Source organism: Mycobacterium sp. (assembly GCF_025965855.1).
Classification (GTDB): Bacteria; Actinomycetota; Actinomycetes; order Mycobacteriales; family Mycobacteriaceae; genus Mycobacterium.
Window position 1 is genome coordinate 1 of record NZ_JAOPWB010000295.1, and the last position, 46,831, is coordinate 46,831.

Genomic DNA, 46,831 nt, shown 5'->3' on the forward strand with positions numbered 1-46,831 from the left:
GGTGAGATCACCGCGGTCACCGTTCCTGAGGCCGATGTGGAGGCGGTCCGGGATCTGGTGCGGGCACGTGAGGACGCTCGCGCGGATCTGATGCGGGTTCGGCACCGCCTCTGGAAGCTGCTGTTGCCCCAGGGCCGGGTGTATTCGGGTGGGCAAGCATGGAATGGCGTGCACCAGATCTGGCTTCGCCGTCAGCGATTCGACAATTCCCACACCCTGGACCGACGATGCGAGCCCGCTGGGCCAAGGTCGACCCGGCACTCAAGGACTGCGGGCATGCCGGTAACCGGCGCCTGCACCAGCAGTGGTGCCGATTCAACGAACGCAAAAAAATCACGTCGTGGCCAACGTCGCGGTCGCCCGTGAACTGGCCGGCTGGTGCTGGTCACTGGCCACGCTGAACTAACGGGCCACCACCGAACTTGATCGCGGCCAGCCGGTCGACAGCGAGGTAGGCGAACACGATCTGCGTTACAGCTATGAGCCACAACAGGATTCCTGAATACTGGTGTGACGCCCGTCCCTAGAGAGCAGCCACCGTTCGCGCCGAACCATCGTCTTGCGGTACCCAACCCGCGTATATCCCAATGTCACTCTGAACGGGTCGACAGGCTCGCTCTGCGTATATTTCCGCCTTCGTGGCTTAAGACTGTTATGCGGCCAGCCGACACTAGAGGACCGGCCGACCTGGCTTAAGAGGAGCGTGGCATCGCCCTAATTGGGATATGCCGATCGACCGGTCCGTGCCACCCACGACAGGGAGACATGCTCCATGATGATCATCGGGATCGACGCGCACAAGCGCAGCCACACTGCAGTCACAATCGATGGCAACGGTCGACAACAGGCAACGAAAACTGTTGGTACAACGACGCAGGATCACCTCAAGCTCTTGAAGTGGGCCACCGCACTCGACGGTGAGCGGCTCTGGGCGATCGAGGACTGCCGGCATATGACTCGCAGGCTCGAGCGGGACCTGATCGCCGCCGGCGAGTCAGTTGTGCGGGTCTCGCCGAAACTGATGGCCGATGTTCGAGACTCGGCCCGCACCTACGGTAAGTCCGATCCCATCGATGCCCTCGCAGTGGCCCGAGCCGCGCTGCGGGAACCAGATCTGCCGGTGGCACGACTCGATGGAGTCGAACGCGAGCTGCGGCTACTGATCGATCATCGCGAAGATCTCGTCGCCGAGCGCACCCGGATCATCTGCAGGCTGCGCTGGCACCTCCACGAACTCGATCCAGGGTGGCTACGACCGGCCAACATCGACCGGACCAGCGCTTTCACCGCGGTCACAGCGCACTTGAACACCTGCGGCAAAGCTGGCCTGGTGCCCGGCTGGCACGACGACTGGTCGAACACCTTCAACTGTTGACCCTCGAGATTGACGAACTTACCGTCGAAATCACCGACCGTGTCAGGCTCGTCGCACCTTCGCTGCTGGCCATCGTCGGCTGCGGCCCGTTGACCGCCGCCAAGATTCTCGGAGAGACCGCCCAGGTGCATCGGTTCCGCTCCAAAGACGCCTTCGCTCGACTCAACGGCACCGCACCACTACCCGTGTGGTCATCGAACAAACAGCGACATCGCCTGTCACGCACTGGGAATCGTCAACTCAACGCCGCCCTACACCGCATCGCGATGACCCAAGCACGCATACACCCGCCTGCCCGCGAACTGCTAGCTCGGCGGAAATCCAGCGGCGACGGCGGAATGGAAGCACTACGAGTTCTAAAACGTCGACTCTCCGATGTCATCTACCGAGCGATGCTCACCGATCAAAACCACTCAGCGCCAGCCGCTGCTTGACAGAGGAGCAAGAGTCTGACACCACCGTCGTTGACCAACGACCGCCGCGGCCATCGGACTGGCACCGATCAAACGAAAGCCGCCCCGGCTCCCACCGGGGCGGCTTTCACCTGTCTATTGACAAACAGTGCCTACATATCAGCTGTTAGTGCAGCTCGGAGGGCGTTTTACGTGGGCTGGCCGCTGGCCAGGCTGCGAGCGGTTTGAAATTCGCTGTCCCGATAGGGGTGGCCATCGGGTTGCAAAAGGTCGTGAAACCACACCTTCGGCGGTGCCGCGTACGGGTGATCCCACGAGTCCCACGGGAAGTAGGTTTGGGTCTTTCCGGCGACCAGGCCCCAGTTGAAGGCACCGACGTTACGGCGCTTGGCCACGGGCAGGATTGACTCAACGGTGCTGCCCTGCGGCCGGGCCATGTACTCCGTGCAAATGATCGGCCGCCCCAGCGGCGCAAGCTCGGTGACTCGCGACTCGAAGCCCGCGGGGTCGGCGTAGGAGTGGAAGGTGATCACGTCGGCGTTGTTCAGTTGGATGTCGGCGATGGGGCTGGCGCCCCCCTGTTCGCCCTGGTCGGCGCCGCGCCACACGCCGCTGGTCAGCGGCTGACTAGGATCGACCGAACGGGCCCAACGGAACACCTGGGGGAGCAGCTCCGCGACCCGCTCCAGCTTGTCTTTCCTCTCCACCTTTTGATACACGCGCGCGGGATTGTCGGGCTCGTTCCACAGGTCCCAACCCAAAACGCGGTTGTCACTGCGGAATTGGGTCAAAACGGCGGTGACGTAGTCGTGCAGGACCCGGGTGTAGCCGGGGTCGCCGAGGCGTTCCGCGCCGGGGCTCTGCACCCACCCCGAGTTGTGGACGCCGGGCCTGGGCGCGCGCTGCGGACCGAGTTTGGGGAACGGGTCCCAACAGGAGTCGAAGAATACGAACAGAGGCCTGATGCCGTGGCTCGCGGCGATGCTGACAAACTGCGTGAGGCGGTTGTGGAAACCGCGGGGATCCTGGGCCCAGAGCTGGTCATGCAGAAAAACCCGCACGCTGTTGAAGCCGTATGCCCTGGCCCACCCCAACTCGGTATTGATGCGCCGGGGGTCGTAGGTCGCGGGCTGAAACATCTCGAGCTGATTGATGGCGTTTGAGGGGATGTAGTTCGCGCCGACGAGCCAACCTTGCGCTTGATACCAGCGGTTGGCACGGTCGGCCGGCCACCGGGTGATCTCCCCGGAGGAACGCGGCGCAGGGTCCGCGGAGGCGCGAGGCGCGTGGGCCAAAGCCGTGCCCGCCGCCAGCAGCAAGGGAAGCTTCAGGGCCGTTCGACGGTGCACAAACTGACGATAAATTTCCCGGGGCTCTGGACCCGGTATTTGGCCAGCGCGTCGCGGCGGCTTCTCGCCGCTTCGGAGATTGTTATCTTGTTGTGACCTACCAGCATTCACGCGTTTGGTCCGGGGTCATCCCCCGCGCGATAAGCTGGTGGTGGTCAGCCGCTGACTGCGGCGGCGCGGATCCTATTGGGGTGCAAGGCCGTTCGCGTCAGACGAAAACGAGCACGCTCAAATGTCAAGGGACGGCGGCGTCCAGGCATCCACGACAAGCGGTAACGAGACCGATGAATCGCCGCAAGTGACGTCGACCGTCCAGCGGCCGTCGACGGGCAGCTGTGCGTCGATTTCGAAGAAGGCGAATCCCGGAAATTCCCCGACGGCGGCTTCCGGCGCGTCGAACCATTTGTATTGCGCCGCGTCGAGCGTCGGGGGCTTGATCTCTACGTCAACCCGCCGGTCCGACTCCTCGCTAGCGGGCTGCGTCAGCACCACAAGGACGAACCGGGCAAACCGGTCAGGCCCGACCGAAAACTTGGAAAGCACGCCGCCTTGCACGTTAAGCTTGTTGTCGACGGTCGCGGCCGCTTCCGCCAGGAAAGCACCGGTAAGCATCACACGCAGAACCTACCGCGCAACGCGGGCGAGTGGGTACCGGATGGCTAACGCAGCTTGCGGCCGTAATTGTCCTTGACGCTGCCGGTGAACATCATGATCGCGTCGACGATCGCCCATGCGATGCTGCCGAGCAGAACCGGGAAGCCGAAAAGGCAGAACATGGTAAAGAAGAGCCCGAAGAGACCCACGCACAATTGCGCGATCGCGATCTGGGTCGAGTCGATGTAGAAGCGGCCGACGCCGAACAAACCCAGGAACAGCTGCAGGAGGCCGGCCGTCGTGGCCGACTTATCCGACAGCGGTAACCCCGAGGCCGGATCCCGCCCGAATGGTGCGTGCGGATCGAGGGCGTATCCGGGATAGCCGGGATAGGACGGATAACCGGGATAGGGGGATTGCGGCGGATGACCGGGAGTGGGCGGGTATCCCGACGGCGGCAGCTGGGGATTCGGCGGTGGTCCCTGGCCCTCGGGCTGCCAACCCCACGGTGGCTCGCCGGGCTGGTTCGGCGTCGACATTCGCTGGAGTCAACACTGCGCCGGTCAGAACGTCCAGACTCCGATCGACGCGGCGCCTTTCGCGAGCTTGCCGCCCCCGGAAAAAATTCACCGCGGCGATGATGGCAGAGTTCCTTCAAACTTCGTGCCCGGGAGGGCGATACTAAACCAGTGCCTGATCGCAATGTGCTCGGCGGTCCGCTGGAACCGTGCGGCACGGACCCACTTACCGGTTACTACCGCGACGGCTGCTGCTCGACCGGCACAGAAGACCTCGGCCGGCACACGATCTGCGCGGTGATGACCGCCGAATTCCTGGAACACCAGCGTTCCATCGGCAACGACTTGCTGACCCCGGTGCCCGAGCACCGGTTTCCCGGGCTGCTGCCCGGCGACCGCTGGTGCGTCACCGCGCTGAACTGGCTCCGGGCTCACCACGACGGGTGCGCCGCGCCCGTGGTGTTGGCGTCCACCCACGAGCGCACGCTCGAGGTGGTGCCCCTGGAGGCGCTTCAGGAACACAAGGTCGACGTACCCGACGACCTGGCTAACCTGTAGAGCTCGCCGAGGCGGGTTAGCGGCCGATCCTCATCGCGTCTACCGTCTGTGTCACACGATCGACACGTCGAAGAGGGGATCCGGTGGGTTCTGCGCTTGGCGACATCGACTTCGACGATCTGACGTCGCCCAGGCTGACCGATGTCCAGCGCCAGATTTTGGAATTCACCGAGGCCAAGCGCGTCGAATTCGACATCGGACGGATGCTGGCCGAGGCGGTCGAGCAGGCTGGCGGAGCCGACGACCTGGACGATACGGACGGGTTCGGTGACCGGCTGACCGCCCACGTGGCCGCGATCGAAGCCGACGAGGGCCTGACCCAGCTCACCCGCTCGTTGCTGCGGCAACGCGTGGTTCGCCTGCTGCGCAACCGGCTGTCGCTGACCGAACTCATGAAGCGGTATCCCGAAATCGGGTCGATCCCAATCGAGAAGCCCTTCATCGTCGTCGGGATGCCGCGATCCGGTACCACGCATTTGGTGAATCTCATTGCGGCCGACCCACGCCGACGCGCGCTGCCGTACTGGGAGAGCCAGGAGCCGATACCCGCGCGCGGCCAAGGCCCCGACATCTCCGGAGTCGACCCCCGCTATGCGCGGGCCAGGTCCGAGCATGACGCGCTCATGGCCAGCGCCCCGGTGGTGGCCGCCATGCACGACCGGTTCCCCGAGGCGATCGAGGAGGAGGTCGAACTCCTCGACCTCGACCTGGCCGCCTACATCCTGGAATGGCATGCGCGCGTGCCGGATTGGCGCGACTACTACCTGGACCTCGACCAAACCCGGCACTACCCGTACCTGAAGAAGGTGTTGCAGGCGCTGACCTTCCTGCGCGGTCCGCGGACCTGGGTGCTGAAGAGCCCGCAGCACTGCGAGCAGCTCGGCCCCCTGATGGCGACCTTCCCCGACGCGACGGTGGCCTTCACCCACCGCGATCCCGTGGCGGTGGTCCAGTCGGCGATCACGATGATGGCCTACTCCGACCGGCTGCGCCGGACCAGCATAGACCCCGGCTGGCTGCTGGACTACTGGAGCGACCGAGTGCAGCGGCTGCTCGGCGCGTGCGTGCGCGACCGCGACCTCGTTCCGGGCGAACACAGCATCGACATCAGCTTCCACCACCTCAATGGCAACGAAATGCCGCTGCTGGAGCAGCTTTACCAGCGCGGCGGAGTCGAACTGACGCCGAAGGTGCGCGGCCGCTTCCAGAGCTACCTGGATGGCAACCCGCGCGGTAAACACGGCCGCGTCCGCTACGACCTGCAACGGCACTTCGGCATCTCAGCCGACGAACTGCGCGGGCGGTTCGACTTCTACTTCGACCGTTTCGACGTTCGCCCCGAATGAAGGAGTCAACAGCGATGTCCGAACCGGTCTATCGCAGCAGGCCGGGCGCCGACGCGATGCGTCCGGCAGCTGCCGAAAAAGCCGAACAGATCGCCCCGGGACTGTGGTGCTCGCCGGGCCTGTCAAACGCCTACCTGCTGACCACCGCCGAGGGCCGGGTCATCGTCAACACCGGCATGGGCTTCGAGGGGCCGGTGCACCGCGCCAACTTCGACGCCGTCGACCCGTCGCCGGTGCGCTACATCATCTTCACGCAGGGCCACGTCGACCACGTCGGCGGATTGGACAGCGTGCGCGACCTCGACACAACGGTTGTCGCGCAGGCGAACTGGACCGCGTGGCGGGACGACAACGAACGCCTCATCCCGTACCGCGCCGCCCGCAGCGCGTTCGCCTTCAAGGACACCCTCGCGGCGGGCATTCAAGCCATCCAGCGTCGTCTCGGCACGACGCGGCTGGCCGGCCAGAGCGTCCCCGTCGTCGACCTCGACTTCGAGGACACCCTGACCCTGGAGGTCGGCGGCCGACGCATGGAATTGATCTCCGTGCCCGGCGGCGAGACCACCGACTCGCTGGTGGTGTGGCTGCCGGACGAGCGGATTTGCCTGTGCGGAAACACCTTTGGCCCAGTATTCGGTCACATTCCCAACCTCGTCACCATGCGTGGCGACCGATACCGCGACGCCCTGACCGCCATCGCATCGGTCGAGCGGGTGCGCGATCTGGGGCCCGAACTCCTGGTGACCGGTCATTTCGATCCGATCGCGGGGCAGAGGCGCATCAACGCCGAATTGACCCGCCTGCGCGACGCGATCCAGTACATTCACGACCGGACCGTCGCCGGAATGAACGCGGGCAAGGACATTCGCACCCTGATGCGCGAGATCACCCTGCCCCCGGAATGCGAAGTGGGCCAAGGCTACGGAAAGGTCGACTGGGACGTGCGCGCCGTGTGGGAGAATTACTCGGGCTGGTTTCACCACCGTTCGACCACCGAACTCTATCCCGTCGGTTTCGACGCCGTCGCCGCCGACGTGGCGGAGCTGGCCGGCGCCGACCCGCTGGTGGACAGGGCGCGGGCGCACCTCGACGCGGGACGGCCGCTGCACGCCATCCACCTCGCCGAGCTGGCTCCCCCGGAGCATGCCGGGGCCCGCGACGTGCTGAAGCGGGCGCATGAGACGCTGCTGGCCGACAGCACCAACTTCTGGGAAAGTGCCTGGCTCAGAAACCAACTAGCGAGGAACGCATGACGGCGCGAGTCAGCTTCGACTTCACCGGGACCGCGGCGCTGATCACCGGCGGCACCAGCGGGATCGGCCATGCCACCGCAACGCTGTTCCGGGACGCCGGAGCCGAGGTCACCATCACCGGAACCAAACCCGCAGCGACGGAATACGACACCGACCTGTCCGGCATGGCCTATCACCAGTTACGCATCACCGACCACGAATCCGTGGACGCGCTGGCGCAGACATTCACCCGCCTCGACGTCCTGGTGAACAACGCGGGCGCGAATTTCCCCGGCGGCCTCGACGAGTCGAAACCCGACGGGTTCGACGCATCGGTCGCGCTGAATCTCACCGGTCCGTACCGCCTCACGGTCGCGCTATACCGGGCGCTGAAGTCGTCGACCGCAGCCGGAGGCGCCAGCGTTGTCAACCTGGCGTCGATGTCCGCGCTGCGCGCCGTCCCGCTAGTGCCCGGCTACGGCGCCGCCAAGGCAGGGATCGTCTGCATCACACGCAATCTCGCGGTGAAGTGGGCGCGCAAGGGAATCCGCGTGAACGCGGTGGCGCCGGGCACGATCGACACCCCGATGACCGCGCCCATGCACGGCGCGGCAGAGCTGGTCGATGCCGAGCTTGCCCACATTCCGCTGCACCGCTTCGGGTCCGTCGGGGAAATCGCGCCCACGGTGGCCTTTTTGTGCACCGAGCAGAGCAGCTACACGAGTGGCGCGCTCTTCGTCGTCGACGGCGCCTCGGACTGCGTCTGAACAGTAAGGACACCGACCATGGCTTCTTTTGTTGGGGCACTGCACCCGCAGGACTACTACCACACCGGGATCATCGTGCCCGACCTCGAGGCCGCGATGGCCCGGCTGAGCGCGCTGGCCGGCTACCGGTGGATCAAACCGCTGACCTACACCCTTCCGTTCCGCACCGCGTCCGGAACCCACGAACTCACTTCGACGTTCGTTTACTCCCTGCAGCCTCCGCACGTCGAACTGATCCAGGAGGTTCCGGGAAGTCCGTGGACGGCGGCGCCCGGCAACTCCATCCATCACCTCGGCTATTTCACCGACAGCCTGGCCGACTCCGCGCGAATGCTGGAGGAAAACGGCTTCACCTTCGAAGCCACGGCCGACGTCGCGCCACCGGGCCTGGCGCTATTCGCCTACTACATCGACGAGTTCGGCACCCGCATCGAGATCGTCGACCGCGCACTGTTTCCCGACTTTCCCGCGTTCCTGCAGTCGGCGGCCGCCCCGCTGGAGACTTGACGTGTTGCTGACCGTGCTGCGCTTCAATTTCGCGTCGCCGCAGGGCGATCCGCGCACGCAGAGCGAACTGCTCAACGCCGCGCTACAACTGGCGCAGTGGGGCGAGTCCCACGGCATCACCTCCATCAGCGTCGACGAGCATCACGCGACCGGGCACGGATGGAGCTGCAACCCGATCATGGCCGCGTCGATGTTCCTGGCCCGAACCACGTCGCTGATCGCGAGCGTGGACTGCGCGCTCGGGCCGTTGTGGAATCCCGTCCGGCTCGCCGAAGACATCGCGCTCGTCGACAACATGAGCCGCGGCCGGCTGCTTACCACGGTGGGCCTGGGCTATCGCACGATCGAATATGACGCGCTGGGAGTCGATTTCAGCCGTCGCGGCAAGCTGATGGACGGCGTGGTCGATCGCATTCTGTCGGTCTGGTCCGGGGCCGACGCGGACGCCGGAGTCTGCACCGGTACGTGGACCCGGCCGCATCCACCGCTGTTCGTCGGCGGCGGTTCGCGCGTGACGGCGCGGCGCGCGGCGCGTTTTCGACTGCCGCTCAGCCTCGCGGATCACCTGCCCGACATCGCCGCCTACTACCGCGAGTTGTGTTCCGGGGTCGGCGTCAAGCCCCTCATCGTCATGCCCGGGCCGATCAACCGCGGGATGATCTTTCTGCACGAGGACCCCGACCGGGCCTGGGAGCAGCTCGGCGACCACATCCTTTGGGAGGCAGTCACTTACGGCGGATGGTCAACCGAGGAACGGTCGCTCATGCACCTGCCCGGGGTTCAGACTCTGGACGAGGTCAAGGCGTCGGGACGCTACCGGTTCCTGACGCCCGACCAGCTCATCGCCGAGGTGCGGGACTCCGAGGACTACGGCCCGCTGGTCATGCACCCGCTTGTGGGCGGGATGCCCGTCGGCGAAGCGTGGAAGTCGGTTCAGCTGCTCACCGACAAGGTCCTGCCCGCGCTCATGTGATTGCAGACGCGAATAAGGGGTATGGCAGCGGTTGCATCGGAACGCGCCGGCGGTGGCGGATAGGCCGCCGCTGTCACGAAGCTAGCCCGGTCAGGTCGGGCCGTCCGCCGAGGCGCTGCACCGTCGAGCTGGCGGCCGCGGCCGCGAGCCGGCCCGCCTCGCGCGGTTCCGCCCCGTCACGCAGGGCGGCGATGAGCCCGGCCACGAACGCGTCCCCGGCGCCGGTGGGATCGACCACCTCCACGTCCGCGAACTCAAACAGCTCACGGCCGGTCTGCCACACCAGCAAATCGCCCACGTCCGGAACCGCGAGCGCCACCAGCCCGGGTCCGCACGTCAACAATTCGTCGGCCAACGTCGCCGCCTGCTCCACGGTGGCGATCTCCGTGCCTGCGATCAGGGCGGCCTCGGTGGCGTCGGCCCGTATCACGTCCACCATCCCGAGGAGGTCGTCACGAACATCGGGTGCCGGCACGCCATCCGCGACCACTCGTAGTCCCCGCCGCCGCGCCCGACGCGCCGCTTCCAGCGCGGTGGCGGGCGGCTGCTGCAGCTGAATGGAGACGGTGTCGGCGCCCTCCCACAATGAGGCGCACCGGTCGAGGTCTGCCACTTGAACAAGCGAGCTTTTGGGCAGATCTTCCAGCAGCATGCGCTCCGGTGGCCGGCTGACGATATCGATCAGCAGGGCCGTCGCTCCGCGCCGCGCAACACCTCCGACGTCGATGCCGTCGCGCTGGGCTTGCTGCAGCACCGAGACTCCGGCCGTGTCCTCGCCCACCACCCCGATGAGCGCGACCGGTACCCCGAGCTGCACGAGACCGACCGCCTGATTGGCGCCCTTGCCGCCGAGCACCTCCTCGCGCTGGAGGACCGTGGTGGCCTCACTCGCGGACGGCGGCCCGGCGGTGCGCAACACCAAATCGCGCCCGATCTGGCCGATCACCACAACATTCATGGGGATACTTGTGCCCACTTTTGGCGCATGGTACTCGGGCTGACGCTGCCATATCACCTCAGTCCGAACCGCTTTCGCCTCGCGGACAGCGCTCCACGATCGACAGGTGGTGAATCGCCGGGCGGCGCGGTGTCACCGTGTGGTTCGATCAGCACAAGACAAGGTCAGGAGAAAAGTGACTCGACGATTCGGCCGGCTCTTTGTGGTCCCGTTCATCTCGGCGCTGGCAATACTGCTCGCGCCGTCGGCGGGGGCCGACACCTACACCGACCAGGTGGTGGACAAGTTCAATGCGCAGACGCACGTGGTGGCCGACCCGGCTGCCACACCGCCCTTGCAGAACCCTGACCGGCTCAACCAGCAGATCCTCACCAGTCGGTGGGCGTGGAGCCCGACGCCGCCGGTCTGGGTGGCGGCGGTGGCGCCCGGCCAGACCGGCGTGACAACGGCGGATGCCATCCACAACGTCATCGTGGGCCGCGATCCGGGGTTCAGCGGAGTCATTCTGGTGATCGACTCCAAGGGCTACCACGTGCGCGCCTACAACGTGCCGAGGGTGATCGCGGACAGCGTGAACTCGTTCTTGGAGCAGTCGGCCAGGGATCACCGCAATGACCCTTACGGCGCGACCAGCGACTTCGTCAGCAAGCTGGCCGGTGTGAGCGCTGCGTCGGCTGGGCCGGTGACGACCTCTCCGGTTGGGACCGCCAAGCACACCAGCTGGGCCTGGCTGTGGCCGACGCTGATCATTATCGGCCTTGCGCTGGCTGTGACCGGCCTGATTTGGTTCGCCACGAGCCGAAATCGCAAGCACCGCAAGGATACCGAGGCGCGAGAGCAGGTCAAGGAACAGTTGATCGCCGCCGAATCCGAGGCCGCCGACCTCGATAGCGCGGTGATCGCCAATGCCGACACAGACGTCAGCGCCGAGTCGTTGAAGGCGAACTCCGGGCTGTACGAGGCCCGCAAGGCATACCAGGCAGGTGATTACACCGCGGCGCGGGCGCATCTTCGGGCCGTGCAGTCCACCGTGGACAAAGCCAACCGGAAGCTGAACCCGGGGGCATTCCCGAATGTGAGCGCCGTGACGTCGGTGCCCGGCGAGGACCGCAAGCAGGCCACGGTGCAGGCGAAGAATCCAGCCACCGGGCAGGACGTGACGATCAACAACAACAACTACAGCACCACCCCGCAGCCCGGCTACGCGAACTACTATCCCGGGGGCCTTTACAACGGCATGTTCTTCTACCCCGGCTACTACCCGTACGCGTTCTGGGGACCGGGGTGGGGCTGGGCCCTCACCGATGTCCTGCTGGTCGATGCCTTGCTGGACGACCACTGGGGCGGCAGCTACGACCGCGGCTTTGAGGACGGGCAGGATTCGGCATACGCCAATCAGGGCTTTGACGGCGCCCAGAGCGCCGGTTACGACAGCCAGCAGGCCGATGTCGGCTTCGACGGGAGCTACCAGAACTCAGGTGGCGGCGACACCGGTTTCGCCGGCAACGACAGCTCATACTCCGGCGGTGGCGACATAGATTTCGGCGGCAGCAACGACTCGGGCGGATTCGGCGGGTTCGATTCGGGTGGCGGCGACTTCGGCGGGTCGGACTTTGGCGGCGGTGGCTTTGACTCCGGCGGGGGAAACGACAGCTTCTGACTAACGCGACGGGGTTTTAGAAGGCGGAGATCCCGTCGCGATGCGGATGCAGCGCTCCCACCGGAGAGGTGAGCGGAATGTGCAGCGCGTCAACAATTCCTGGCTCGGCCTCGCAGACCCAGGGGATGGCGTTGACCGCACGCATGCCGGTTGCCAGCAGGCCGTGATCGTTGTGGCTGTCGCCGGGTCGATGCCCGACTTCGAACTCGGCGTCAAAGCTCGGCTCGCCGTCGATGATGACGCGCCAGATGCCGTCGGTTCCGCCGGTTCGGCCCTTCGGCCAATCGGGGGCGAGGTCGTCGGCGATGCGGTCGACGTGCTCGATGGTGATGACGTCGATACCGTCGACGACGCCGATGCAACGGGCCCGGGTGGCACCGACGGTTCCGGCTTCGACAAGCCCGAACGCGGTGGGGATTTCGCGCGGTGTGGGCCGGAACTCGCACGTCTCGCGAATGTCGTCGAGTGTCACCCCCAGCGCCTCGGCCACCATGGTGACGGCGGCGCCCCAGCCCCAGCGCAGCACGCCGGGCATCTTCAACCCACCTCGGTAGTCGAGGGGCTGGCCGAATCCGAACAGCTCGCGCATATCGTATTCGGCCGGGTATTCGGAATAGTTGGTGATTTCGATGCCGCGCACCGAATACACCTTGTGCGACATCGACATCAGCGCGATCGGGAATAGGTCGGCGCCGAATCCCGGCTCGATGCCGCTCGAGAACAACGAACCGCCGCCGGCTTCGGCCGCGCCGCGGATCGCGTCGGTCACCTTGGCGGGCATCGAACCGCGCGGGTACACCAATCCCGGTATCGCGGTCGTCACAACGTTCTTGCCGGCGGACAGGATTCGGCACAGATCGCCGATCGCTTCCTTCATTCGGGGTGGCGCCGGCGCCGCGTAGACGACGCAGTCCGCGTCGCCGCCGAGGATTTCCGATTCGTCCCGGGTGGCGGCGATGCCGATCGGGTCGATGCCCGCGAGCTCGCCGGCGTCCCTGCCGTTCTTGTTGTCCGAGTGCACCCATACCCCGACGAGGTCGAGGTTGGGGCGGTCGGTGATGGTTCGGATGGCGTACTTCCCCACTCCGCCGGTGGCCCAGACCGCGACTTTGTACTTGGCTTTCACCCCGTACTCCTTTTCCAATATGGACTCTTGATCGCTTCGAGGGCGTCGGTGACGTAGCGGTCTAGCGGGCGTGGCTTCTTGGTCGACTGGCGCACCCACTGTTGGAATGCGAAATCGCCCGCGGCAAACCCGAGTTGGACCAGCAGGCCGGGGCGGATGTCGGTGTCCGGATTGGCGCCCATTCGTTCGCCGATCAGCTTCGTCGCTCGCTCCTTGTCCGCGGGTGTGTGCAGCCTGGCCTTGTCGAGCAGACCAGGAGCCACCAGCAGCGCCTCGCGCCACTCCTCACAGTCGGCTTGGTCGAACGACCGAGTGCGGACGATGATCGCGTTTACCAGCGCGACGTCGGGTGATTCGGCGGCGGGCCGCTCGTCGAGCAGGCTGACGATTGCGGCGCCACCATGGCGAAGGGGCGCGAGTAGCAGCTCCTCCTTGGACGGCACGTGGCGGAAGAAGGTGCGCGGGGAAACGCCTGCGGCCGAGGCGATTTCCTCCGTCGTCACAGCGTCGTAGCCGCGTTCGACGAAGAGCCGGAACGCCGCGCGCCGGATGTCGGCCCGGATCTGGGCCCGCTGCCGTTCGCGCAACGACTCGGTCATCGGAAGGAGCCGATTCCACCGTCGACGTGAATGGTCTGCCCGGTGATGAACGTCGCATCGGTGCCGAGCAGAAACGCAACCAGCGCGCCCACGTCGGAGCGGACATCGCCGATGCGCTTCATCGGAACACGTCCCACCGCCTTCGCGTAGTCGTTGGGCGCGAACTGTTTCCACGCTTTGACGCCGTCGGACTCGGCGAACGGGCAGATGACGTTGACGCGGATGTTGTCGCGCCCCCACTCCAGGGCGGCGACCTTCGACAGCCCGCGGATCCCTTCCTTGGCGGCGGCATAACCACCCCACTTGGGTTCGCCGCCGGTGCCCGTGCCCGAGCCCAGGTTGACGATCGACCCGCCGGCCGCCTCGACCATCAGCGGGTAAACGGCCTGCATGAGCAGAAAGGTGGCCCGGGGCCCGACGTCGTAACCGAGCGCCAGGTCCTCCGTGGTGATGTCCACGAATGCCTTGGGCTCGTTGGTGGCTATGGCGTTGTTGACGAGGCCATGCACCGCACCGAAGGCGTCCACCGCGGCCGCCACGATCCGCTGCGCGCTGGCCGGGTCCCGCAGGTCGGCGACCAACTGCTCGGCGCGCCCCATTTCCTTGAGTTCGGCGGTCGTCGCGTTCAGGACCTCGTCCTGGATGTCGACCAGCAGCACCTCGGCGCCCCGTTCGAGCAGTGCGGCGGCGATGCCCTTGCCGACGCCTTGCGCGGCGCCGGTGACGATCGCGACGTGGCCGCGCATCGAGTCAGGGTGGGTGTAGCTCATGTGACGGGTCCCAGCTGCAGTGGCACGCCGCGGTGCATCTCGTAGGTGCTGCGCGCACCGTTGGGCAATTCGATGAACTCGACCGGCGTCCCGTCGGGGTCCTTGACGAAAAACATTCGCACCCCGCCTATTTCGAACGGCTCTTGGTCGGGGGTGTAGCCGGCGGCGGCGATGCGGCGGTGAGCGTCATCGAGGTCGGTCACCGACAGAGACACGTTGTGTATCCCGGTGATGCCGCGTCGCTGCTTCTGCTCCGGCGGGTTCGCGCGGAGCGACAGCAGCTCGATCATCAGCCCGCCCAGCAAGCCACCCACCACCCGGCCCTCCTGCTCGCGGGGCGCGTGCAGGACGGCGTCGAAAGGCTCTCCGGAGATGACGGTTTCGAAGACGACCTCCATGCCGAGCACGTCCCGGTAGAACGCCAGCGCGCGGTCCATATCGGTCACTCCGACGACGAGGTGGCAGAACGAGACGTCGGCGAGGGCGGTCATGACGTTTCCGCGAGGTTGGGATGCGGGCGTCCCGCGAACAACGGCAGATCCAGGTACGTCTTGATGCCTGGCTCGGCGGCGCAGACGTCAGGGATGGCGTTGACGCAATGGTTGGCGGTGGCCACAACGCCCGGATTCTTCAGCAGCCCTTCGGCGATCGTCTCCGGTTGCAGTCCCTTGAAGGTGAGGCTCACGGTGGGATCGCCGGTGATCTCGACCTCGAAGCGTTCGCCGCGCCCACCGAAATTCCATGCCGGTTCGAGGTTTTCCTCGCCCATCAGCCAGTTGACCGCCGCCGTGATGACCGGCTCGCCGTCGACGAGGGCCTGCCAGCGGAACCGGCGCGCGGCCACAGTGCCCGTGGTGATTGGGAACGGGGCGTAGTCGATGTCGGAGGCCGCCACCGCGACGTCCTGGATGGTCCTGATGTTCGGCTCGATGCGAAATCCCATGTGGTCGGCTACCATTCGGACCGACTGCTTGAAGCCCGCCTCGAGCAGGCTGGCCATGGGGCCTTGCATGGCTTCCTCGGGGGTGCCGCCGAATCCCATGATGTGGCGCACGACGTCCGGGGCGTTGTAGGTGCGGATGTCCGAGAACTCCTCGGCGCGCACGTGGGTGACCGCTGATGAGAGCGAGGACAGCATCAGCGGGAATCGCTCCGTGATGCCGCCCGGGTGGATCCCCGAACCATGCAGGGTCACACCGCCTTCGACCGCGGCGTCGGCGACGGCTTTGTGACGCGGGTTGCTCAGGTCGGGGTAGACCCAACCGACCGGCGTGACCACATTCTTTCCGGACCGCAGGATCGCGATGACCTCGTCGTCGTTGGGCACGAGCGGGCTGTACATCACGCAGTCGGCGTCCAGGGCCAGCACGTTGTCGATGCGGGTCGTGGCGGTGACGCCCAGGTCCTGAGTTCCGACGATTTGACCGACGTCGACGCCGTTCTTGTCCGCGCTGTGCACCCAGCAGCCGGCCAGCTCGAGCCGCGGATGATTGAGCACGCACTCGATGGCGGCCTTGCCGACACCTCCAGTCGCCCATTGGATGACACGAATATTCATCGGTGACCTCTCGAGTGCACGGCTTTACACGCCAACGGCTGAAATGGCACAGTATGACCTGCTGGCAGTCACTGTCAATGACGTGCACGCGCGGGAAGGCGGATGATGGGCGTCCTCGAAGGAAAGATCGCGATCGTCACTGGAACCAGCCGCGGCGTGGGCGTCGGCATCGCGCACGAATTGCTGCGGGCCGGTGCCACGGTCATCGGTTGCTCCCGCTCGCCCCTGGACTCCATCCCGGGTATCGACGCGGACTGGGCGGCCCGCGCGTCCCAAAAGGTCTGCGACCAAGGCGATTACCGCTCGATCGACTCGTTCGTCGCCGATGTCGTGGCCACCCAGGGCCGCATCGACATCTTGGTGAACAACGCCGGCGGCACGGTGCCGGCGCCGCACGTCGAAAGCATTCCCCAACTCGTGCAACGCATTCAGGGCGCGCCGGGGAGCGACGACGAGTATGAGCGCACGGCGCTTTTTCACGCGTACGCGGTACAGATGAACCTCATCAGCCCGCTCTGGTTCGCCATTCGCGCATACCGGCAGATGCGGACCCAGGACGGCGTGGGCTGCATCATCAACATCTCCAGCGGCGCAGGACACCCGGCCGGGTCTCCAACCCTGGTCTCCTACGGGGCGGCCAAGAGCGGGCTCAACCATCTCACCCGGTCGCTGGCCGAGGAGTGGGGCCCGAAGGCTCGGGTCAACTGCATCGCGCTGGGCCCAACGATGACCGAGAACTTCCGGTCGTTCGTGCTGCCCAAGGACGATCCGACGGGCGAAAAGTACTTCGCCGCAGTGCCGTTGCGCCGGGCGGGGGAGCCCGCGGAGGTTGGCCGCGTCTGCGTGTTCCTGGCCAGCGGAGGCGCGGACTTCGTCAACGGCACGACGATCGAGCACGACGGCGGCATGCTGCCCGGCGTGCTCTACGACGCGGGCCTGAAGACCATCACCGATTTGCTGTAGCGAGCGCGCACGGCGACGTGGTCACACGCGCCTCATGTTCCCCGGCGGGGAGAGGGTGTCCCTTTGTGCCCGCCTCCGAGCGACAACGTATGGCACAGTTCGAATTTGTCGCTGGGAGGCGGGCACAACGTTGAGTGGTTCCGTCACGCCGAGTTGTCCTCGATTGTCAAAAAGGTGTCCTCTGCTGTCAATACTCAGGTCCCGATACTGCCGCACAGTGTGCTACCGCTTCCGACAGCAGAGTCAAGGAACGGCCATGAACTCCAGCAGCATCGCACACGTCGACGTGTTGATCATCGGCGCCGGCATCTCGGGACTTCGGGGTCCTCGCCGAACCGGGCGGCGACCTCGATGGGCTCAGCACCTGATAGACGATCTTGGCAGGGAACGGCATGTTCGCGGGGTAGACGGTGGCCGCCTCGACAGGGCCGCAATCCCCGGACGCTGCGGACTAAAGACCTTGCATCCCGCGCCGTTCGGGGTCTAATTGGTGGATGGAACTGATGGGGCCCGCCGACGGGGTGTTTCTGCTTGCCGAAACGCGCGAGCATCCGATGCACGTGGGCGGCTTGTCGTTGTTCGCCCCGCCGGAGGGCGCCGGACCGGAGTTCGTCCGCGAGTTCACCGATGCCCTGATCGCCAACGACGAATTCCAGCCCACGTTCCGTAAGCACCCCGCGGCGATCATGGGCGGGATCACCCCCATGGCATGGGCCTATGACGACGAGATCGACGTCGACTACCACGTTCGGCGTGCGGCGCTGGCGTCGCCGCGACGGGTCCGCGAACTGCTCGAGATGGCCTCCAGGCTGCATACCAGCCTGCTCGATCGTCACCGCCCGCTGTGGGAACTGTACGTGGTGGAGGGGCTGGACGACGGCCGGTTCGCCATGTACAGCAAGATGCATCACGCGCTGATCGACGGCATTTCGGCGATGAAGCTGATGCAGCGCACGCTGTCGGTCGACCCGGACGACCGCGAGGTGCGGGCGATGTGGAGCCTGCCTCGGCGACCGCGTCCCAAATCAGGCGGCTCGTCCCCGCTGAGCTCGCTGGTCAAAGCGGCGGGATCCGTTGCGGCACTTGCCCCATCGACGGTAAAGCTGGCCCGCGCGGCCCTGATCGAGCAGCGGTTGACCCTGCCGATGGCGGCTCCGCGCACGATGTTCAACGTCAAGGTCGGGGGCGCCCGCCGGTGTGCCGCTCAGTCCTGGTCGGCGGATCGCGTCTTGAGCGTCAAGAAGGCGGCCGGGGTGAGCTTCAACGACGCGGTGTTGGCCATGTGTTCGGGTGCGCTGCGCTACTACTTGCTCGAGCAGGATGCGCTGCCGGAGGCACCGCTGATCGCGATGGTTCCGGTGAGCCTGCGCTCAAAGGACGATGCCGATAGCGGCGGCAACATGGTTGGCAGCATGCTGTGCAACCTCGCCACCGACCTCGAGGATCCGGCGGAGCGGATAGAAGCGATCAGCCAATCGATGCGCGCCAACAAGAAGGTTTTCGCCGAACTCCCGCGGCTGCAGGTCCTCGCGTTATCGGCGCTGTACATGGCACCGCTCACGCTCGCGGGTGTCCCGGGTTTCATCTCGTCGACGCCGCCGCCGTTCAACCTCGTCATCTCGAACGTGCCGGGGCTGGCGGAGCCGATGTACTACGGCGGTGCGCGGCTGGACGGCAGCTACCCGCTGTCGGCCATCCCGGACGGGCAGGCACTGAACATCACCCTGGTGAACAACGCGGGCAACCTCGATTTCGGTTTGGTTGGATGCCGTCGCAGCGTTCCGCACCTGCAGCGCCTACTCGCGCATTTGGAGTCGTCGCTGAAGGATCTGGAACGCGCCGTCGGGGTCTGACCTGCCTTGAAAACATCAAGGCCCACGCTCAGTGCGGGTGTGCTGTTGTACCGGACGTGTGACGGCGTCGTCGAAGTCTTGATCGCACATCCGGGTGGCCCGTTCTGGGCCCGCAAGGACGACGGCGTGTGGTCGATTCCCAAGGGCGAGTACACCGACGGCGAGGACCCTTGGACGGTCGCGCAGCGCGAATTCCAGGAGGAGCTCGGGCTGCCGGTGCCGGCCGGACCGCGCGTCGACCTCGGCGCGTTGAAACAACCCAGCGGCAAGGTGGTCACGGCCTTCGCCGTCGAGGCCGACCTCGACGTCACCGACGCGCACAGCAACACCTTCCAAATCGAGTGGCCGAGGGGCTCGGGCAGGATGCGGGAGTTCCCCGAGGTCGACCGGGTCGGCTGGTTTGCCGTGGCGCAGGCACGCAGGAAGCTGCTCAAGGGTCAGCGTCCGTTTCTCGATCGATTGATGGCCCATCCGGCGTTGGCGGGATTGACCGAAGGGACTTGACATGCAAACACTGCGCACACCGGACGATCGGTTCGACGACCTGCCCGACTTCCCTTATGCCCCAAGCTATTGCGACATCGCGGACGGTGACGGCGGTGCGCTGCGCGTCGCCTGGGTGGAGGACGGCCCGCAAGGCGCCGATCCGGTTCTCATGCTGCACGGCGAGCCGTCGTGGTCATACCTGTACCGCAAGATGATTCCGATCCTGGTTGCCGCCGGGCATCGGGTCATCTGCCCCGACCTGGTCGGATTCGGTCGTTCGGACAAGCCGACCCGCCGCGAAGACCACAGCTACGCGCGCCATGTCGAATGGATGCGGACCGTCGCGTTCGACGTCCTCGACCTTCGCGACGTGACCCTGGTCGGCCAGGACTGGGGCGGGCTGATCGGATTGCGGCTGGCGGCCGAGCATCCCGAACGGTTCACCCGGCTGGTCGTCGCCAACACCGGGCTGGCGAACGGCGAGCAGCCGATGGCCGACGTCTGGTGGCGCTTCCGTGAGGCCATCACCACCACACCCGAGCTGAACATCGGCTGGTTCGTGCAGGGCGGGTGTCGCCGGCGGATGAGCGACGAGGAACGCGCGGGTTATGACGCGCCGTTCCCGGATGACCAGTACTGCGCCGCGCCGCGCGCCATGCCCGGCCTGGTGCCGACGTCACCGGACGATCCCGCGGCGGCGGCCAACAAGGCGGCGTGGGCGAAGCTGTCCGTGAGCCCGACGCCCATGCTGGTCGCCTTCAGCGACAGCGATCCCATCACCGGGCCGATGGCCGCGATTTTCCAGCGGGAGATGCGCGGCGCACAGGGTATCGATCACCCGACGATCCGCGGGGCCGGCCACTTTCTGCAGGAGGACGCCGGCGAAGAGCTGGCCGGCCACGTCGTGGACTTTTTGCGTCGCTGAGCCACTCCGGCGTGCGGGCACAATGTGAGCATGACGACCGCCGCGCAAGCCGGATCGCAAGGGTTACTGCTACAGCTGCTCGATCCGGCCAACCGCTCTGACCCGTATCGGCTCTACGCGCAGTTTCGCGACCACGGACCGATCCTCCTGTCGGAGACGAACCTTGTCGTCTTCTCGGCGTACCGAGACTGCGACGACGTTCTGCGCCACCCGTCGACGAGCAGCAGCAACATGACCTCAACGGTCGCGAAGCGGCAGATCGACGCGGGTTTGGTGCAGCCCCGCCAGTTCCCGCCGGGATTTTTGTTCCTCGATCCACCCGATCACACCCGGCTCCGCAAGCTGGTCGCCAAGGCGTTCGCGCCCAAAGTGGTGAATGCGCTGCAGCCCGAAATCAGCGCGCTGGTGGGCGGATTGTTTGATCGGATCGCCGAGAAGGGCGAGTTCGACGTCGTCGGGGATTTCGCCTATCCGCTGCCCGTGGCGGTGATCTGCCGGCTGCTCGGAGTGCCGCTCGACGATGAGCCGCGGTTCAGCCGCGCGTCGGCGGTGCTGGCGCAGGCGCTGGACCCGTTCTCGACGATGACCGGCGTGCCTGAAGACGTCATGAATGAGCGGACACAGGCGGTGATGTGGCTGCGTAAATATTTCCACGATTTGATCGAGCGGCGCCGCTCAGAGCCCGGCGACGACTTGTTGTCGGGCCTGATCGCGGTGGAGGAGTCCGGTGATCAGCTGACGGAGGAGGAGATCGTCTCCACCTGCAATCTGTTGTTGATCGCCGGACACGAGACCACGGTGAATCTGATTGGGAACGCCGTGTTGGCCATGCTGCGCCACCCCGTTCACTGGACGGCGTTGAGCGCCGATCCCGGTCGGGCGCCGGCGATCGTGGAGGAGACCCTGCGATACGACCCTCCCGTGCAACTGGCTGGCCGAGTTGCCGCCTCGGACATGACGATCGGAGACGTCGATGTACCGGCGGGCGAAATCATGATGGTCCTGCTGGCCGCGGCCCAGCGTGATCCCGCCGAGTTCGACCGACCCGATACCTTCGACCCGGATCGGGGGACCTTGCGGCACTTGGGGTTTGGCCGCGGAATTCATTATTGCCTGGGCGCGCCGTTGGCGCGACTGGAAGCCGGCGTGGCCCTGTCGGCGGTAACCGCGCGCTTCCCGGACGCGCGGCTTGCCGGTGAGCCACAGTACAAGCGGAACGTCACGCTGCGCGGTCTGTCGGAGCTGACGGTCGCCGTCTAGTTAGCCGCGCTCCCCGGCGCGATTTCGTCCATCTTCTTGTAGTACTTCGCCAGGTGGCTTTTGACGCGGTCGACGTCGGCCTTCGGCAAGTCGATGCCGCCACGTGCGCCGTCCATGATCGCCGGCGATCATCACCCCCCGTGGGACCGCCTTGAGTCTGCCGCCGATCACGTCGGTGAACAGCAGCTTGTACGCGGTGAAGTTGTCCTTCTTGTCGCTGTCGTACCAGATGTGGGCGTCCCGGTATTTTTGGTTCGGCTTGTCTTCTGCGCCGGCCCACTTGCGCACGCGCTTCTCGGCGGCGTCGCCGTCCCACTTGCGGTCGCGATCGGCCAACGGCAGGTCCTTAAATGCTGTAACTGACATCCTTTTCGCGTGCCCGCTTCCGGCCCTGGATAAACCGCCTAGCCTTCGCCGTCAGCGCTGTTCCCGGTGTCGTCGACCGGGCTTGCCGCAACCAACGCGATCGAAACCGGTATGGGTGTGGCCATCTCGATTTTTCCTTGCGGGTCGTAATAGGCGCCGATCGTGTACTCGCCTTCCGTCTCGACCGGGAAGGCAAGGCTTTCGGTAAAGCACCGGTACTTGGACGGCCTGTCGCCATCGTCCGGCCAGTGCCAAGACGCCTGGAGGCTGCCGCGTGCCACCCCCTTGGGATCTTTGCACACGACATGCAGTTCCGCGTCGTAGTCGCCACCGGATGGCGCGTGCACCACCAGGACGACCGGAACCATTGCCGTCAAAGGGATTTGCTCGACCTGAAACCATGTCGTGGGTATGCCGGTGGCGTCGATCGCGCCGTTGTCGTCGAGCGCGGCGGTGCCGGCCACGAACAGCGCGGCGATATTTAGCATCAGGACAGCTTAGTGGTGTCCCGGAAGCCGGGTTCGTGCATTTCAATTCGACACATTTGTCGCAAGGATTTCGCAAGTGGCCGGCGGTAGTTTTCGGCTACAGCAGTCCCGAACCGACGAGCGTGGGGTCTATGGACGAATCGCAGGCACTTCCTGTACGTAAGGCCAACACTCGGCGTCTTGAACTTGGGACCGGTAGCAACGCGGGCAATGTCTTCTTGCACAGTAGCGCGGCCCACCAGGACCGCTGGCACGGAAAAGGACAATGATGAACGACGTTCGTTCCATGGCACGACAAATCGCGCGGGCAGCAACGGCCGCGTTGGTGGCCGGCGGCCTGGGTGTCGCCGGATTAGGCCTGACCGTGGGGACGGCGGCGGCCCATCCCGGTCCCGTCCCGCTGAATGCCTGGCCCGGCTGCCCGGAGGACCACCCGGAGGGGCCGTGCCGCTGGTGCCCGGGACAGCCGCTGCCGCCGACCGGCAATCACGTCACAAACCCGGTGATTTGGGACAACAACGTCTGCCACACCTACTACTACGTCTACTTCGGGCAGGGGAATGTCGCCCAAAACATCTGGGACGGAGACAATCCGCCGCCGCCGCCCCCGCCTCCGCCCCCGGGCCTGATCAACAAAGACAACTGCCAGCAGATTCTCGGGATCTTCTGCCCTCACGCATGATTGGACGCCGGGCCGAGTCCGGGCACGATGTCGCCGAGGCTGAAGGTGACCGGCTGTTCGAGTTGCGCGTAGGTGCACGAGCGCGGGTCACGGTCGGGGCGCCACCGGCTGAACTGGGCGGTGTGGCGGAACCGCGGGCCTTCCATATGGTCGTAGCGGACCTCGACCACTCGCTCGGGTCGTAGCGGCACGAACGAGAGATCCTTGCCGGCGTTCCAGCGCGAGAATTCGTTCTTGCGCGGCGTTCGTTCGCCGGCCTCGTGCGCGGCCCAATTCCACGGATGCCCCTCGAAAGTGGTGACCAGCGGCTGCAACTCGGCGAACAGCCGCCGCCGTTCGGCCATCGGGAAGGCGCCGATCACGCCGACCGATGCGAGCTGCCCGTCGTCCGTGTAGAGCCCGAGCAGCAGCGAGCCGATCGCCTCGCCACCAGACTTGTGTACCCGGTAGCCCGCGACCACGCAGTCGGCGGTCCGCTCGTGCTTGACCTTGAACATGACGCGCTTGTCTGGCTGATAGGTGATGGCCAGTGGCTTGGCGATGACGCCGTCGAGGCCGGCGCCCTCGAACTCCTCGAACCATCGTTGCGCCGTCTGCATGTCGGTGGTTGCCGGCGTGACGTGGATCCAGCGGCCCGAGCGGGCCGCTGAAATAGACACCGCGTCGACGAGAGCGGCGCGCCGCTCACTGAAGGGCCGCGCGGTGTAGTCGTCGTCGCCGAGCGCGAGCAGGTCGAACGCGATGAAGGAGGCGGGCGTCTTCTCGGCGAGCATCCGCACCCGCGAATCAGCCGGATGGATCCGCTGTTGCAGCGCCTCGAAGTCCAGGCCGTGGTCGGTGGCCACGACGATCTCGCCGTCGATGACGCAGCGTTCCGGCAGCTCGGCCCGCACCGCCTCGACCAGCTCGGGGAAATAGCGAGTCATCGGGCGCTCGTTGCGGCTGCCGAGTTCGACTTCGTCGCGGTCGCGGAAGCAGATGGATCTGAATCCGTCCCATTTGGGCTCATACGACGCGTCCGGCGGCATCGATCGCACCGGCTTGGCGAGCATCGGCGAAACGGGCGGCATGACGGGCAAGTCCATTGGTTCATTGTGGCGCGCGGCGTGCTGGAATCAGGAGGTGGCGACTGCAGCGGAGGAAATTGACGTAGACGGCATCTCGGTGCGGGTGACCAACCCCGACAAGGTGTACTTCCCCGCGCTGGGGTCGGAAGGCACCAAGCGGCGGCTCGTCGAGTACTACCTGGCCGTGGCCGGCGGGCCGATGCTGACCGCGCTGCGCGACCGGCCCACCCATCTGCAGCGCTTCCCGGACGGCATCGACGGCGAGGAGATCTACCAGAAGCGGGTGCCGCAACACCACCCCGACTACCTGGAGACATGCCGGGTGACCTTTCCGTCGGGACGCACCGCGGACGCGCTGAAGGTGACCCACCCGTCGGCGATCGTGTGGGCGGCGCAGATGGGCACGGTCACGTTGCACCCGTGGCAGGTGCGCTGCCCGGACACCGACCATCCCGACGAATTGCGCATCGACCTGGATCCGCAGCCCGGCACCGGTTTCGAGCAGGCGCGGTCGGTCGGGGTCAACGTGCTGCGGCCGCTGCTCGACGAGCTCGGGTTGGCCGGATACCCGAAGACGTCCGGGGGCCGAGGTATCCACGTGTTCCTGCGGATCGCCACCGATTGGGGCTTCGTCGAGGTGCGCCGGGCAGGCATCGCGCTGGCCCGCGAGGTCGAGCGCCGCGCACCGGACGCGGTGACCACGTCGTGGTGGAAAGAAGAGCGCGGCGAGCGCATTTTCATCGACTTCAACCAGAACGCCCGGGACCGCACGATGGCCTCGCCGTATTCGGTGCGCCGGACGCCGATCGCCACCGTGTCGACGCCGCTGAGCTGGGACGAACTGGCCGGCGCCGATCCGGACGACTACACCATGGCGACCGTGCCCGAGCTGGTGCGGCGCCGGGACGATCCGTGGGCCGGGATGGACGACGTGGCGCAGTCGATTGCCCCGTTGCTGGAGATGGCCGACGCCGACGAGGAGCGCGGTCTTGGCGACATGCCGTATCCGCCGAACTACCCGAAGATGCCGGGCGAGCCGAAGCGGGTTCAGCCAAGCCGGGATACAGATTTAAGAGACAAGAACAAGCGAATCTAGAGCCGACCGGCTGCGAATGCCGCGGCCTGGTTTGTCATCCCGGACTGAACATATTGAACGTGTGCGGTCGGGTTCCTGCCTTCGGAGCAGATCGGGTCGTTAGGAACGCACAGGTCAATCGTCTTGGGCTGATAAAGCGGGCTGATCGTAGGCAGCCGGCCACCTCCCAACGTCCTCGCGAATGTACTCTCCGGGTTGCCGAAGACGGCGACCACGGCGACATGATTAGCCACCTGGGGCGGCACTTGATTGGTGGTCATATCGATCACGCCCGCGCCTTGAGAATATCCACCAAGCACCATTCTGGTGTTAGGGCAGGTCGCCACCATGGATTGGACATGTGCACCCGCATCGCCGGCCCCAGCTAGCGAACTTCTGACGAAATCGTCGGTGGCAGGGTAGTTGACCGCATAGACCCCGACGGATCGTCCAGGAAGTTGCGACCTAAGCGAGTCGACGAAGGCCTGGCCGACCCCGCCAACGCCAGGCGGGTCGTTGGTGCCGCGAGCGAACACCACCTCGACGTCGGGGCACGGGCCGGCAGAGGCGTACCGAGTGTCGGTGAACGCGTCCAGCAGCGCCCACATCGTTGCCACCGCCACACCAAGGATGCGAGCGGCGGTGCGTCCGCTCATCGGTAAATGTTCACACATCGCGGGGTCGACCCGGAAAACGTCCGCGTAGGAAGGCGGTGGCTCTGCGCGTTTTCGCTGATGTTTTGCAGCGCATAGTGGCCGCATGCTGGCTAGCATGAGCGAGATTGATCCACGCGCGGAGACGCCGCTGGTGGACTGGAGCGATCTTGGCGTGAGCGGGCTTTTGCCGACGGGCACGGTGACGCTGCTGTTGGCTGATGTCGAGGACTCGACGGGACTGTGGGAGACACAGCCCGAGCAGATGACTGCGGCTTTCGCGCGGCTGGATCACGTTCTCTCGGATCTGGTTGCCGCTCATGGTGGGGTGCGCCCGGTGGAGCAGGGGGAGGGCGACAGCTTCGTGCTGGCGTTCGCGCGGGCCAGTGATGCGGCGGCCTGTGCGCTGGGACTGCAGCGGTCGCCCTTGGCCCCGATCGGATTGCGGATCGGCGTGCACACCGGCGAAGTGCAGCTGCGCGATGAAAGCAATTACATCGGTCCGACCATCAACCGGACGGCGCGCCTACGCGATCTGGCCCATGGCGGGCAGACGGTGCTGTCTGGTACGACCGAAGCATTAGTTGCTGATGTGCTGCCGATCGACGCGTGGTTGTCTGATCTGGGCACTTATGAGTTGCGCGGTGTTGCGCGCCCGGAACGGGTCGTGCAGCTGTGTCACCCTGATCTGCGCAACGATTACCCGCCCTTACGCACGCCGAAAAACATTGCCGCGCATAATCTCCCATCGCAGTTCACCAGCTTTGTCGGTCGTAGCGCGCAGCTTGCCGAAGCGCGAAACCTGCTGGCGCACAACCGGCTGATCACCCTGACCGGAGCCGGCGGGGTGGGCAAGACGCGCCTGGCCGTGGAAGTCGCGAGCCAGTTAGTGGCCGAATACAACGATGGTGTCTGGTATGTGGACCTGGCGCCGATCACCGATCCCGAGCTGGTGCCGGTCACTGTGGCGCGCGCGCTGGGTCTGCCCGACCAACCCGGCCGCTCGACAATTGACACGCTGGCGCGGTTTGTACGTGACCGTCAGATGCTGGTGGTGCTGGACAACTGCGAGCATCTGCTGGATGCCAGCGCCGAGCTGCTCGTCGTGCTGCTCAATGGGGCGGCGCAGCTGACCTGGCTCGCCACCAGCCGTGAGGCGATCGGCGTAGCGGGTGAGGTGAGTTGGCGGGTGCCGTCACTGTCCCTGGCTAATGACGCGGTCGAGTTGTTCAGCGACCGGGCGCGTAATGCCCGCCCCGGTTTCACCCTCAGTGATGACAATGCCGCGCCGGTGGGCGAGATCTGCGCGCGCCTGGACGGGGTGCCGCTGGCCATCGAACTGGCCGCGGCGCGGGTGCGGGCCTTGTCGCCGGTCGAGATTCTCGACAGCCTGCACGACCGGTTCCGGTTGCTGACCGGTGGTGCGCGCACCGCGGTGCGCCGCCAGCAGACCCTGCGCGCCTCGGTGGATTGGTCGCATGCCCTGTTGACCGAGCCCGAGCGGGTGTTGTTTCGGCGGCTCGCGGTGTTTCTGGGCGGCTTCGCCTTCGCCGCCGCCCAGGCCGTCGCCGGTAGCGGTGAGGTGGAGCGTTACCAGGTGCTCGATCAGCTCAGCCTGCTTGTCGACAAGTCGCTGGTGGTCGCCGACGACACCGAGGAACGAACCCGCTATCGGTTGTTGGAGACGGTGCGCCAATACGCCCTGGAAAAACTAGGCGAGTCCGGCGAGGCCGACACCGTGCGAGCGCGCCACCGGGACTACTACACGACGCTGGCGGCGCTGCTCGACGCGCCGGCCGGCAGTGATTATGAGCAGCGCCTCGAGCAGGACGAAACCGAGATCGACAACCTGCGCGCCGCGTTTGAATGGAGCCGGGAAAACTCCGACGTCGAATCGGCCCTGGCGCTGGCGTCGTCGTTGCAGCCGCTGTGGCAGGCGCGGGGACGGATCCGGGAAGGGCTGGCCTGGTTCGATGCCGTCCTGACGCGTGAGGTCGCGCAGGACGCCGAAGTCGAGCCTGCGGTGCGCGCGCGAGCGCTGGCCGACATAGCAGTGCTTTATTTATTCTTCGGCGCTGCCGACAGCGTGGATCGCGCGCAGCAAGCTCTGGCGCTCGCGCGTGACATCGATGACCGCGCCGTGCTGGCCAGGGCGCTGACCGCCTGCGGCCTTACCGCCGCCTACAACGCCGAGCTGGCAGGGGTGTACTTCGCCGAGGCGATCGGACTCGTCCGGGAGTTGCACGATGCGTGGCGGCTAAGCCAGATCCTGGCGCAGCAGGCCTCGGCGGCGATCGCCGACGGTGACCCGATCGCGGCGCGCGTGGCCGCCGAAGAAGGACGCGACCTCGCAGACGCTATGGGTGACCGATTCGCCTCGCGCCACTGCCGCATGTGCCTGGGTTTGGCACAGACTTACCACGGCGACCTGGCTGGAGCCGCAGCACAATTCCGCGCGGTGGCCGCCGAGGCCAACGTCGTCCACGATGGGATCCATGCGGCGGCGAGCCTTGCCCACCAGGGCACCGTGCTGGCGTGGCAGGGTAAGACGGACGCGGCCCGCGCCGCGGCCGACGCCAGCCTCGAGTCCGCATCCGAGTTGGGCTCGCTCGTCGTGAGTCTTGGTTATTTCGCTCTGGGAAGCGCGGCCCTGGCCGCCGGCGATGTTGGGACGGCGCGGGACGCGACCGCGGCGGCCTGGAAGCACGGGAGTTTCGCGCCCGGGTATGCGGCGCACCTGCGCCCCCTCATTGCACTGGCCGCACAGGCGGGCGGGGATCTGATCGCCGCTCGGCGCTGGGCCGACGAAGCGGTCGCGACAGCGCCGGGATGGATCATGCTGTTGGCGCTGAACACGCGTGCACGGGTGGCGATCGCGCAGGGTGAGCGGGAGCAGGCCGAACGCGACGTCCACGACGCGCTCGCGCGTGGGGCCGATCTCCGGGCGCACCTGGGCATTTCCGACACCCTGGAGTGCCTCGCGGCTCTGGCCGGGGATGGCGGCAGTCGCCGCGAAGCGGCCCGGCTTTTCGGAGCGGCACACGGCAGTCGGCAACGCATCGGCGACGTGCGGTTCAAAGTCTGGGACGCCGGCTACGAGGCCTCGGTTGCCGCTGTTCGCGATGCCCTGGGCGAGCAGGACTTTGACGCCGCCTGGGCCGAGGGTGCAGCCCTGTCCACCGAGGAAGCGATTACCTACGCGCAACGCGGCCGCGGCCAACGCAAACGACCCAGCACCGGCTGGGCCTCACTCACGCCGGCCGAACATGACGTCGTGAGGCTGGTCAGTGAAGGGCTGGGCAATACCGACATCGCTACGAGGCTTTTCGTCTCACCGCGCACGGTGCAATCCCACCTCACCCACGTCTACACCAAACTCGGCGTCACCTCTCGGGTGCAACTCGTCAAAGAAGCGGCCCGCCACGCGTGAACGACACTGCGACAAGGGTCATTGGCCGGCGTCGAATTCGAGCGGCACACTGATCGGGCCGATAATTCCGGTCATGGCCTTCCATTGCGCGGCTTGGGTGCGGCGCGGGTTGGGCATGCGCTGCGTGATGTTGCGTAGCGCTTCGGTGAGCTCGAGTCGGGCCAGGTGCGCGCCCAGGCAGTAATGCGTTCCGCCGCCGAAGGTCAGCATGGCTGGAGGATCGGTGCGGGTGATGTCGAGGTGATCGGGATCTTTGTAGACGGCGGGATCGCGGTTGGCCGAGGCGGTGTTGGCCAGCACGATGGTGCCTGCCGGGATGGTGACCCCTGCGAGTTCGACGTCTTCGGCGGCCTTGCGGGCGACGGCGAAAACGATGGGGCAGTAACGCATGAGCTCGTGAACGGCATTGGCGCCCAGTTCGGGTTGCTGGGCGAGCAGTGCCCACTGGTCGGGATGGTCGGCCAGGACTTGCACCGCGGCGGCCAGCTGGTTTCGGGTGGTGTCGGTGCCGGCGGACAACAGGCCGCCCGCCAGCCTGACCAGCTCTTCGTGGGTGAGGCGGTCGCCGTCGTCTTCTGCGCGGATCAGATCCGAGATCAGGTCGTCAGTGAGGGCATTGCGCCGGAGGCTGATCATGTCCTCGATGTAGGCGTCGAGCTGCTGACACGCCGCGAGTATCGCCGGCCCGTCCTGTGCGATGTTCCAGTCGAACACCTTTTTGATGTCGTCGGCCCAGGCGGAAAACAGCGGCCAATCTTCGCGTGGCGTACCTAGCAGAGCGCAGATGACCGGAATGGGGTAGCGGCGGGCGATGTCGCTGACCGCGTCGCAGCGGCCGACCCGAGTGAGCGGGTCGACGAGTTCGGTGATGACCTCGACCGCCAGCGCGCGCAACCGTTCGGCGCCGCGGGGCGCGAACGCCTTGGAAACGAGCCGGCGCAGCCGGTGGTGCGCGTCGCCGTCGAGGCTCAGAATGCTGGCAATAGCACGGTCCCACAGCGGGCCCGACGTGATGCCTTGCAGATCCAGCCCTAAGCCGCGCGCGCTGACGAAGCGTGGGTCGCGCAGGACGGCGCGCACCAGCTCGTAGCTCAATACCTCCGGCGCGTGTGGTCCCATCGCGATCGGCGCCTGCTGGCGGGCCGCGGCGATGATGCGTTGCGCCTCCTCGAAGTCGGTGAGGTGGTCGTAGGCGATGCTGGGCAGGCCCGCATCGAAGACGCTCGGGCAGATGCCGGTGGAAACGATGTCGGTGGTCATGGTGCCCTCCGTGGGTGGGGTTGGCGTCGACTATCCGCCGACGGCAAGCCCAGACCATCGGCCGCAACGCGTAGATCCGGACGTTCAGGGGTCGGAAATCCGGGTGCGACTAGAAGTGAACGAGTTGCGGTCCACCGCAGCACTGCGGCTGTTGGTTCTCAACGCGGACGGGTTCAAACAAGCCGCGTCATGGCTGGTCGCGCAGAGGTCAAGCCACGCGGGGATGGCACGCATCCGCTACCCGCGGAGTCATAGATCCGCGTTTGCGCTGATGTTTTGCGCTCGTCGTGGCCGCATGCTGGCTAGCATGAGCGAGATTGATCCACGCGCGGAGACGCCGCTGGTGGACTGGAGCGATCTTGGCGTGAGCGGGCTTTTGCCGACGGGCACGGTGACCCTGCTGCTGGCTGACGTCGAAAACTCCACCGGGCTGTGGGAGACCCAGCCCGAGCAGATGACCGCGGCGTTCGCGCGGCTGGATCGCGAGCTATCCGATTTGGTAGCCGCGTATGGCGGGGTGCGGCCGGTGGAGCAGGGTGAGGGCGACAGCTTTGTGGTGGCGTTCGCGCGGGCCAGTGATGCGGTGGCGTGTGCGCTGGGTTTGCAGCGGGCGCCGTTGGCGCCGATCAGCCTGCGGATCGGTGTGCACACCGGCGAGGTGCAGTTGCGCGATGAGGGTAACTACATCGGCCCCGCCATCAACCGGACGGCGCGGCTGCGTGATTTGGCCCATGGCGGGCAGACGTTACTGTCGGGCACGGCCGAGGATCTAGTGGTTGACGCGCTGCCTGCCGATGCATGGCTCAGCGATTTGGGCACTTACGAGCTACGCGGTGTTGCCCGCCCGGAACGTGTTGCGCAGCTGTGCCATTCCGACGTGCGCACCGAGTTCCCATTCTTGCGAACTCCGAAAAGCATTGCTGCGCACAATCTTCCGTCGCAGTTAACCAGCTTTATCGGCCGCTGCTTACAGCTGGCGGAGGTGCGGAAGCTGTTGGCGCAGGACCGGTTAGTCACTTTGACCGGAGCTGGTGGGGTGGGGAAGACGCGCCTGGCGGTACAAGTTGCGAGCCAGTTAGCGGGCGAATACGCCGATGGTGTCTGGTACGTGGATCTGGCGCCGATCACTGACCCTGATCTGGTGCCGGTGGTGGTGGCCCGTGCGCTGGGGCTGCCCGACCAACCCGGCCGATCCACGATGGACACTCTGCTGCGGTTCGTTCGCGACCGTCAACTGTTGGTGGTGCTGGACAACTGCGAGCATCTGCTGGATGCGTGCGCCGAGCTGGTTGTCGCGCTGCTGGGTGGGGCGCCGGGGCTGACCGTGCTCGCCACGAGTCGGGAGCCGATCGGTGTGGGTGGCGAGGCGATGTGGCGAGTGCCGTCGCTCTCGGTGGCCGATGAAGCCATCGAGTTGTTCACCGACCGGGCGCTCCACGCCCGCCCCGATTTCGCCGTCACCGACGACAACGCCACCGTGGTGGCCGAAATCTGCCGGCGCCTCGACGGCATACCGCTCGCCATCGAACTGGCCGCCGCGCGGGTGCGGGCGTTGTCGCTGGCCGAGATTCTCGACAGCCTGCATGACCGGTTCCGGCTGCTGACCGGTGGGGCACGCAGCGCGGTACGCCGCCAGCAAACCCTGCGCGCCTCAGTGGACTGGTCGCACGCGCTGTTGACCCAGCCCGAGCGGGTGCTGTTTCGCCGACTGGCGGTGTTTCTGGGCGGCATCGACCTCGATGCCGCCCAATTCGTTTGCTGTGGCACTGATGTGGAGCGCTATCAGGTGCTGGATCAGCTCAGCCTGCTGGTCGACAAGTCGCTGGTGGTGGCCGACGACCGCCGCGGTCGAACCCGCTACCGCCTGTTGGAGACGGTGCGCCAATTCGCCCTGGAAAAGCTCGCCGAGTCCGGCGAGGCCGATGCCGTGCGTTCGCGTCACCGCGATTACTACACCGCGCTAGCGGCCCTGCTCGACGCGCCGGCAGGTAGTAATTATGAGCAGCGTCTCGAGCAGGCCGAGACCGAGATCGACAACCTGCGCGCCGCGTTCGGGTGGAGCCGGGAAAACTCTGATATCGAAATGGCTTTGGCGCTGGCGTCGTCGCTGCAGCCGCTGTTGATCGCGCGGGGCCGCCCGAGGGACGGGCTGGCCTGGTTCGACACAGCCCGCGTCGACCTCGACGCGCGGCACCCCGAGGTGGCGCCCGCGGTACGGGCACGCGCCCTCGCCGACCAGGCCCTACTCGATTCATGGGTCGGCGGCGCCGCGAGCATGGATCAGGCTCAGCAGGCCCTGGCGATCGCGCGCGACATCGATGACCCGGCCCTGCTGGCCCGGGTGCTGACCGCGTGCTGTCTGATCGCCGTCTTCACCACCCCTGAGGTGGCCCGGCCGTACTTCGCCGAAGCGATCGGCCTGGCGCGGGCGTTAGACGATCGGTGGAGGCTGAGCGAGCTCCTCAGCTGGCAGGCGCTCGGGGCAGCGCTCGTGGCGGGTGACCCGATCGTGGGGCGCGCGGCTGCAGAAGAAGGACGCGACCTCGCCGAGGCGATCGGCGACCGGGGCCACTCGCGCCTGTGCCGCTTTTCGCTTGGATTTGCACAGTTATGTCGCGGCGATCTGGCCGGAGCCGTCGCACAATTCGGGGCGGTAGCGGCCGAGGCAGAGGCGGCCCACGATGAGATCCGCAGGGTGCACAGCCTCGCCCTCCAAGGCGCCGCGCTCGCGTGGCAGGGTGAGGCTGGTGCGGCCCGGGCCGCCGCCGATGTTGCCGTCGAATCCGCGGCGGAGCTGGCGGCGATCTCCGCGGGCCTCGCCTACTCGTCGTTGGCTGCCGCGGCCCTAGCCAACGGTGATGCCGCGACGGCCCAGCGAGCATGCGACGCGGCCGGCCTGCACCTGAGTGCCCTCCCCGCGGCGACGGCGATGCTGCGCCCTTACGGCGCGCTGGCCGCCCTGGCGAACGGGGATCTGGCCGCAGCCCGCCGGTGGGCCGACGACGCTGTCTCGACAACGACCGGCGCGTGGCTGATGTTGGCGTTAACGACCCGCGTCCGCGTGGCGATCGCGCAGCGTGAGCCAGATCAGGCCGAGCGCGACGCGCACGACGTGCTCGCACGCGCCGCCGAACTCGAGGTTTACCTGCCCATCCCCGACATCCTCGAATGCCTCGCCGCTCTCGCCGGGCATGCCGGCAGTCACCGCGAAGCGGCGCGGCTTTTCGGCGCGGCTGCGGCCATCCGGAAGCGCATGGGCGCGGTCCGCTTCAAGGTCTGGGACGCAGGCTACGACGCCTCGGTTGCGGCGCTGCGAAACGCTATGAGCGAGGAGGACTTTGACTCCGCGTGGGCCGAGGGTGCGGCCCTGTCCACCAAGGAGGCGATCGCCTACGCGCTGCGCGGCCGCGGCGGACGCAAACGACCCGCCAGTGGCTGGGCCTCGCTGACGCCGGCCGAGCGCAACGTCGTCAGACTCGTCAGCGAGGGATTGGGCAACAACGACATCGCCACCCGGGTGTTCGTCTCACCGCGAACCGTGCAATCCCACCTCACCCACGTCTACGCCAAACTCGGCCTCACCTCCCGTGTGCAACTTGCCCAGGAAGCAGCCCGCCACACGTGACGTCGTAACATTCGCCCTCGCTTGGCGGTGATCTACGCGTTTGCGCTGATGTTTTGCAGGGCATGGTGGCCGCATGCTGGCTAGCATGAGCGAGATTGATCCACGCGCGGAGACGCCGCTGGTGGACTGGAGCGATCTTGGCGTGAGCGGGCTTTTGCCGACGGGCACGGTGACGCTGCTGTTGGCTGACGTCGAGGGCTCGACGTGGCTGTGGGAGACGCAGCCCGAGCAGATGACAGCCGCGTTCGCGCGGCTGGATCAGGCGCTCTCGGATCTGGTTGCCGCTCATGGCGGGGCGCGCCCGGTGGAGCAGGGGGAGGGCGACAGCTTTGTGGTGGCGTTCGCGCGGGCCAGTGACGCGGTGGCGTGTGCGCTGGGGCTGCAGCGGGCGCCGTTGGCCCCGATCGGCTTGCGGGTTGGTGTGCATACCGGTGAGGTGCAGTTGCGCGATGAGGGTAATTACATCGGTCCGACCATCAACCGGACGGCGCGACTGCGTGATTTGGCCCATGGTGGGCAGACGGTGTTGTCGGGCACGACCGAGTCGTTAGTCGTTGATGCGCTGCCCGCCGATTCGTGGCTGGCCGATCTGGGCACCCACGAGCTGCGTGGTGTTGCGCGGCCCGAACGGGTCGTGCAGCTGTGCCATCCTGATCTGCGCAATGACTTCCCACCGCTGTGCACAGCGAAAAGTATTGCCGCGCATAATCTCCCGTCGCAATTCACCAGCTTTGTGGGCCGCGGCCCATTGATGGCCGAGGTGCGGAAGCTGTTGGCGCACAGCCGGTTGGTCACCCTGACCGGTGCCGGCGGCATTGGCAAGACGCGCTTGGCGGTAGAAGTCGCGAACCTGTTAGCGGCCGAATACGCCGAGGGTGTGTGGTACGTGGATCTGGCGCCGATCACCGATCCCGCCGTGGCACCCCTGGCGGTGGCGCGTGCGCTGGGCCTGCCGGACCAACCCGGTCGCTCGACGATGGGGACGCTGCTGCGGTTCGTTCGCGACCGTCAGATGCTGGTGGTTTTGGACAATTGCGAGCACCTGCTCGACGCGAGCGCCGATCTGGTCGTCGCTCTGCTGGGTGGGGCGCCGGGGCTGACGCTGCTGGCGACGAGTCGTGAGCCGATCGGTGTGGGTGGCGAGGCGATGTGGCGGGTGCCGTCGCTATCGGTGGCCGATGAGGCGATCGAGTTGTTTACTGACCGCGCCCGGTTGGCTCAGACCGGCTTCACCGTCAGTGGTCAGAATGCCGCCGCGGTGGCCGAGATCTGCGCCCGCCTCGATGGGGTGCCGCTGGCGATCGAGTTGGCCGCGGCGCGGGTGCGTGTGTTGTCGCTGGCCGAGATCCTCGACGGGCTGCATGACCGGTTCCGGCTGCTGACCGGTGGGGCGCGCACCGCGGTACGCCGCCAGCAGACCCTGCGCGCCTCGGTGGACTGGTCGCATGCGTTGTTGACCGAGCCCGAGCGGGTGTTGTTTCGCCGGCTGGCGGTGTTCCTGGGCGGATTCGACCTCACCGCCGCCCAAGCGGTCGCCGGCGGCGGTGACGTGGAGCGCTATCAGGTGCTCGACCAGCTCACCCTGCTCGTCGACAAGTCACTGGTGGTCGCCGAAGACACCGCGGGCCGAACGCGCTATCGGCTGCTGGAGACGGTGCGCCAATTCGCCCTGGAAAAGCTCGGCGAATCCGGCGAGGCAGACGCCGTGCGGGTGCGCCACCGCGACCACTACACAGCGCTCGCCGCCCTGGTCGACGCGCCGGCAGGCACCAATTATGAGCAGCGTCTCGAGCAGGCCAACATCGAGATTGACAATCTGCGCGCCGCGTTCGGGTGGAGCCGGGAAAACTCTGATATAGAAATGGCTTTGGCGCTGGCGTCGTCGCTGCAGCCGCTGTGGCTCGCGCGGGGCCGCCTCCGGGAAGGGCTGGCCTGGTTCGACACCGCCCTCGCCGACCTCGATGCACACCACCTTGGAGTTGCCGCCGCGGTTCGGGCGCGGGCGCTCGCTGACAGCGCTGCGCTCGGCCTGTGGATGGGCGCCGCCGACAGCCCGGATCAGGCTCAGCAGGCCCTGGCGATCGCGCGCGAGGTCGATGACCCGGCCCTGCTGGCGCGGGCGCTCACCGCCTGCGGCTACATCGCCAGCTACTTCGACGCAGAGGCAGCACGGACGTACTTGGCCGAGGCGATCGTCCTGGCCCGGGATTTGGGTGACCCGTGGCGGCTCAGCCAGATCCTCGCCGCGCAAGCCGTCGGGGCGTTAGCGGCGGCCGACCCGATCGCGATGCGCGCGGCGGCCGAGGAGGCACGCGATCTAGCCGACGCGATCGGCGACCGGTTTGGCTCGCGCCGGTGCCGCTGGTACCTCGGTGTCGCACAGGTATCTAAGGGTGATCTGGCCGGAGCTGTAGCGCAATTCGCCGCGGTGGCCGCCGAGGCCGAGGCAGCTCACGATGAGGTCTGGAGGGCGGATAGCCTTGTGCTCCGGGGCATCGCGCTGGCGTACCAGGGTGACATCGCGGCGGCCCGGGCGGCCGCCGACGCGGCCGTCGAGGCTACCGCCGAGCTTGGCGGGATCAAAGCGGCCGCCGCCCACTCGGCGTTGGCTGTCGCGGCCCTGGCCGCGGGCGATGCTGCGACGGCGCAGGACGCGACCGAGGCGGGCCGGCCACACGCGAGTGCCCTGCCCCTGGCGGCGGCAAGGCGTCGCGTTATTGCTGCGCAGGCCGCGCAGGCGGGCGGGGATCTGGTCGCTGCCCGCCGCTGGTCCGATGAAGCCGTGTCGACAACGACGGGCTCGGTGCTGTCCGACGCGCTGACGACGCGCGCCCGCGTGGCGATCGCACAAGGTGAGCCGGAACAGGCCGAGCGTGACGCCCACGACGCGCTCGCATGTGCCGCCGGAATCGAGGCGTACCTATTCATCCCCGACATTCTCGAATGCCTCGCGAGTCTGGCCGGTGAGACCGGCAGACACCGGGAAGCCGCCCGCCTCTTCGGCGCGGCACACGCCATCCGGCAGCGCATGGGGGCGGTCCGCTTCAAGGTCTACGACGCCGCCTATGAAGCCTCGGCGGCAGCGCTGCGAGATGTCCTGGGCGAGAAGGACTTTAACTCCGCGTGGGCGGAGGGCGCCGCGCTGTCCACCGAGGAGGCGATCGCCTACGCGCAACGCGGCCGCGGCGAACGCAAACGACCAGCCAGCGGCTGGGCCTCGCTGACGCCGGCCGAGCTCGACGTCGTCAGACTCGTCAGCGAGGGACTGGGCAACAACGACATCGCCACACGCCTATTCGTCTCACCGCGTACCGTGCAATCCCACCTGACGCACGTCTACGCCAAACTGGGCTTCACCTCGCGCGTGCAACTTGCCCAAGAGGCGGCTCACCAGGTCTGAACGGCGACTATGCCGGCGCCGGCTGCGGCACGAATTCCGGTTGCGCGTTGTCGTTGCGCCCCTGCACGAGCTGTCCGGCAAGGAGCGCGACCAGCATCCCCGCCAACCCACCGGCCGTTGCCACCACCGATGATCCTGACAGCACGAAGTACCCGTACACGGCACCGCCGCCGAGCAAGGCGGCGCGCAAGGGCGTCCAGTCGGCCGTCGACGGCAGCCGATACGACAGACCGATGCCGAGCAGCAGCGCCAGAACATGGCCGACGGCGGTGAAGTCCGCTCCGGACGCCGCCATCAGCGCGATTCCGAGCCACCACCCGACCCACGCCGACCGCCAGCGCGAGGGCATGGACGCCGTCAGCGCGCCCAGGACGCAGACCGCGCCGTAACTGAACCCCACGTCGCTCGCCCGGGCAACGGAGAACGGCAGCCAGCCCACCTTGAGCGCGACGACCAGCCCCACGGCGACGATCAGCGTGGCGCCGATGTGACCGACCGCAAACGCGACAACCAAACCCCTACCACGCCAGATCAATTCACCCGACGCCAGCAAGCAGACGAGCCCCGGGAGCCACACGTAGACGTTGCCGCCGTCGTCGACGAACGCGCTGCCGATCAGCGTGGTCAAACGGCCGTGGGCCAGATTGTGCAGGTTGGTGCTCATGCGGCTCACCGCGACCTCGCGCGCATGGGGACCGAGCGCCGTCAAGACGAGCGATACCGCGGCCAGGACGACGGCGTACGCCGCCGTGACGCGCACCGACGCCGCCCCCGACATCGTGCGCGCGGCCACGGCGGCCCAACGCTTGATGTTGTCGCGAACAGCGATGGTAGACATGGCTATTCGCCTTGGTCCGCGTGGCCCGACCAGCCACGGTCTCGAGCGAGCAGGTCAGCGATGGTTTCGCGGCGCACCAGTTCACGCGCCTCGCCCCCGGCGACCGCGACCAGCGGCGGGCGTCCCACCACGCTGCAGCTCGATCCCATCGAGTAGTGGTAGGCGCCGGTACAGGCTACCGACAGCAGGTCGCCGGGATGGATGTCAGCGGGCAGCTCGACGTCGCGGGCGATCTCGTCACCGGCCTCGCAGTGCCGACCCACCACCGTGACCGGCGCGGTGGCGATCGGCGCGTGCCGATTGGCGAGTGCCACCGTGTATTTCGCGCCGGCGGGCGCCATCCGCGGGTTGTCGCTCATGCCGCCGTCCACCGCGACGAAGGTGCGGCCGTCGGGCCGGCGCTTGACGGCGACCACCCGGTAGAGCGTCATCCCGGCGCGGGCCGCGAACGCACGGCCGGGTCCGATGACGATCCGCGGTCGCGGATAATCGTGTTTCGCACAAGCGGATTGGAGGGCGGCGTCGATGACCGCGCCCAATGCCCGCGGGTCGAGTTCGGCGTCGCCGGACCTATACGGGACCGCGTGTCCGCCACCGAGGCTGAGCTCGGTCAGCACGACGTGGTGGCGATCCCGGACCTCGGCCATCAAGGCCAGCATCTGGCGGATCGCCGCGCCGTACAGCCCGACATCGGTGAGCTGCGACCCCAATTGGCAGTGCAGCCCGACCAGGTCAAGCCACGGCTGCCCCAGGACGCGCTTGACCGCACCGGCCGCATGGCCGCCGGGCAAGGCGAAGCCGAATTTCTGGTCGCCGCCGTCGATGTCGGGAATCACCCGGATCAGCACAGCTTGGCGGCGGCGCACCCGCCCCGCGAGCAACGCGATCTCGTTCGGGGTGTCGATCACGATTCGCCCCACCCCGGCGGCGACCGTGTCATCGAGTTCGCCCGCGCTCTTGGCGGTGCCGTTGAGAACGATGTTCGACGGCGGCACTTCGCCGGTCAGCGCCGTGGCGAGTTCGCCGTTCGAACAGACCTCCACGCCCGCGCCTTCCTCGGCAGCCCACCCGGCGACGGCCGCGCTGAGCAGCGCCCGGCCCGCGTAGACCAGCTCGACGCCGGAGAGCGCGGCGCGATAACCGCGGATACGGGCCCGAAAGTCTTCTTCGTCGACCACGTAGGTGGGGGTGCCGAACTTGGCGGCGAGCTCGGTGGCGGCCACGCCGCCGACGCGCAACCGGCCCATTTCGTCGACGGAGCTGCTCAGCGGCCAGATCGCCCGGTCGAGGTGGGGGCCCACCTCGTGCCGCGGCGACGGAACCAGCTCGAACAGCGTCATACTCCCACGGTGCCGGTGGAAGGCCGGGTCCGCCGCATTCTTAACGAAGCTTTCACACGCGTGTGATCAATCTTCACGGATCTGCGCGGAAGGCCTGGTCATCCGCGCTTCCGGCACGACTAACCGAAGTAGTTCGCCGGGACGAAAGGGACGTCGTCGGGCGCCGTATGGCGCGCCGCCAGCAGCGCCCGCGCGGCGTCACCGATCGGAATCCGCAGCGGCAACTGCGGCTTCTCGGCGGCGTTGACGACCTCGGCAGCGACCTGCTCGGGTGTGATCATGCCGGCGCGCGCGCCGCCACCTTTGAGAATTGCGGCATACGGGTCGTCGGGCAGTGTGTAGGTGGTCACGTCGTCGAGCGCCCCGGAGCTCACCGCGCCGGGTTCCAGCAGCGCGGCCTGGACGCCCAACGGTGCGGTCTCAATGGCGAGGGCTTCGACGAGCGCTTCGAGTGCCCATTTCGTCGACGCGTAGGCCGCGCCGGGCGGCAGCACCACACGTCCGACGACGCTGGACATGAACATCAGCTTGCCCTCGCCGCGGGCGCGCATCTGCGGCAGCACTGCCTGGGCGACGCGGATGGCGCCAATGGTGTTGAGGTTGAGCAGCCGCTGCAGCTCCGCCAGCGGGATGGCTTCCACTGCGGCGTAGAAGATTACGCCGGCGTTGGAGATCAGAATGTCGACGTCCCCGGCGGTTGCAATGGCCGCCGTCACGCTGGCGCTGTCGGTGACGTCGAGGGCCAGCCGCTCGCTCACGTCGAGGTCCGCGAGCGCGTGCGGGTCACGGGCGGTAGCCACGACGCGATGCCCGCGGCGGGCGAATTCGGCGGCGATGGCGCGGCCGATGCCGCGGCTGGCGCCGGTGATCAGTACGGATGACATGGCAGGCAGTCCTTTCAGGAGTGGTTTCCGTTGGTGCTGGGAGGCTTTGCACCACTGGGCAACTCGAAGATCAGTAAGGTGCTGCTCGCGGTGGCGACGAGGTTGCCCGATGCGTCGGTGACTTTCCCCTCGGTGAACCCGAGCCGCGACCCCGCTTTGACGACGGTGCCGACGGCCGTCAGCGTGCCGCTGGCGATGGTGACGGCCTTGAGGTAGTTGACCTTGATCTCGACCGAGGTGTAGCCGATTCCTTCGGGCAGGGTGGTATGCATTGCGCAGCCGGTCACCGTGTCCAACAGGGTGCAGACCGCGCCGCCGTGAACCATCCCGAGCGGGTTGTACATCGACCCGTCCGGCGTGCAGGAGAAGGTGATACGCCCGTTCTCCACGTCGTCGACGCGCATCCGCATGAGCTCACCGATCGGTGGCGGTGGCAGGTGCCCGTCAGTGACGGCCCTCCAGTACGCGAGGCCGGACATCGACGCGGCGGTGGCCTGCGTCGTGATCGGGTCGTGCCAGATGACCGTTCGCGACTGTTCTGCAGCCATAGTCTTCATGCGCGAGCCCCCTGGGAAACTGATCGGTTTACCTGTCCGTCTCAACATAGCGGTAGTTTCGCCGCTTGTAAACCGACCGGTGTAGCATGTCGGGATGCAGGAATCGGCGACGCGCGCGCCCGGCGGGCGTGGAGCGCGTGAGCGCATCGAGCGCGCCGCGGCCCGGCTCTTCTACCGCAACGGAATCCACGCGACCGGCGTCGAACTCATCGCCCAAGAGGCCAACGTCTCCAAGCGCACGCTCTATCAGCAGTTCGCCAGCAAGAACGAACTCGTGGACAGCTACCTGCGAGGCTTCGAGGCCCGGGGCGGCCCGCCTGCCGAGCGGCGCCTGGGCGACACGCAAATGTCGCCGCGCGAGCGTCTGCTGGCGATCTTCGAGCTGCGGCGCCAAGAAGTCTTGCGGGGCTGCCCCTTTCACAATGCGGCCGTGGAATCCGCCGGGTCGCTCCCGAGCACCGACGAGATCGTGCGGGTCCACAAGCTGGAGTTCACCCGCCGCCTCATCGCCGTCGCGCAGGAGGCGGGGGCCGCCGATCCCCACCTGCTCGGCGAGCAGCTGGCCGTCCTGTTCGAGGGCGCCACGGCGATGGCGACGTCGCTGAACGACACCGCGCCCGTCGTCCACGCCCGTGCCGCCGCGGCCACGCTGATCGACGCTGCGCTGAGCTCTTGACTAGCGCCTCAGGCTGCTGCTAGACAGGGCGTGCACGCAAGTTTGGGCGATCGCCCAAATACCGGAAATCGAGGTGGCTATGACGGGCCGAATGGAGGGCAAGGTCGCGTTCGTGACCGGCGCCGCACGGGGGCAGGGCAGGAGTCACGCGGTACGGCTCGCGCGGGAGGGCGCCGACATCATCGCTGTCGACATCTGCCGCAAGTTCGAGGCGTCGCCGGCGGACGGCGCGACGCCCGAAGATCTCGACGAGACCGCGGGATTGGTGAAGGATGCGGGCGGCCGCGTCGTCACCGCCGAAGTCGACGTTCGCGATTTCGACGCGTTGCGGGCCGCCGTCGACAGCGGGGTAGAACAACTCGGGCGCCTGGACGTCGTGATCGCGAACGCCGGCATCGGGACGACGGCGGGAAAGCTGCATAAGACCGACGAGGCGCTGTGGCAGGAGATGATCGACGTCAACCTCAGCGGAGTCTGGAAGACGGTGAAGGCCGGCGTTCCCCACATCCTGGAAGGCGGGCGCGGCGGCTCGATCATCCTGACGTCCTCGGTGGCCGGTTCCAAGGCCTATCCCCAGATGGGCCACTATGTCGCGGCCAAGCACGGAGTGATCGGGCTGATGCGTTCGTTCGCGGTCGAATTGGGCCAGCGCATGATCAGGGTCAACGCTGTCCTGCCGACACACGTGAATTCGCCGCTGCTGCTGAACGAGGCCACCTACCGCGCCTTTCGGCCGGAACTGGAAAACCCCGGGCCCGACGACCTGGCGCCGGTGTGCCAAAGCTTCCACTACCTGCCGATCCCCTGGGTGACGCCCGAAGACATCAGCAACGCCGTCCTATTCCTGGCCTCCGACGAAGCGCGCTACATCACCGGCGTGGCGCTCCCGGTGGACGCCGGTAGCTGCCTGAAGTGAGGAAGCATCGATGACCGTCACGAACGACACGGACGTCTACTACGACCCCTACGACGTCGGCATCAACGCCGACCCGTATCCGACCTACGCGCGGCTGCGCGAAGAGGCCCCGGTCTACCACAACGAGCGGTACGACTTCTGGGCGATATCAAGGCATTCCGACGTCGAACGGGCATTGGCAAACTGGGAAACCTTCTCTAACAGGAGAAGCGACATCCTTGAGCTGGTCAAGTCGAAATTCGACATGCCCGGCGGGGTCATGATGTTCCAGGATCCGCCCGAACACACGAGGCTGCGCGGTCTGATGTCGCGGGTGTTCACGCCGCGCCGCATGGCGGAACTCGAAGACCAGATCCGGCGGTACTGCGTCCGGTGCCTGGACCCGCTCGTCGGGTCCGGGGGATTCGACATCATCGCCGAGCTCGCCTCGATGATGCCGATGCGGGTGATTGGGATGCTGCTCGGAATCCCGGAATCCGAACAGATTTCGGTTCGCGACGCCAACGACGCCAACCTGCGCACCAGGCCTGGCGCACCGCTGAAGGTCGCCGACGCGGACTCCATCGCCGACGGCCGGATATACGCCGAGTATGTCGAGTGGCGATCCAAGAACCCGTCGGACGACCTCATGACGACGCTGCTCAACGTCGAATTCGACGACGAGCACGGGGTGCACCGAAAGCTCACGCGTAAAGAGGTGCTGCATTACACCCAGGTGGTCGCCGGCGCGGGCAACGAGACGACGGGTCGGCTGATCGGCTGGCTGGCCAAGGTGCTGGCCGAGCACCCCGACCAGCGCCGGGAGGTCCACCAGGATCGCTCGCTGTTGACCCGGACCGTCGACGAGACACTTCGGTTCGAGCCCACCGGACCCCACGTCGCGCGTTGGATGGCAAAGGATTTCGAGTGCTACGGTACGACCGTTCCGGCCGGCAGCGCCATGCTCCTGCTGTTCGGCGCCGCCAACCGCGATCACCGCCGCTACGCGGACCCCGACGCGTTCAACATCCACCGCGACAACATCTCGCACATCACCTTTGGAAAAGGCGTGCATTACTGCCTCGGGGCGAACCTGGCGCGCCTCGAGGGTCGCGTCGCGCTGGACGAGATGCTCAACCGGTGGCCCGAGTGGGACATCGATTACGACACAGCGCAATTGGCGTCGACATCGACGGTCCGCGGCTGGGAGCGCCTGCGCGTCGTGCTGCCCTAAGGGGTCGCGTCCGGGCTGCCGCGGCGCGCCTTCGGTGCCGGCATCTCGAATCGTTCGAGGAATCGGTTGACCAGCGCGATGGCCTCGTCGTGGCCACCTTTGGCACCGAGTCCCTGCTCGAGGATGAGGCTGCGCCCGATGGAGGTGATGACGACGGCGAGACCGGCGGGCGGGAACTCGTAAGTATCGATGCCATGCTCGCGAACGATGAAGTTCAGCGCGGTGGTTTGCTGTTCGCGCCAGCGTTCCGACCAGGCCGCGATCTCGGCCCGAATCTCCTTGCGGTGGTTGGCAAGTCCCATGAATTCCAACAACAACCGGGTGTCCTTGGGTTCGGTGAGGGTATCCCAGAAGGCGTGCAGCGGGCGATCGGAGGCCAAGGCGTTCTGCTGGCGCTCCAGGTAGGCGGCGGCGCCGCGGCGGAAGACGGCCAGATATAGCGCGTCCATCGTCGGGAAGTAGTAGTGCACCAACGCCGGTTTGACGCCGGCGTCCGCGGCCACCCGCCGCGACGTGGCCGCGGCATAACCCTCCTCGATCATGATGTGAATCGTCGCGTCGATCAGCATGTCGCGAGTAGTCGAGTCCCTGGCCATTACCGACCCTAAATTGGGCGATCGCTAAAATCAACTGTTCGCCGCGATGACGGCGCCGCGCCTTGACCCCCTGCGATAGGGATGATAGGCAGGTGAAGCGCAGAATGCTGGGCGATCGCTCAGGCAGGCGGTCGGCCGGGCGATGATTGCGGTGGTGACCGGCAGTGCCTCCGGGATCCGCCGGGACCAAAGAAGGGTGGTTCTGCCGTGGCTCAGAGTTTCCAGGACGTCATCAAGCCCAAGTACCTGCTCCTGACCACGTTCACCAAGGACGGCCGCCCGAAGCCGACGGCGATCTGGGGAGTGCCAGACGGCGACAGGCTCTTGGTCATCACCGACGACGGATCGTGGAAAGTCAGGCGGATCCGCAACACGCCACGAGTGACGATCGCGCGGAGCGGGGCGTTGGGAAAGCCCAAGGGCGAACCGGTCGAAGCGGTTGCCCGGGTGCTGCCGAAGTCCGAGACGCGACGCGTCTACAACGCCGTGCTCAAGCGGTACTGGTACCACGCCTGGTGGTTCTATGCGCACTCGATCGTGCGCGGCGGCATCGACAAGGTGCACGTGGGCCTGGAGATCAAATCTGCCGCCTAGGAAGCCTTAAGCGCCAACCGGACTCGTGGCGTCGCTCTTGGGGTCGATGAGGATCTTCGCGTGGGCCTCGGGATCGCCGAGCGCGTCGAATGCGGCGTCGACGCCGGACAGCCCGACCGTCCCGGTGATCAGCGGCGCGACGTTGACCTTGCCGTCGGCGAGCATGTGCAGCGCGTCGCGGAACTCGAGCGGGGTGTAGCCGAGCACGAACCGAAGGTCGGTCTCTTTGTTGATCGCCATCGCGGGGCGGATGTGGTCCGCGCCCATGCAGACGCCGACCACGACGATGCGCGAGAACAGCGGCGCGCCCGCGATGATGCCGTCGATAATGCCGGGGACGCCGACACATTCGAAGACGACGGGATGCTTGGGCGTCGCGGCGCCGGCGGCTTCGGCGGCGCGCCAAACGTGCCACCACGGCAGCCGCAGCCGCTGCAGCTTTTCGATCGTGCCGACCGCCAAGTCGAACGCGTCGAGGATGCCTTGCAGGTGTTTGCGGCTCGCGTCGGTCGTGTAGGGCGAGTCCTGCGCGGGATCGACGACGGTGTCGGCTCCGCAGGCGGTCGCAAGCGCGCGCCGGCCCGGTGAGAAGTCGCTGGCGATGACGGTGCGCACGCCGTGCGCCTTCAGCATGCAGATCACCGCGAGACCGATTGGCCCGCAGCCGATCACGATTGCGACGTCGCCCTTGCCGACCTCGCCGCGCCGGACGGCGTGCCATCCGACCGCCATCGGCTCGGTCAGGGCGGCCACCTCGGGCGTCAGCCCGTTGGGGACGGGCAATGTCAGCGACTGCTCGACGAGGAGCTGCTCGGCATAGGCGCCCGGCGCCATCGTCGACAACCCGATGCCGTGCACCTCCTTGCCTCGGCGCAGCAGCGGCAAGGCAACGACCCGGGTGCCGCGGCGCGGGGCCTTGCGTGTGCCGGGGCCGTAATCGATAACCTCACCGCAGAATTCGTGACCGAACACGACCGACTGATTCGATCGCATGAACGCGTCGTATCCCGATTCGACCATCACGTCGGCGAGTTCGTCGCAGTGGTGTCGGGCATGGAGGTCGGATCCGCAGATGCCACACCGCAGAACTTCGATGAGCAATTGGCCCTTGCCCGGCTCCGGGGTCGGCTGGTCGACCACCTCGAGCTTCGCGTTGGTGCAGGTCACGGTCTTCATCTGTCGATCCTCCTACACCGAATGATCACGAAAGTGCAACTGGCAACGCGTTTCCCGAGAAAGGACGTCGGTAGTTGCACTTTCGCGGTTAGGGGCCCGCACCACGCAGGGCCTCGAATGTGTCGGCCACGGTTTCCCGCGGGTCCCGATAGGTGATGCCGAGGTCTCGTTCGCTCGGCGAATCATCGGACGCCGGCATCTGTGT

42 protein-coding genes and 3 pseudogenes are annotated in these 46,831 nt (G+C 66.8%); 24 read left to right on the top strand and 21 right to left on the bottom strand.

All coding sequences use genetic code 11. The annotated features are described in order from the left end of the window. From JWP83_RS25030 to JWP83_RS25040, 3 genes and pseudogenes are all read left to right on the top strand, one after another. Nucleotides 1-406: pseudogene (locus JWP83_RS25030) on the top strand (IS110 family transposase); the annotation flags it as partial. Nucleotides 407-775: 369 nt separating this feature from the next. Further along, complete coding sequence (locus JWP83_RS25035) at nucleotides 776-1,375, top strand: transposase (protein ID WP_297736600.1); 600 nt, start codon at nucleotides 776-778, stop codon at nucleotides 1,373-1,375. After that, on the top strand, nucleotides 1,372-1,809 hold the full coding sequence (locus JWP83_RS25040; RefSeq protein WP_297736490.1) for an IS110 family transposase: 438 nt from the start codon (nucleotides 1,372-1,374) through the stop codon (nucleotides 1,807-1,809). Before JWP83_RS25035 ends, JWP83_RS25040 begins: the two co-directional genes overlap by 4 nt. 167 nt (nucleotides 1,810-1,976) lie before the next feature. On the opposite strand, the gene JWP83_RS25045 is transcribed toward JWP83_RS25040, so the two are convergent. The 3 genes from JWP83_RS25045 to JWP83_RS25055 form a co-directional block, all read right to left on the bottom strand. Then, a complete protein-coding gene (locus JWP83_RS25045; protein ID WP_297736492.1) occupies nucleotides 1,977-3,137 on the bottom strand; it encodes a cellulase family glycosylhydrolase in 1,161 nt (386 codons plus the stop codon). 228 nt (nucleotides 3,138-3,365) lie between these two features. Beyond that, nucleotides 3,366-3,749: a hypothetical protein gene (locus tag JWP83_RS25050; RefSeq protein ID WP_297736494.1), complete on the bottom strand. Its 384-nt coding sequence runs from the start codon at nucleotides 3,747-3,749 to the stop codon at nucleotides 3,366-3,368. Between the two features lie 47 nt (nucleotides 3,750-3,796). Continuing rightward, complete coding sequence (locus JWP83_RS25055) at nucleotides 3,797-4,270, bottom strand: NINE protein (protein ID WP_297736497.1); 474 nt, start codon at nucleotides 4,268-4,270, stop codon at nucleotides 3,797-3,799. A gap of 150 nt (nucleotides 4,271-4,420) precedes the next feature. Between JWP83_RS25055 and JWP83_RS25060 the strand changes: the two genes are divergently transcribed. The 6 genes from JWP83_RS25060 (at nucleotide 4,421) to JWP83_RS25085 (ending at nucleotide 9,632) form a co-directional block, all read left to right on the top strand. Beyond that, the gene (locus JWP83_RS25060; protein ID WP_297736500.1) at nucleotides 4,421-4,807 is read left to right on the top strand and encodes a DUF2237 domain-containing protein; all 387 of its coding nucleotides are present in this window, start codon (nucleotides 4,421-4,423) and stop codon (nucleotides 4,805-4,807) included. An 83-nt stretch (nucleotides 4,808-4,890) separates the two neighbouring features. Continuing rightward, a complete protein-coding gene (locus JWP83_RS25065; protein ID WP_297736503.1) occupies nucleotides 4,891-6,153 on the top strand; it encodes a sulfotransferase in 1,263 nt (420 codons plus the stop codon). Between the two features lie 14 nt (nucleotides 6,154-6,167). Next, entirely contained in the window at nucleotides 6,168-7,406 is a 1,239-nt protein-coding gene (locus tag JWP83_RS25070; RefSeq protein WP_297736505.1) for an MBL fold metallo-hydrolase, read from the top strand. Continuing rightward, nucleotides 7,403-8,152 (top strand): SDR family NAD(P)-dependent oxidoreductase, encoded by a 750-nt coding sequence (locus tag JWP83_RS25075; protein ID WP_297736508.1) that lies wholly within the window; start codon nucleotides 7,403-7,405, stop codon nucleotides 8,150-8,152. The genes JWP83_RS25070 and JWP83_RS25075 overlap by 4 nt, the downstream gene beginning before the upstream one ends. Before the next feature lie 18 nt (nucleotides 8,153-8,170). Beyond that, nucleotides 8,171-8,659 (top strand): VOC family protein, encoded by a 489-nt coding sequence (locus tag JWP83_RS25080; RefSeq protein WP_297736510.1) that lies wholly within the window; start codon nucleotides 8,171-8,173, stop codon nucleotides 8,657-8,659. A gap of 1 nt (nucleotide 8,660) precedes the next feature. After that, entirely contained in the window at nucleotides 8,661-9,632 is a 972-nt protein-coding gene (locus JWP83_RS25085) for an LLM class flavin-dependent oxidoreductase (RefSeq protein ID WP_297736513.1), read from the top strand. Nucleotides 9,633-9,705: 73 nt separating this feature from the next. Here JWP83_RS25085 and JWP83_RS25090 read toward each other — a convergent pair whose 3' ends face one another. Next, a complete protein-coding gene (locus JWP83_RS25090; protein WP_297736516.1) occupies nucleotides 9,706-10,590 on the bottom strand; it encodes a PfkB family carbohydrate kinase in 885 nt (294 codons plus the stop codon). A gap of 175 nt (nucleotides 10,591-10,765) precedes the next feature. On the opposite strand from JWP83_RS25090, the gene JWP83_RS25095 reads away from it, so the two are divergent. After that, entirely contained in the window at nucleotides 10,766-12,250 is a 1,485-nt protein-coding gene (locus JWP83_RS25095) for a hypothetical protein (protein ID WP_297736519.1), read from the top strand. A gap of 16 nt (nucleotides 12,251-12,266) precedes the next feature. Here the strand turns inward: JWP83_RS25095 and JWP83_RS25100 are convergent, their stop codons facing one another. Genes JWP83_RS25100 through JWP83_RS25120 form a run of 5 tightly spaced genes read right to left on the bottom strand, consistent with a single transcriptional unit; the run spans nucleotide 12,267 to nucleotide 16,303 of the window. Next, the gene (locus JWP83_RS25100; protein WP_297736522.1) at nucleotides 12,267-13,376 is read right to left on the bottom strand and encodes a dihydrodipicolinate reductase; all 1,110 of its coding nucleotides are present in this window, start codon (nucleotides 13,374-13,376) and stop codon (nucleotides 12,267-12,269) included. Beyond that, nucleotides 13,373-13,975, bottom strand: a complete 603-nt coding sequence (locus JWP83_RS25105; RefSeq protein WP_297736525.1) for a TetR/AcrR family transcriptional regulator — start codon at nucleotides 13,973-13,975, stop codon at nucleotides 13,373-13,375. Before JWP83_RS25105 ends, JWP83_RS25100 begins: the two co-directional genes overlap by 4 nt. After that, a complete protein-coding gene (locus tag JWP83_RS25110) occupies nucleotides 13,972-14,745 on the bottom strand; it encodes an SDR family NAD(P)-dependent oxidoreductase (RefSeq protein ID WP_297736528.1) in 774 nt (257 codons plus the stop codon). Before JWP83_RS25110 ends, JWP83_RS25105 begins: the two co-directional genes overlap by 4 nt. After that, on the bottom strand, nucleotides 14,742-15,236 hold the full coding sequence (locus JWP83_RS25115) for a VOC family protein (protein WP_297736531.1): 495 nt from the start codon (nucleotides 15,234-15,236) through the stop codon (nucleotides 14,742-14,744). The genes JWP83_RS25110 and JWP83_RS25115 overlap by 4 nt, the downstream gene beginning before the upstream one ends. Continuing rightward, a complete protein-coding gene (locus JWP83_RS25120) occupies nucleotides 15,233-16,303 on the bottom strand; it encodes a dihydrodipicolinate reductase (RefSeq protein ID WP_297736535.1) in 1,071 nt (356 codons plus the stop codon). The genes JWP83_RS25115 and JWP83_RS25120 overlap by 4 nt, the downstream gene beginning before the upstream one ends. A 105-nt stretch (nucleotides 16,304-16,408) precedes the next feature. On the opposite strand from JWP83_RS25120, the gene JWP83_RS25125 reads away from it, so the two are divergent. From JWP83_RS25125 to JWP83_RS25145, 5 genes are all read left to right on the top strand, one after another. Then, on the top strand, nucleotides 16,409-17,266 hold the full coding sequence (locus JWP83_RS25125) for an SDR family oxidoreductase (protein WP_297736538.1): 858 nt from the start codon (nucleotides 16,409-16,411) through the stop codon (nucleotides 17,264-17,266). Nucleotides 17,267-17,760: 494 nt separating this feature from the next. Beyond that, nucleotides 17,761-19,119: a wax ester/triacylglycerol synthase family O-acyltransferase gene (locus tag JWP83_RS25130; RefSeq protein WP_297736542.1), complete on the top strand. Its 1,359-nt coding sequence runs from the start codon at nucleotides 17,761-17,763 to the stop codon at nucleotides 19,117-19,119. Nucleotides 19,120-19,125: 6 nt separating this feature from the next. Then, nucleotides 19,126-19,623: an NUDIX domain-containing protein gene (locus JWP83_RS25135; protein ID WP_297736545.1), complete on the top strand. Its 498-nt coding sequence runs from the start codon at nucleotides 19,126-19,128 to the stop codon at nucleotides 19,621-19,623. 1 nt (nucleotide 19,624) lies between these two features. Beyond that, nucleotides 19,625-20,530 carry a haloalkane dehalogenase gene (locus tag JWP83_RS25140; protein ID WP_297736547.1) on the top strand — a complete coding sequence of 302 codons (906 nt, stop codon included), beginning with the start codon at nucleotides 19,625-19,627 and terminating at the stop codon, nucleotides 20,528-20,530. A 30-nt stretch (nucleotides 20,531-20,560) separates the two neighbouring features. After that, nucleotides 20,561-21,790 carry a cytochrome P450 gene (locus tag JWP83_RS25145; protein ID WP_297736552.1) on the top strand — a complete coding sequence of 410 codons (1,230 nt, stop codon included), beginning with the start codon at nucleotides 20,561-20,563 and terminating at the stop codon, nucleotides 21,788-21,790. Here JWP83_RS25145 and JWP83_RS25150 read toward each other — a convergent pair. Both JWP83_RS25150 and JWP83_RS25155 read right to left on the bottom strand, forming a co-directional pair. Then, a pseudogene (locus JWP83_RS25150) lies at nucleotides 21,787-22,156 on the bottom strand (hypothetical protein). The gene JWP83_RS25145 and the pseudogene JWP83_RS25150 overlap by 4 nt on opposite strands. Before the next feature lie 38 nt (nucleotides 22,157-22,194). Further along, a complete protein-coding gene (locus JWP83_RS25155) occupies nucleotides 22,195-22,620 on the bottom strand; it encodes a hypothetical protein (RefSeq protein WP_297736557.1) in 426 nt (141 codons plus the stop codon). Nucleotides 22,621-22,930: 310 nt separating this feature from the next. On the opposite strand from JWP83_RS25155, the gene JWP83_RS25160 reads away from it, so the two are divergent. After that, complete coding sequence (locus JWP83_RS25160; RefSeq protein WP_297736559.1) at nucleotides 22,931-23,326, top strand: hypothetical protein; 396 nt, start codon at nucleotides 22,931-22,933, stop codon at nucleotides 23,324-23,326. On the opposite strand, the gene JWP83_RS25165 is transcribed toward JWP83_RS25160, so the two are convergent. Then, a complete protein-coding gene (locus JWP83_RS25165; RefSeq protein ID WP_297736562.1) occupies nucleotides 23,317-24,411 on the bottom strand; it encodes an ATP-dependent DNA ligase in 1,095 nt (364 codons plus the stop codon). The genes JWP83_RS25160 and JWP83_RS25165 overlap by 10 nt on opposite strands. Before the next feature lie 37 nt (nucleotides 24,412-24,448). On the opposite strand from JWP83_RS25165, the gene ligD reads away from it, so the two are divergent. After that, nucleotides 24,449-25,489, top strand: coding sequence for a non-homologous end-joining DNA ligase (ligD, locus tag JWP83_RS25170; RefSeq protein ID WP_297736565.1), 1,041 nt, complete (start codon nucleotides 24,449-24,451; stop codon nucleotides 25,487-25,489). On the opposite strand, the gene JWP83_RS25175 is transcribed toward ligD, so the two are convergent. After that, nucleotides 25,486-26,124, bottom strand: coding sequence for a cutinase family protein (locus tag JWP83_RS25175; RefSeq protein WP_297736568.1), 639 nt, complete (start codon nucleotides 26,122-26,124; stop codon nucleotides 25,486-25,488). The genes ligD and JWP83_RS25175 overlap by 4 nt on opposite strands. A gap of 172 nt (nucleotides 26,125-26,296) precedes the next feature. Here JWP83_RS25175 and JWP83_RS25180 point away from each other — a divergent pair, with 172 nt between their 5' ends. Beyond that, nucleotides 26,297-29,551, top strand: coding sequence for a LuxR family transcriptional regulator (locus tag JWP83_RS25180; protein WP_297736603.1), 3,255 nt, complete (start codon nucleotides 26,297-26,299; stop codon nucleotides 29,549-29,551). Between the two features lie 18 nt (nucleotides 29,552-29,569). On the opposite strand, the gene JWP83_RS25185 is transcribed toward JWP83_RS25180, so the two are convergent. Then, nucleotides 29,570-30,811, bottom strand: a complete 1,242-nt coding sequence (locus JWP83_RS25185; RefSeq protein ID WP_297736570.1) for a cytochrome P450 — start codon at nucleotides 30,809-30,811, stop codon at nucleotides 29,570-29,572. A 364-nt stretch (nucleotides 30,812-31,175) separates the two neighbouring features. Between JWP83_RS25185 and JWP83_RS25190 the strand changes: the two genes are divergently transcribed. Both JWP83_RS25190 and JWP83_RS25195 read left to right on the top strand, forming a co-directional pair. After that, on the top strand, nucleotides 31,176-34,436 hold the full coding sequence (locus tag JWP83_RS25190) for a LuxR C-terminal-related transcriptional regulator (protein ID WP_297736606.1): 3,261 nt from the start codon (nucleotides 31,176-31,178) through the stop codon (nucleotides 34,434-34,436). A gap of 142 nt (nucleotides 34,437-34,578) precedes the next feature. Continuing rightward, nucleotides 34,579-37,836, top strand: coding sequence for a LuxR C-terminal-related transcriptional regulator (locus tag JWP83_RS25195; protein ID WP_297736608.1), 3,258 nt, complete (start codon nucleotides 34,579-34,581; stop codon nucleotides 37,834-37,836). Nucleotides 37,837-37,843: 7 nt separating this feature from the next. Here the strand turns inward: JWP83_RS25195 and JWP83_RS25200 are convergent, their stop codons facing one another. The 4 genes from JWP83_RS25200 to JWP83_RS25215 all read right to left on the bottom strand — a co-directional run bounded on the left by JWP83_RS25200 (nucleotide 37,844) and on the right by JWP83_RS25215 (nucleotide 41,455). Further along, nucleotides 37,844-38,674: a rhomboid-like protein gene (locus JWP83_RS25200; protein WP_297736573.1), complete on the bottom strand. Its 831-nt coding sequence runs from the start codon at nucleotides 38,672-38,674 to the stop codon at nucleotides 37,844-37,846. Nucleotides 38,675-38,676: 2 nt separating this feature from the next. After that, nucleotides 38,677-40,014: a diaminopimelate decarboxylase gene (gene lysA / locus JWP83_RS25205; protein ID WP_297736575.1), complete on the bottom strand. Its 1,338-nt coding sequence runs from the start codon at nucleotides 40,012-40,014 to the stop codon at nucleotides 38,677-38,679. Nucleotides 40,015-40,133: 119 nt separating this feature from the next. Beyond that, nucleotides 40,134-40,898, bottom strand: coding sequence for an SDR family oxidoreductase (locus JWP83_RS25210; RefSeq protein WP_297736578.1), 765 nt, complete (start codon nucleotides 40,896-40,898; stop codon nucleotides 40,134-40,136). 14 nt (nucleotides 40,899-40,912) lie between these two features. After that, nucleotides 40,913-41,455 (bottom strand): PaaI family thioesterase, encoded by a 543-nt coding sequence (locus tag JWP83_RS25215; protein ID WP_297736581.1) that lies wholly within the window; start codon nucleotides 41,453-41,455, stop codon nucleotides 40,913-40,915. A gap of 94 nt (nucleotides 41,456-41,549) precedes the next feature. Here JWP83_RS25215 and JWP83_RS25220 point away from each other — a divergent pair, with 94 nt between their 5' ends. From JWP83_RS25220 to JWP83_RS25230, 3 genes are all read left to right on the top strand, one after another. Continuing rightward, nucleotides 41,550-42,131, top strand: coding sequence for a TetR/AcrR family transcriptional regulator (locus tag JWP83_RS25220; RefSeq protein WP_297736584.1), 582 nt, complete (start codon nucleotides 41,550-41,552; stop codon nucleotides 42,129-42,131). Between the two features lie 79 nt (nucleotides 42,132-42,210). Beyond that, nucleotides 42,211-43,047 (top strand): mycofactocin-coupled SDR family oxidoreductase, encoded by an 837-nt coding sequence (locus JWP83_RS25225; RefSeq protein ID WP_297736587.1) that lies wholly within the window; start codon nucleotides 42,211-42,213, stop codon nucleotides 43,045-43,047. Between the two features lie 10 nt (nucleotides 43,048-43,057). Beyond that, nucleotides 43,058-44,260 carry a cytochrome P450 gene (locus tag JWP83_RS25230; protein ID WP_297736591.1) on the top strand — a complete coding sequence of 401 codons (1,203 nt, stop codon included), beginning with the start codon at nucleotides 43,058-43,060 and terminating at the stop codon, nucleotides 44,258-44,260. Here JWP83_RS25230 and JWP83_RS25235 read toward each other — a convergent pair. Further along, nucleotides 44,257-44,829 carry a TetR/AcrR family transcriptional regulator gene (locus JWP83_RS25235; protein WP_297736612.1) on the bottom strand — a complete coding sequence of 191 codons (573 nt, stop codon included), beginning with the start codon at nucleotides 44,827-44,829 and terminating at the stop codon, nucleotides 44,257-44,259. The genes JWP83_RS25230 and JWP83_RS25235 overlap by 4 nt on opposite strands. Nucleotides 44,830-45,063: 234 nt before the next feature. On the opposite strand from JWP83_RS25235, the gene JWP83_RS25240 reads away from it, so the two are divergent. After that, nucleotides 45,064-45,450, top strand: coding sequence for a PPOX class F420-dependent oxidoreductase (locus JWP83_RS25240; protein WP_297736594.1), 387 nt, complete (start codon nucleotides 45,064-45,066; stop codon nucleotides 45,448-45,450). A gap of 6 nt (nucleotides 45,451-45,456) precedes the next feature. On the opposite strand, the gene JWP83_RS25245 is transcribed toward JWP83_RS25240, so the two are convergent. Together JWP83_RS25245 and JWP83_RS25250 are read right to left on the bottom strand one after the other, a co-directional pair. Then, complete coding sequence (locus tag JWP83_RS25245; protein WP_297736597.1) at nucleotides 45,457-46,626, bottom strand: zinc-binding dehydrogenase; 1,170 nt, start codon at nucleotides 46,624-46,626, stop codon at nucleotides 45,457-45,459. Nucleotides 46,627-46,714: 88 nt separating this feature from the next. Beyond that, nucleotides 46,715-46,831: pseudogene (locus JWP83_RS25250) on the bottom strand (oxidoreductase); the annotation flags it as partial.

Excerpts from the sequence above, each read along its gene's own strand:
- JWP83_RS25035 (WP_297736600.1), top strand. The coding sequence starts at position 776 with ATGATCATCGGGATCGACGCGCACAAGCGCAGCCACACTGCAGTCACA.
- JWP83_RS25050 (WP_297736494.1), bottom strand. The coding sequence starts at position 3,749 with ATGCTTACCGGTGCTTTCCTGGCGGAAGCGGCCGCGACCGTCGACAAC.
- JWP83_RS25055 (WP_297736497.1), bottom strand. The coding sequence starts at position 4,270 with ATGTCGACGCCGAACCAGCCCGGCGAGCCACCGTGGGGTTGGCAGCCC.
- JWP83_RS25070 (WP_297736505.1), top strand. The coding sequence starts at position 6,168 with ATGTCCGAACCGGTCTATCGCAGCAGGCCGGGCGCCGACGCGATGCGT.
- JWP83_RS25075 (WP_297736508.1), top strand. The coding sequence starts at position 7,403 with ATGACGGCGCGAGTCAGCTTCGACTTCACCGGGACCGCGGCGCTGATC.
- JWP83_RS25080 (WP_297736510.1), top strand. The coding sequence starts at position 8,171 with ATGGCTTCTTTTGTTGGGGCACTGCACCCGCAGGACTACTACCACACC.
- JWP83_RS25090 (WP_297736516.1), bottom strand. The coding sequence starts at position 10,590 with ATGAATGTTGTGGTGATCGGCCAGATCGGGCGCGATTTGGTGTTGCGC.
- JWP83_RS25105 (WP_297736525.1), bottom strand. The coding sequence starts at position 13,975 with ATGACCGAGTCGTTGCGCGAACGGCAGCGGGCCCAGATCCGGGCCGAC.
- JWP83_RS25110 (WP_297736528.1), bottom strand. The coding sequence starts at position 14,745 with ATGAGCTACACCCACCCTGACTCGATGCGCGGCCACGTCGCGATCGTC.
- JWP83_RS25115 (WP_297736531.1), bottom strand. The coding sequence starts at position 15,236 with ATGACCGCCCTCGCCGACGTCTCGTTCTGCCACCTCGTCGTCGGAGTG.
- JWP83_RS25120 (WP_297736535.1), bottom strand. The coding sequence starts at position 16,303 with ATGAATATTCGTGTCATCCAATGGGCGACTGGAGGTGTCGGCAAGGCC.
- JWP83_RS25125 (WP_297736538.1), top strand. The coding sequence starts at position 16,409 with ATGGGCGTCCTCGAAGGAAAGATCGCGATCGTCACTGGAACCAGCCGC.
- JWP83_RS25130 (WP_297736542.1), top strand. The coding sequence starts at position 17,761 with ATGGAACTGATGGGGCCCGCCGACGGGGTGTTTCTGCTTGCCGAAACG.
- JWP83_RS25140 (WP_297736547.1), top strand. The coding sequence starts at position 19,625 with ATGCAAACACTGCGCACACCGGACGATCGGTTCGACGACCTGCCCGAC.
- JWP83_RS25145 (WP_297736552.1), top strand. The coding sequence starts at position 20,561 with ATGACGACCGCCGCGCAAGCCGGATCGCAAGGGTTACTGCTACAGCTG.
- JWP83_RS25160 (WP_297736559.1), top strand. The coding sequence starts at position 22,931 with ATGGCACGACAAATCGCGCGGGCAGCAACGGCCGCGTTGGTGGCCGGC.
- JWP83_RS25165 (WP_297736562.1), bottom strand. The coding sequence starts at position 24,411 with ATGGACTTGCCCGTCATGCCGCCCGTTTCGCCGATGCTCGCCAAGCCG.
- JWP83_RS25175 (WP_297736568.1), bottom strand. The coding sequence starts at position 26,124 with ATGAGCGGACGCACCGCCGCTCGCATCCTTGGTGTGGCGGTGGCAACG.
- JWP83_RS25185 (WP_297736570.1), bottom strand. The coding sequence starts at position 30,811 with ATGACCACCGACATCGTTTCCACCGGCATCTGCCCGAGCGTCTTCGAT.
- JWP83_RS25200 (WP_297736573.1), bottom strand. The coding sequence starts at position 38,674 with ATGTCTACCATCGCTGTTCGCGACAACATCAAGCGTTGGGCCGCCGTG.
- lysA (WP_297736575.1), bottom strand. The coding sequence starts at position 40,014 with ATGACGCTGTTCGAGCTGGTTCCGTCGCCGCGGCACGAGGTGGGCCCC.
- JWP83_RS25210 (WP_297736578.1), bottom strand. The coding sequence starts at position 40,898 with ATGTCATCCGTACTGATCACCGGCGCCAGCCGCGGCATCGGCCGCGCC.
- JWP83_RS25215 (WP_297736581.1), bottom strand. The coding sequence starts at position 41,455 with ATGAAGACTATGGCTGCAGAACAGTCGCGAACGGTCATCTGGCACGAC.
- JWP83_RS25220 (WP_297736584.1), top strand. The coding sequence starts at position 41,550 with ATGCAGGAATCGGCGACGCGCGCGCCCGGCGGGCGTGGAGCGCGTGAG.
- JWP83_RS25225 (WP_297736587.1), top strand. The coding sequence starts at position 42,211 with ATGACGGGCCGAATGGAGGGCAAGGTCGCGTTCGTGACCGGCGCCGCA.
- JWP83_RS25230 (WP_297736591.1), top strand. The coding sequence starts at position 43,058 with ATGACCGTCACGAACGACACGGACGTCTACTACGACCCCTACGACGTC.
- JWP83_RS25235 (WP_297736612.1), bottom strand. The coding sequence starts at position 44,829 with ATGCTGATCGACGCGACGATTCACATCATGATCGAGGAGGGTTATGCC.
- JWP83_RS25245 (WP_297736597.1), bottom strand. The coding sequence starts at position 46,626 with ATGAAGACCGTGACCTGCACCAACGCGAAGCTCGAGGTGGTCGACCAG.